The sequence below is a fragment of the Nitrosospira sp. Nsp13 genome (assembly GCF_900101945.1).
Classification (GTDB): Bacteria; Pseudomonadota; Gammaproteobacteria; order Burkholderiales; family Nitrosomonadaceae; genus Nitrosospira; species Nitrosospira multiformis_D.
Window position 1 is genome coordinate 1 of the sequence record NZ_FMVD01000017.1, and the last position, 46,111, is coordinate 46,111.

The 46,111-nt window shown below is 48.5% G+C and carries 48 protein-coding genes and 1 pseudogene; 26 read left to right on the forward strand and 23 right to left on the reverse strand.

Features of this window, described 5'->3' with window-relative positions:
• The 4 genes from BLO43_RS14560 to BLO43_RS14575 all read right to left on the reverse strand — a co-directional run.
• Positions 1 to 797, reverse strand: a 797-nt coding sequence (locus tag BLO43_RS14560) for a DinB family protein (RefSeq protein ID WP_139149292.1), incomplete at its 3' end; no start/stop codon positions are given.
• Between the two features lie 626 nt (positions 798 to 1,423).
• Positions 1,424 to 1,825 carry a PRC-barrel domain-containing protein gene (locus BLO43_RS14565; protein WP_090905801.1) on the reverse strand — a complete coding sequence of 134 codons (402 nt, stop codon included), beginning with the start codon at positions 1,823 to 1,825 and terminating at the stop codon, positions 1,424 to 1,426.
• Positions 1,826 to 1,950: 125 nt separating this feature from the next.
• Positions 1,951 to 2,460, reverse strand: a complete 510-nt coding sequence (locus BLO43_RS14570) for a hemerythrin domain-containing protein (protein ID WP_090907694.1) — start codon at positions 2,458 to 2,460, stop codon at positions 1,951 to 1,953.
• 51 nt (positions 2,461 to 2,511) lie between these two features.
• On the reverse strand, positions 2,512 to 3,051 hold the full coding sequence (locus BLO43_RS14575) for a DUF4142 domain-containing protein (protein ID WP_217628082.1): 540 nt from the start codon (positions 3,049 to 3,051) through the stop codon (positions 2,512 to 2,514).
• A 1,051-nt stretch (positions 3,052 to 4,102) separates the two neighbouring features.
• Here BLO43_RS14575 and BLO43_RS14580 point away from each other — a divergent pair.
• From BLO43_RS14580 to BLO43_RS14595, 4 genes are all read left to right on the forward strand, one after another.
• Positions 4,103 to 4,516, forward strand: a complete 414-nt coding sequence (locus BLO43_RS14580; RefSeq protein ID WP_090907696.1) for a hypothetical protein — start codon at positions 4,103 to 4,105, stop codon at positions 4,514 to 4,516.
• 418 nt (positions 4,517 to 4,934) lie between these two features.
• Positions 4,935 to 5,147 (forward strand): hypothetical protein, encoded by a 213-nt coding sequence (locus BLO43_RS14585; RefSeq protein ID WP_090907697.1) that lies wholly within the window; start codon positions 4,935 to 4,937, stop codon positions 5,145 to 5,147.
• Positions 5,125 to 7,191: an ATP-binding protein gene (locus BLO43_RS14590; protein ID WP_090907698.1), complete on the forward strand. Its 2,067-nt coding sequence runs from the start codon at positions 5,125 to 5,127 to the stop codon at positions 7,189 to 7,191. The genes BLO43_RS14585 and BLO43_RS14590 overlap by 23 nt, the downstream gene beginning before the upstream one ends.
• Before the next feature lie 201 nt (positions 7,192 to 7,392).
• Positions 7,393 to 8,103, forward strand: coding sequence for a transposase (locus BLO43_RS14595; RefSeq protein ID WP_090907699.1), 711 nt, complete (start codon positions 7,393 to 7,395; stop codon positions 8,101 to 8,103).
• On the opposite strand, the gene BLO43_RS16860 is transcribed toward BLO43_RS14595, so the two are convergent.
• Positions 8,090 to 8,266: a hypothetical protein gene (locus tag BLO43_RS16860; RefSeq protein ID WP_175443983.1), complete on the reverse strand. Its 177-nt coding sequence runs from the start codon at positions 8,264 to 8,266 to the stop codon at positions 8,090 to 8,092. The genes BLO43_RS14595 and BLO43_RS16860 overlap by 14 nt on opposite strands.
• 344 nt (positions 8,267 to 8,610) lie before the next feature.
• Positions 8,611 to 9,762: a PEP-CTERM sorting domain-containing protein gene (locus BLO43_RS14600; RefSeq protein ID WP_090907700.1), complete on the reverse strand. Its 1,152-nt coding sequence runs from the start codon at positions 9,760 to 9,762 to the stop codon at positions 8,611 to 8,613.
• Positions 9,763 to 9,988: 226 nt separating this feature from the next.
• Here BLO43_RS14600 and BLO43_RS14605 point away from each other — a divergent pair, with 226 nt between their 5' ends.
• From BLO43_RS14605 to BLO43_RS14615, 3 genes are all read left to right on the forward strand, one after another.
• Positions 9,989 to 10,699 carry a transposase gene (locus tag BLO43_RS14605; RefSeq protein WP_090907699.1) on the forward strand — a complete coding sequence of 237 codons (711 nt, stop codon included), beginning with the start codon at positions 9,989 to 9,991 and terminating at the stop codon, positions 10,697 to 10,699.
• Positions 10,700 to 10,991: 292 nt separating this feature from the next.
• Positions 10,992 to 12,308 carry a hypothetical protein gene (locus BLO43_RS14610; RefSeq protein ID WP_139149293.1) on the forward strand — a complete coding sequence of 439 codons (1,317 nt, stop codon included), beginning with the start codon at positions 10,992 to 10,994 and terminating at the stop codon, positions 12,306 to 12,308.
• Positions 12,305 to 13,183, forward strand: a complete 879-nt coding sequence (locus BLO43_RS14615) for a trypsin-like serine protease (protein WP_090907702.1) — start codon at positions 12,305 to 12,307, stop codon at positions 13,181 to 13,183. The genes BLO43_RS14610 and BLO43_RS14615 overlap by 4 nt, the downstream gene beginning before the upstream one ends.
• A gap of 220 nt (positions 13,184 to 13,403) precedes the next feature.
• On the opposite strand, the gene BLO43_RS14625 is transcribed toward BLO43_RS14615, so the two are convergent.
• Positions 13,404 to 13,733: a hypothetical protein gene (locus BLO43_RS14625; protein ID WP_090907704.1), complete on the reverse strand. Its 330-nt coding sequence runs from the start codon at positions 13,731 to 13,733 to the stop codon at positions 13,404 to 13,406.
• A gap of 39 nt (positions 13,734 to 13,772) precedes the next feature.
• Here BLO43_RS14625 and BLO43_RS16535 point away from each other — a divergent pair.
• A pseudogene (locus BLO43_RS16535) lies at positions 13,773 to 13,942 on the forward strand (IS3 family transposase); the annotation flags it as partial.
• A 201-nt stretch (positions 13,943 to 14,143) separates the two neighbouring features.
• Here BLO43_RS16535 and BLO43_RS14630 read toward each other — a convergent pair.
• From BLO43_RS14630 to BLO43_RS14640, 3 genes are all read right to left on the reverse strand, one after another.
• Positions 14,144 to 16,129, reverse strand: coding sequence for a patatin-like phospholipase domain-containing protein (locus BLO43_RS14630; RefSeq protein ID WP_090907705.1), 1,986 nt, complete (start codon positions 16,127 to 16,129; stop codon positions 14,144 to 14,146).
• Positions 16,130 to 16,312: 183 nt separating this feature from the next.
• A protein-coding gene (locus BLO43_RS14635; RefSeq protein WP_090907706.1) for an IS3 family transposase occupies positions 16,313 to 17,454 on the reverse strand; the annotation gives its coding sequence in 2 pieces (ribosomal slippage) (positions 16,313 to 17,202 and positions 17,202 to 17,454; 1,143 coding nt in all).
• Positions 17,455 to 17,602: 148 nt separating this feature from the next.
• Positions 17,603 to 18,907, reverse strand: coding sequence for an esterase-like activity of phytase family protein (locus BLO43_RS14640; protein ID WP_254773499.1), 1,305 nt, complete (start codon positions 18,905 to 18,907; stop codon positions 17,603 to 17,605).
• 540 nt (positions 18,908 to 19,447) lie between these two features.
• Here BLO43_RS14640 and BLO43_RS14645 point away from each other — a divergent pair.
• Positions 19,448 to 20,206 carry a bestrophin-like domain gene (locus BLO43_RS14645; protein WP_074632832.1) on the forward strand — a complete coding sequence of 253 codons (759 nt, stop codon included), beginning with the start codon at positions 19,448 to 19,450 and terminating at the stop codon, positions 20,204 to 20,206.
• Positions 20,207 to 20,483: 277 nt separating this feature from the next.
• Entirely contained in the window at positions 20,484 to 20,783 is a 300-nt protein-coding gene (locus BLO43_RS14650; protein WP_090907708.1) for a hypothetical protein, read from the forward strand.
• 591 nt (positions 20,784 to 21,374) lie between these two features.
• On the opposite strand, the gene BLO43_RS14660 is transcribed toward BLO43_RS14650, so the two are convergent.
• The 4 genes from BLO43_RS14660 to BLO43_RS14675 form a co-directional block, all read right to left on the reverse strand.
• On the reverse strand, positions 21,375 to 21,785 hold the full coding sequence (locus BLO43_RS14660; RefSeq protein WP_074632837.1) for a hypothetical protein: 411 nt from the start codon (positions 21,783 to 21,785) through the stop codon (positions 21,375 to 21,377).
• 687 nt (positions 21,786 to 22,472) lie between these two features.
• Positions 22,473 to 22,685, reverse strand: coding sequence for a hypothetical protein (locus BLO43_RS14665; protein WP_090907710.1), 213 nt, complete (start codon positions 22,683 to 22,685; stop codon positions 22,473 to 22,475).
• Between the two features lie 433 nt (positions 22,686 to 23,118).
• The gene (locus BLO43_RS14670) at positions 23,119 to 23,802 is read right to left on the reverse strand and encodes a zinc metallopeptidase (protein ID WP_090907711.1); all 684 of its coding nucleotides are present in this window, start codon (positions 23,800 to 23,802) and stop codon (positions 23,119 to 23,121) included.
• A 262-nt stretch (positions 23,803 to 24,064) separates the two neighbouring features.
• Entirely contained in the window at positions 24,065 to 24,721 is a 657-nt protein-coding gene (locus tag BLO43_RS14675; protein WP_175443984.1) for an Npun_F0296 family exosortase-dependent surface protein, read from the reverse strand.
• A gap of 557 nt (positions 24,722 to 25,278) precedes the next feature.
• On the opposite strand from BLO43_RS14675, the gene BLO43_RS14680 reads away from it, so the two are divergent.
• The 5 genes from BLO43_RS14680 to BLO43_RS14705 all read left to right on the forward strand — a co-directional run bounded on the left by BLO43_RS14680 (position 25,279) and on the right by BLO43_RS14705 (position 29,550).
• Positions 25,279 to 26,175 (forward strand): hypothetical protein, encoded by an 897-nt coding sequence (locus BLO43_RS14680; RefSeq protein WP_090907713.1) that lies wholly within the window; start codon positions 25,279 to 25,281, stop codon positions 26,173 to 26,175.
• 293 nt (positions 26,176 to 26,468) lie between these two features.
• Positions 26,469 to 26,948 (forward strand): pyridoxamine 5'-phosphate oxidase family protein, encoded by a 480-nt coding sequence (locus BLO43_RS14685; protein WP_090907714.1) that lies wholly within the window; start codon positions 26,469 to 26,471, stop codon positions 26,946 to 26,948.
• 156 nt (positions 26,949 to 27,104) lie between these two features.
• Positions 27,105 to 27,410 carry a hypothetical protein gene (locus tag BLO43_RS14690; RefSeq protein WP_090907715.1) on the forward strand — a complete coding sequence of 102 codons (306 nt, stop codon included), beginning with the start codon at positions 27,105 to 27,107 and terminating at the stop codon, positions 27,408 to 27,410.
• Positions 27,411 to 28,057: 647 nt separating this feature from the next.
• Positions 28,058 to 28,456 (forward strand): response regulator, encoded by a 399-nt coding sequence (locus BLO43_RS14695; RefSeq protein ID WP_090907716.1) that lies wholly within the window; start codon positions 28,058 to 28,060, stop codon positions 28,454 to 28,456.
• Between the two features lie 728 nt (positions 28,457 to 29,184).
• Positions 29,185 to 29,550 (forward strand): hypothetical protein, encoded by a 366-nt coding sequence (locus BLO43_RS14705; RefSeq protein ID WP_139149294.1) that lies wholly within the window; start codon positions 29,185 to 29,187, stop codon positions 29,548 to 29,550.
• A 1,216-nt stretch (positions 29,551 to 30,766) separates the two neighbouring features.
• On the opposite strand, the gene BLO43_RS14710 is transcribed toward BLO43_RS14705, so the two are convergent.
• From BLO43_RS14710 to BLO43_RS14720, 3 genes are read right to left on the reverse strand one after another with little or no spacing between them, the layout of a single operon-like run.
• Positions 30,767 to 31,432 (reverse strand): LuxR C-terminal-related transcriptional regulator, encoded by a 666-nt coding sequence (locus BLO43_RS14710; protein WP_081346740.1) that lies wholly within the window; start codon positions 31,430 to 31,432, stop codon positions 30,767 to 30,769.
• A gap of 27 nt (positions 31,433 to 31,459) precedes the next feature.
• Positions 31,460 to 31,942 carry a response regulator transcription factor gene (locus tag BLO43_RS14715; RefSeq protein WP_074632855.1) on the reverse strand — a complete coding sequence of 161 codons (483 nt, stop codon included), beginning with the start codon at positions 31,940 to 31,942 and terminating at the stop codon, positions 31,460 to 31,462.
• A 60-nt stretch (positions 31,943 to 32,002) separates the two neighbouring features.
• On the reverse strand, positions 32,003 to 32,323 hold the full coding sequence (locus BLO43_RS14720) for a helix-turn-helix domain-containing protein (RefSeq protein ID WP_074632858.1): 321 nt from the start codon (positions 32,321 to 32,323) through the stop codon (positions 32,003 to 32,005).
• Between the two features lie 432 nt (positions 32,324 to 32,755).
• Here BLO43_RS14720 and epsA point away from each other — a divergent pair, with 432 nt between their 5' ends.
• On the forward strand, positions 32,756 to 33,655 hold the full coding sequence (epsA, locus tag BLO43_RS14725) for an XrtB/PEP-CTERM-associated transcriptional regulator EpsA (RefSeq protein ID WP_254773497.1): 900 nt from the start codon (positions 32,756 to 32,758) through the stop codon (positions 33,653 to 33,655).
• A 266-nt stretch (positions 33,656 to 33,921) separates the two neighbouring features.
• Here epsA and BLO43_RS16540 read toward each other — a convergent pair whose 3' ends face one another.
• Both BLO43_RS16540 and BLO43_RS14735 read right to left on the reverse strand, forming a co-directional pair.
• Positions 33,922 to 35,028, reverse strand: a complete 1,107-nt coding sequence (locus BLO43_RS16540; RefSeq protein ID WP_139149295.1) for a hypothetical protein — start codon at positions 35,026 to 35,028, stop codon at positions 33,922 to 33,924.
• A gap of 108 nt (positions 35,029 to 35,136) precedes the next feature.
• The gene (locus BLO43_RS14735) at positions 35,137 to 36,102 is read right to left on the reverse strand and encodes a polysaccharide pyruvyl transferase family protein (protein WP_090907720.1); all 966 of its coding nucleotides are present in this window, start codon (positions 36,100 to 36,102) and stop codon (positions 35,137 to 35,139) included.
• 588 nt (positions 36,103 to 36,690) lie between these two features.
• Between BLO43_RS14735 and BLO43_RS14740 the strand changes: the two genes are divergently transcribed.
• From BLO43_RS14740 to BLO43_RS14765, 6 genes are all read left to right on the forward strand, one after another.
• Positions 36,691 to 37,674 carry a glycosyltransferase family 2 protein gene (locus BLO43_RS14740; protein WP_175443985.1) on the forward strand — a complete coding sequence of 328 codons (984 nt, stop codon included), beginning with the start codon at positions 36,691 to 36,693 and terminating at the stop codon, positions 37,672 to 37,674.
• A 238-nt stretch (positions 37,675 to 37,912) separates the two neighbouring features.
• Entirely contained in the window at positions 37,913 to 38,218 is a 306-nt protein-coding gene (locus BLO43_RS14745; protein WP_090907722.1) for a hypothetical protein, read from the forward strand.
• Between the two features lie 560 nt (positions 38,219 to 38,778).
• Positions 38,779 to 39,189 carry a nitrosocyanin gene (locus BLO43_RS14750; RefSeq protein WP_074632881.1) on the forward strand — a complete coding sequence of 137 codons (411 nt, stop codon included), beginning with the start codon at positions 38,779 to 38,781 and terminating at the stop codon, positions 39,187 to 39,189.
• 390 nt (positions 39,190 to 39,579) lie between these two features.
• Positions 39,580 to 39,837: a hypothetical protein gene (locus BLO43_RS14755; protein ID WP_074632887.1), complete on the forward strand. Its 258-nt coding sequence runs from the start codon at positions 39,580 to 39,582 to the stop codon at positions 39,835 to 39,837.
• 175 nt (positions 39,838 to 40,012) lie between these two features.
• Complete coding sequence (locus BLO43_RS14760) at positions 40,013 to 40,729, forward strand: class I SAM-dependent methyltransferase (RefSeq protein WP_090907723.1); 717 nt, start codon at positions 40,013 to 40,015, stop codon at positions 40,727 to 40,729.
• Positions 40,730 to 40,747: 18 nt separating this feature from the next.
• Positions 40,748 to 41,704 carry a bile acid:sodium symporter family protein gene (locus BLO43_RS14765; RefSeq protein ID WP_090907724.1) on the forward strand — a complete coding sequence of 319 codons (957 nt, stop codon included), beginning with the start codon at positions 40,748 to 40,750 and terminating at the stop codon, positions 41,702 to 41,704.
• A gap of 339 nt (positions 41,705 to 42,043) precedes the next feature.
• Here the strand turns inward: BLO43_RS14765 and BLO43_RS14770 are convergent, their stop codons facing one another.
• On the reverse strand, positions 42,044 to 42,844 hold the full coding sequence (locus BLO43_RS14770; RefSeq protein ID WP_090907725.1) for a hypothetical protein: 801 nt from the start codon (positions 42,842 to 42,844) through the stop codon (positions 42,044 to 42,046).
• Positions 42,845 to 42,888: 44 nt separating this feature from the next.
• On the opposite strand from BLO43_RS14770, the gene BLO43_RS14775 reads away from it, so the two are divergent.
• Together BLO43_RS14775 and BLO43_RS14780 are read left to right on the forward strand one after the other, a co-directional pair.
• On the forward strand, positions 42,889 to 43,119 hold the full coding sequence (locus BLO43_RS14775) for a hypothetical protein (protein ID WP_090907726.1): 231 nt from the start codon (positions 42,889 to 42,891) through the stop codon (positions 43,117 to 43,119).
• A gap of 386 nt (positions 43,120 to 43,505) precedes the next feature.
• Positions 43,506 to 43,757 (forward strand): hypothetical protein, encoded by a 252-nt coding sequence (locus BLO43_RS14780; RefSeq protein WP_139149296.1) that lies wholly within the window; start codon positions 43,506 to 43,508, stop codon positions 43,755 to 43,757.
• A 3-nt stretch (positions 43,758 to 43,760) separates the two neighbouring features.
• On the opposite strand, the gene BLO43_RS17185 is transcribed toward BLO43_RS14780, so the two are convergent.
• A complete protein-coding gene (locus tag BLO43_RS17185) occupies positions 43,761 to 43,886 on the reverse strand; it encodes a hypothetical protein (protein WP_302847704.1) in 126 nt (41 codons plus the stop codon).
• Between the two features lie 115 nt (positions 43,887 to 44,001).
• Here BLO43_RS17185 and BLO43_RS14785 point away from each other — a divergent pair, with 115 nt between their 5' ends.
• Entirely contained in the window at positions 44,002 to 44,445 is a 444-nt protein-coding gene (locus tag BLO43_RS14785; protein ID WP_090907728.1) for a hypothetical protein, read from the forward strand.
• Between the two features lie 68 nt (positions 44,446 to 44,513).
• On the opposite strand, the gene BLO43_RS14790 is transcribed toward BLO43_RS14785, so the two are convergent.
• Together BLO43_RS14790 and BLO43_RS17190 are read right to left on the reverse strand one after the other, a co-directional pair.
• A complete protein-coding gene (locus BLO43_RS14790; RefSeq protein ID WP_175443986.1) occupies positions 44,514 to 45,344 on the reverse strand; it encodes a Cof-type HAD-IIB family hydrolase in 831 nt (276 codons plus the stop codon).
• A 50-nt stretch (positions 45,345 to 45,394) separates the two neighbouring features.
• The gene (locus tag BLO43_RS17190) at positions 45,395 to 45,529 is read right to left on the reverse strand and encodes a hypothetical protein (protein ID WP_302847705.1); all 135 of its coding nucleotides are present in this window, start codon (positions 45,527 to 45,529) and stop codon (positions 45,395 to 45,397) included.
• A gap of 355 nt (positions 45,530 to 45,884) precedes the next feature.
• Between BLO43_RS17190 and BLO43_RS16945 the strand changes: the two genes are divergently transcribed.
• On the forward strand, positions 45,885 to 46,111 hold a 227-nt coding region (locus tag BLO43_RS16945; protein ID WP_217628083.1), incomplete at its 3' end, for a hypothetical protein.

A 46,111-nucleotide genomic window follows, 5' to 3' on the forward strand; every position in this document is an offset into this window, starting at 1 on the left:
TTCCATTCATTTTTGTCGGCACGCCAGTATAGGGGATGATATCTCTTGTTTGATTTGACCCAGTCCAATCCTTCTGAAAGCCATAATACTGGGTTTTCGTACCCGCCTGCTTCAATGAACTGAAGATATTCGCCATTTGTGACGAGACGCGTCGCAAGCGAATAGGGTTGTATAAACTGTTTATGCCTAGGAGATTCGTTGTCGTAGCTAAAGCCTTCTCCTTCAAATCCGATTTCCACGAGTCCGCCTGTGAATTGATGCCACTCTAATAGAGGCAGGTTTGCACCTGGACAAGATGGGGAGTCTGGCGAAAAGGATCGATAGCTTGGATATAACGGATTCTGCGAGAATAAATGCTTAATATCCGTGAGAATGAGTTCCTGATGTTGTTGTTCATGATGCATGCCAAGGACGATCAACATCCGCAACATTTCGTCCTGCTCGGCTAAGACCAGTACTCCACCCATGCGAGCATCTACGTTCTGGCAGTATTTACGGATCTCTCCCAGTGCAGGGCGCGTGAATAACCCGCGCTTCGGATCCGGGTGCGTTTTACCAGCCTTGTCATAAGAACTGAACATAGGTGCAAAGTGTTCATGAAACGGCTTATAAGGTTTCTCATAATGCTGCAGCACAAAAGTCTCAAAGAACCAAGCGATATGACCAAGATGCCATTTGACTGGACTTGTTTCTTCCATGGATTGCACACAGCAGTCCTCATCCTGCAAGAAATTAATTAAGGCTAGCGTACGATTCCGAATTTCGTGATATTTGAAATAAAGGGGAGAATCCGTCATGATAAGCAGGCCATGCAACAATATATTTTGATTATAAGAATCGAGGAACTCCGACCAGAAAGAAATGCCTCCTCTCTATCTCCACCAGCGGATTGTTTACGGGCAGAATGACTCAGGACATAGAACTTTGAAGTGGCAATAGCTGATCAGCTCCGAAAAAATGTAGCCAGCAACAATGTTAGTTTTCGATGAAACTTGCCTAGAGAAATTTTAAAGAGACGTTAATTTGGAATGGAGAGTGGGCCAAGTTCTCTTCTCTTCCACCCCAACAGAGTTACCGGCGTGCTCTGATCATAGACCATCATGAGGATTGCGCAGCGACCGCAGTTCTACGCAGGCGACGTCTTCCGGCGCATCGAAAGAATATCGGCCCAGCCTGTTGAGTCTGTGATCCCTCCCCCCTCATCCTCGCTATGGCGCTAAACCGTGGAGGGACCGTTTCGCGCACTAAGTGCCGTGCTCCCCAACGGCCTCAATAAATTACGGCAGGACGTCATTCAGACCTTCATCCGAGCAGGCGAGCAGGCGAGCAGGCGAGCACTCCACGATGACAGCCGCAGCTTCACCCACTTGCACTTTCGATCGAATCCTTACGAACAACCGTACTGGATGAAGGTTGAATTATCTTAGTAGGGTTTTGTTCCGTAGTAAGAATGCACTGTGTTTTGCCAAGTGGGGTCCGCCATATTCGGCCAATTATCCTTATCGAATCCAGGGGCAGATTCGAGGCTCTTCTTCTCCACATTGAGCAAAAAGCGCTTGTTCACGGTATCGAGTTTCAGCGCACTCCAGGGTACGGCGAACAGTTTGTCGGCAATACCGAGAAATCCGCCAAAAGATAACACCGCATAAGCGATTCTGCCGTTATTCACGTCCAGCATGATTTCCTTGATATCGCCCAGGTCTTCATCCTTCTGATTGTAAACGTCATTCCCGATGAGCGTATCGGCACCCATTAATCGGGGCCCGGGGCCTTTTTCGTCGTAATTTTTGTACATACCGTAGGTATCGCGATCTTCGTAGCTCATGGTTGTCTCCTGTGAAAGTAATATTTGAAAAATACTGCTACTGCTGCCTACCCAGAAAAAGTAATCCGTTCGATAGCTGGGTATCTATCCGAGGTGCATATTCAAGAAGAGTCCGGTATTGTTCTTTAATCCTCCACTAATGCCTCTTTGCGCTCGGCCATTTCAAGGCCAAGTTCCTCTAGATCCATATTCGACTTTTGCACCTTGGGGAACATTTCATTCTGCTCTTCTTCGACATGATGATTAATATATTCACCTAACACGGTGACGACCGCGTCATACATCGGATCCGAGGCTGCCATGGACTGGATTTGTGCGATCAGGTCCTTAGCCGACGTATGTTCTACCATCGCTTCATTCATTAACTCGTCATCATCAATGGCTTCACGCACCGCCGGGTAGAATATTTCCTCCTCCAGCTGCGCATGTACAGTCAGTTCTTTACAGATCTGCGTCGCAAGCTCTTCTTTTCCTTCCTCATCATTCTTTTTGCTGAGCTTTTCGAATTCCTTGAATAGCTTTTTGACCTTGTTGTGATCCTCGGTCAGGAGCTTGATAGCGTTATTTTTCGTCACGCGTGTGGTTGTGCTACGCGCGGTAGTTTTCCCTGAAGTAGTGCTTCCGGTCGTGGACATGATCCTCACTCCTATAATATTAAAAAAAAACTTCAGCTTTGGCTTCAAGGATTAGCGCTTGTCACCGAAAGATGCTTGTATCTGTTGCGCATGTTCAAGATGCGAGACCAAGGCGGGACGCACCTTGACCAGCAGAGTTTTCAACTCTTCATTCTTTACGTTGGGCACCAGCTGATTGTCAGCCACATCGATTACCTGCTGGTGAAGCTTAACTTCGCCGTCGATATAAGCCTTGTCGAATTCGTTACCGCTTAGCCCATTTAATTTAGCGAGGTTTTTCTTGCCATCCGATTTCAGGCTCTTGCTAATCGCATTGTCCTGTGGCGTTACCTTGAGTTTGGCTACTAATTCCGTCGCCTGCTTGTTAACGTCGGTGTGCTCGCCAATCATCCGGTGAGCGTAGGCGTGGACATCTTTATGGGATGCTTTCTTCTTTGCAAGATTGCCCGCGTCGATATCAACCTGGTTGGCCGTAACAACGATGTGAGCAATTTCGGCATCATTAAGGCCACCCTTCTTACTGGCGTCTTCCGCCATGGCTGAAAATGCCGGCAGCATCATACCGATTGCTAATATAAGTAATCTTTTCACTCTTTCCTCCTTTTATTAATGCGATACGAAAATTGACTTCTCAACAAAATGCTAGGGGGGATAATGTAATAGATGCCTCAGGACGTCAGTGCGATAGCAGACATTCAAGTAAAAGATATTTACAGGGTCGCACTGCTGCAACATAGGCGAACTAGGCATGCGAAAAGCCTCATCAGCTAAGCGCGGATATCTCGTCTAAAACGTTCATCTTCCTTACTAATGACCGCGTAGCTCTCGCCTGCGCGCTCCTCCAATTCCGTCCAGTTTATGACGATCAGGTAACCGTGCCGATATTGGATCGCGCCTATTGTTTCTAGTTTTTGTGCATAGGCGGCCAATGATGCAATCAATGGGAAAATACAGGTGGGTTATGCGGATATTGGGTTAATAGATTCCTTCCCCGACGGGGTATGTTCACGAGTTCGAGATCAGGCAGCAGACGGTCATAATCTGCCAGGGGTAAGCTAGCCACAATCCGGTTTTGCTTCGGACTGTTAATCCGCAGGCCCCAGGTTCGAGCCGTGGTCGGGGAACCATTAAATCAAGTAGTTGATAGTCCTATGGATTGCTTCATTATTTCATTGCTACTATATTGCTACTTTCCAACACCTCTTTCACGGTCGAAAAGATAATTCGTAGTACAGCGAAGTTGGTGAAAAAGTATTTCGTTTCTATCTCTCCTCCTCCAAATCTACAGAAATTCTGTTTTACTCTGCTCTCAGGAATTCTTCCAAGTATTGGTATACGCTTCATAACTGACGGCCCGTAAAGCCCCATTCGGCGTAGCTTTGAGTCGAATTTCGATCTCTTAAATTCAGCCCGTTCCCAGTCTGGAGTCGTAAAAGAGGTGGCGTATATAGCTGAAAATCGTCACGTAATTTTTCCACGTGATTGATTTGTTCCCTGTTTGAGCTGCCCGACTTAGAAATCGGTGCCCATCTGTTCCTAAGAGTTTCCCTTAGTATAAAACCGGGGTTTCCCCGATATACTTGCAGTATTGACTTAATTAGAATTGAAGCCATTTTCATTCTATTTGTTTTCATTCCCTATCATGAAAACAAAATTAGGCAATATTTTTGCGGCGTTATCGCTGGTGGGCCTGCTCGCCTCGCTGAGCCCTTTTGCGACCGCAGCTGAGCCTCTTGACACCCCTGAGATTCGCGCAGCCGCTCAGAAAGCCGTTACCCGCAGCGACCATGTGGCCGTGGCGAAACTCTATGAAGATGCCGTCCAGCAAATGCAGGTCAAAGTGAAGGAACAAAAGGAACTGCTTGAGCACTATGAGAACAAAAGCTACCTCTATGGCAGGCAGGCACAACACCTGCAATCGCATGCCGAAGCGTTAGTACGCCATTACGAGCAGACTGTTAGCGCAGACATACAACTGGCTGGTTTGCATCGGCAGATAGCTTCGAAACTCAGTGAAAATTATGCTTCGTCCCGCAATCAGGCGCTGAACCGGTAAGTTTCCAACCGCTATGAATATCCGCTGAGGCTTAGCGTACGATTTTTCCGTTTCGTGGACTTGCCCTATTAAGGGCATTTGCTCTAACAACAAATAATTTATTCCTTCAGCGTGCCTCATCGGCACGCTGCGGCTCGCTGTTATCGGTGTACCAACGCACAGTGGCGGATTGCAGCGGCACAATTCGGGGTGACACCACCGATCCCTTCCCATTCTTCAAGCAACTCGTGGACTCTGCCTTCATCGGGTGCCTCTACCATCACCATTGGAAATCTTGACAATGCCTTCCCATTTTCTAGCGCACGCACTCTCAGCACTAGGTATTACATCGCTACTCTTCCTCCTGAACAGCGTATTGGTAGCATACGCTCCATAGTAGCCGATCCCACATTACATCCGATCCAAAACAGCAATCGACATGCAGCACTTCTTTGAACCGTCGCCATTTGAAATCTGGCATTCGATGGTCTACCCGGAAAAACCCAGTAGTGCACCACGATTCTTATTTTTTTCAACAAAGCCGCATCAGAGCCGAATTCTCGGCGAGTTGGCTTACAGCCCCATTATGGCATTCCCGCGCGTGGTCAGTGTCAACGAGCAAGATCCCAATGAATATAAAACAATTTACTAAATTTTCTAATGTTGTCCTTGCATTGCTCCTGATAGCGATAGGGGCATTGGTATTTCATTCTGTGAGCATTCAGGATGAGATTTACAACAATGAGGGGCATCGATTCCGTGCACTTCTGCTCGCAGATGAGATGCTGCAAAGCTCGGATGACCTTACCCGCATGTCACGTACATATGTGATTACCGGGGAACCCATCTATGAGCACTATTTCAATGTAATATTAGATATCCGCAAGGGCCTTCGGCCGCGCCCACTGAATTATTCCGCCACATACTGGCACCTTGTGTCAGCAGGAAAAATCCCTTTTGTCGAACAGGGCGAGACTATTTCCTTGCTGGAGAGGATTCGTCGAGCAGATTTCAGCAACGAGGAATTTACGTTGGTTGAGAAATCCCTCGAGCGCTCCAATGAGTTGGTTAAACTTGAAAGACAAGCAATTGCGGCGATTAAAGGACTTTATGACGACGGGCAGGGTAATTTTACGGTACGTGGTAGACCCGATAGAGAATTTGCCATTGGTCTGTTGTTTGGTCAGCGCTTTATTGCCAATAAAGCAGAAATTATGGAGCCAATTCAGCAATTCATGGACTCATCCAATGAGCGCATGCAGGCCGAAACGGATCTCTGGCTGAAACTTCTCGAGCGTCAGGGTATGATGAAAATAGCGCTCATTTTTATCGCTGTGCTTGCTACGATGGCTATTATCTTTTACACCCGCCGCGGCATATTGCAGCCTTTGGCGGAGCTTGGCCGCCAAGTCGCGGGCACCACCCGAGGTACCCGCCCCAGTCATTACGGCGAGGCTGCCAGCAATGAGGTGGCAGCACTCAGCGAAGCGTTAGTCCTGGCGGACGCAGAAAAAAAACAACTTCTTGAAAATGAACGTATTGCCAGAAATGAGGTAGAGCGGGCCAGTCAGCTTAAGGACGAGTTTTTGTCAACCCTCTCCCATGAACTCAGGACACCATTGAACGCAGTTCTGGGATGGTCACAGCTCATGCTGAGCGGAAACGTAAAGCAAGAAGACATTCATCGAGGCCTGGAAACTATTGAGCGAAATGCGCGCGCCCAAAATAAGCTCATTGAAGATCTTCTTGAAATGAGCAGCATCATCTCGGGGAAAGTACGGCTTGAAATGCAGCGATTAGACTTAGCCAACATCGTGGATGCAGCGATTGAGTCGATGAAGCCAGCCGCGCAAGCCAAGGAAATTATCCTGCAAAAAAAAATTGACCAACGAGTAAACCCGATCGTAGGAGACTCCAACCGGCTCCAGCAGATCTTCTGGAACCTCCTTTCCAACGCGATAAAATTTACGCCCAAGGGCGGTAAAATAGAAATTATCGTTGAGCAGATAGGCTCGCATCTCGAAATAAGCATTCATGACTCGGGCCTGGGTATATCGCCCAAATTTATGCCCTATGTGTTTGATCGCTTCCGGCAAGCCGATGCCTCACTTACGCGGCAATATGGCGGTTTGGGTCTAGGCCTTGCCATAGTCAAGCAGTTAGTGGAGCTGCACGGCGGCAGTGTTCGGGCCGAGAGTGCCGGGGAGAATAAAGGGTCCTCGTTTATTGTATACCTGCCGCTTACCACCGCTAGCGATAGAGTGATAAATGCGCCGTTGTCCTTGCCGCAAAATCCCTCCGACAGGGAAAACTTTTCGCTTTCAGGAGTAAACGTGTTAGTAGTTGACGACGAGCTGGACGCCCGTGAGCTTATCAAACAAATTCTCGCTCACTGCCAAGCCAGTGTGACCACGGCCGCGAGCGCAACAGAAGGGCTGCAACTCTTAAGGCTTAACAAACCGGATGTGCTGATCAGCGACATCGGCATGCCGGACAAGAATGGGTACCAGTTCATTCATGAGATCAGAAGTCTTCCTCCTGAGAGCGGCGGCAAAACACTCGCCATCGCACTCACGGCATTTGCTCACTCAGAAGACCAGATCAATGCAATAAACGCTGGTTTTCAGACGCACGTTACCAAACCGGTGGAAGGGAGGGATTTGATTGCAACTATTTGTAGCTTGGTTGGAAGATAGTAAGAATTGAGTTAGCCTGTTCATGTGTGTGGTTCGGAGACGTCGTTTCAAACAAAATGGCGCGATGGGCACCGAGGACAGAAGAGCATTCCGGTGGATTATGCTGTCGCGGAAATCAATGAATCAATGGGGTCAGACTCGATTGATTATAAGCTAGTGATGCGATATAGTCGGCTCTTCTCCCTGAAATAAAGGATTGTGATGGCCCGCTTGTCCAGATTTATCCTTCCCGGCCAACCGCAACACGTCATCATGCGTGGCAATAATCGAACTGAGATTTTCTGTGCAGAAGCAGATTATCTTTTCTTTCTTGAGAAGTTACGGTCGGCCAGCAAAAAACACAACTGTGATATTCATGCTTACGTGCTGATGACCAACCACGTACACTTACTTGTCACACCCCACGAAGAGCAGGGCCTGAGCAAAGCCTTACAAATGCTAGGGCGTTACTACGTACAATATTTCAATCATTGCTACCAGCGCACGGGCACACTGTGGGAAGGGCGTTACAAAGCCACTCTGATTGATACCGAGGCGTATTTATTGACTTGCATGCGTTACGCAGAACTTAATCCAGTGCGTGCAGGCATGGTAAAGCACCCCTCCGAATACCGTTGGTCAAGTTATGGCTATAATGCCTTGAACCAGGCTAACAATTTGATAACACCACATCCTGAATACCGGCGTTTGGGAAATAATGACGAGGAGCGCCGGAATGCATACCGGCAATTGTTCAAGCACCATATATCTAAAGAGAACATTAACGCGATCAGAGAGGCGACAAATAAAGCTTGGGTATTGGGAGATGACCGGTTCAAGCGAAGTATTCAAGAGAAATTGAAGAGACGAGTAGAGCCCACGGCCAAGGGTGGGGATAGGAAATCAGAACAATTCAAGATCAATCGAGTCTGACCCCGTTGATCCGCTCGTAGAGTCTGCCAAAGCGCTCTTCTACCGCATTCCAGTCAATCTTGCCCGCCAGCCGGTACAGAACATGACGTTGATCCAGTAGCTGCTCCAGGCGCAGGCGGAACAGGTCATCACAGGTGCTTGACTCTTGCTTTTTCGGCTTCATGAATTCACCAGAAATCAGGGGGAAATAACCCCAATTCTGGCAAATTCTTCATCCGTTGTATACTCCTGGATCCCAATATCGGCGCGGGTTAAATGGGTATTTCAGGGGCGACGATTTAGGTTCAATCAAGCAGCGGTCTTCGTGGCGCGCGTAGCATCGCCGCACCCGGCCGTGGGTTAATTCTCGCTGCCAGGTGCTAGGAAATAGGAAAAAAGATCGTAGCCGATACTGGCGACTTCGCGGAAATCGCCACTAAGACGTAGGGCGCAAAAGCGGGCGTTTACGCTGCATGTCATTTCGCTGTACGTCATTTCGCTATACGTCCCAAAGAAGCGGGGCCGTTTTCAGGACAGGGCGCTCTGGTTATTGCCCGGCAGCTTCTTCCCCCGCGCCATGAAACTGACCAGACCCAACCCGGCCAGCATCAGGGCGTATGAGGCGGGTTCGGGAACGGACAATGCAATTACCTGCCCCTGATTATTGATCCCCAAAGCATCGTAGACCCTATCTGGGAGATCCGCAAACGAAGTCAGATCGGTCATCCCCATGCCATCGGGACCGGTTATGAAGGCGTGCCGGGCGCCTCCGGTTGCATCGGACCATCCCACCACCTGTCCGGAATCGTTGATACCAGAAGCGTAGCTGTAAGATCCGCCCAGGGTGCCAAGATCGGTCATCCCCATGCCGCCGGGACCGGTTATGAAGGCGTGCGTCTCGCCTCCGGTTGTAGCGGAGTATCCCGCCACCTGTCCGGAATCGTTGATGCCGGAAGCGACGCTGAAATTACCACCCAGGGTGCCAAGATCGGTCATCCCCATGCCGTCGGGACCGGTTATGAAGGCGTGACCCTCGCCTCCGGTTGTATAGGACCATCCCACCACTTGTCCGGAATCGTTGATGCCGGAAGCGGAGCTGGAAGACCCGCCCAAGGTGCCAAGATCGGTCATCCCCATGCCGCCGGGACCGATTATGAAGGCGTGGTAGCCGAAATCTCCGGTTGTACGGTACCATCCCACCACCTGTCCGGAATCGTTGATGCCGGTGGCGGAGCTGGAAGACCCGCCCAGGGTGCCAAGATCGGTCATCCCCATGCCGCCGGGACCGGTTATGAAGGCGTGCCTCTCGCCTCTGGTTGTAGCGGACTCTCCCACCACCTGTCCAGAATCGTTGATGCCGTAAGCTGCGCTGAAAGACCCGCCCAGCGTGCCCAGATCGGTCATCCCCATGCCGTCGGGACCGGTTATGAAGGCGTGCCTCTCGCCTCTGGTTGTAGCGGACTCTCCCACCACCTGTCCGGAATCGTTGATGCCGTAACCGTTGCTGAAAGACCCGCCCAGCGTGCCAAGATCGGTCACCTTGCCGTCAGGATTCACGATGACTGGAACTTCACGAAAAGCTTGAGCGAAGGCCGGAGACGCAAAGCCAACGCTAATGCCAAGGGCTGGCGCAAGGATCAGGATTAAACTGCGGGTTCCAAAGGGGCGGATCGTTTTCATGGAAGGGCGCTCCGGTAAGAGATTGAGGGTCATCTGGTCACTCTATACTTCGGTCACGATATAAAGTAAATAGTACTTTTGATTTCTTGCTTTGGTAGATACTCTGTTCGCTATCAAAAGGATCAATGGGGTCAGACTAATAATAGGATCAATGGGGTCAGACTCGATTGATTATAAGCTAGTGATGCGATATAGTCGGCTCTTCTCCCTGAAATAAAGGATTGTGATGGCCCGCTTGTCCAGATTTATCCTTCCCGGCCAACCGCAACACGTCATCATGCGTGGCAATAATCGAACTGAGATTTTCTGTGCAGAAGCAGATTATCTTTTCTTTCTTGAGAAGTTACGGTCGGCCAGCAAAAAACACAACTGTGATATTCATGCTTACGTGCTGATGACCAACCACGTACACTTACTTGTCACACCCCACGAAGAGCAGGGCCTGAGCAAAGCCTTACAAATGCTAGGGCGTTACTACGTACAATATTTCAATCATTGCTACCAGCGCACGGGCACACTGTGGGAAGGGCGTTACAAAGCCACTCTGATTGATACCGAGGCGTATTTATTGACTTGCATGCGTTACGCAGAACTTAATCCAGTGCGTGCAGGCATGGTAAAGCACCCCTCCGAATACCGTTGGTCAAGTTATGGCTATAATGCCTTGAACCAGGCTAACAATTTGATAACACCACATCCTGAATACCGGCGTTTGGGAAATAATGACGAGGAGCGCCGGAATGCATACCGGCAATTGTTCAAGCACCATATATCTAAAGAGAACATTAACGCGATCAGAGAGGCGACAAATAAAGCTTGGGTATTGGGAGATGACCGGTTCAAGCGAAGTATTCAAGAGAAATTGAAGAGACGAGTAGAGCCCACAGCCAAGGGTGGGGATAGGAAATCAGAACAATTCAAGATCAATCGAGTCTGACCCCATTGATCGATCCGCTCTTTATCGCCTCAAGATCGCCCCGTCTCTCATGCTTACCCATGTCTCGATAACCCCCACTTAGTTCGGTTACCAACAATTTGAGCAACCTATCCTCTTGATGCACTCCTTCGATTACTTTTTTATTGAGGCAATTCGGCAATTGCTAGCAAAAATTTTTTTCGATGCGGTGCTATAGTTAATTAGAATTGTATTTACACTGTGGGGCGTCATAGATCTCTGCTGTGAGTATGGAAGTAGCAAATTACTCCGAATACTAATTTGTGGCGACGTAATGAAGAAAATTCTTTGGGTGTCTATCCTGACAGCGGCATCAGAATATGGGAGTAATCAGATGCGAAAACTAGTTATCGTTCTTTCACTTATTTTTTTTAATTCGGGATGCACCACGGTTCTTACACATGAGCGCCTAATAGTGGGTAATCAGCCCCTTGAACCGGGATTTAGCTACTATTTACCACGACAACAATTCACAGTGACGGCAACCTATGAGTTGCGGGAATGTCCAAATGCTGCCGGCGATGCTGCTGCGGCTAGCCGTCCCTTGATCATTAGTCAATCAACCTCCATTGCTGAAACACCGGTAGCAGATCCCGCGGAACTCTATTCGATTCCCATAAAAACTATGACGTCACTATGGAAAACGACTACTTTGGTAGGGACAGTCTACGATAACCAAACATTGCATACTTTTGGAGCAACGGTTGATGACCGAAGCGGGGAAATTATAAAAAGTACCGTCAATACGGCCATTACTGTGGCCAAAATGGTAATTGGAGTTCCTGCCGCAACCAATGCTCCGCAGCTTTGTCGGCCAGAAATATATAAGGCGCTGGATACATTACGCGCAGGCAAGACAAAACTTCTCGATCCTACTTTAGATGAAAAAACTCGTGCTGGATGGGTTGCGGCAATGGTATCGGCTAGAACCATTCTCCAGATTATCGAAGTTTATGTTTTTGATCCTACTATTTCAAACCTTGAACAAACCTTCACACCTGCTCCTGACAAATTGGTTTCATGGTTCGCTAATGCAGCACTTATTTCTACCGCCAATTCAAATGATCGTGATGCATACGACCGTACGCTGAAAACGGTCATGCATATCCGCGATAAACCTACTGATCTGGTCGCTCTTCCAAAGGCCTTGATTGGCCAGGGTGTTATCTATAAAGAGCCTGCCCCCATTGTATTGTTAGTATGCGCAGGACTCTGTACCGGTGCTAAGCCCAAAGTCCTCGCAACACTAATGACTCAAGCTGCTCAATTTGGTCGCTACGCCGTTATTCCCTTGGAAAATGGGACATTCCAAAAGAATAATCTCGCACTCACCTTTGCATCTAATGGCCGACTTGAAAGCTTTACCTATGGAAATGAGAGTCGCCTGGAAAAAATCGCTACTGCCATATCCGGAACTGCCACTTCAGTCGAGAGCTTTTTGGCCAAGAAAAAAACTGCTGATGAAGCTGCTGCCACGGCAGCAGCTGGTGCGGAACTAAAGACGCTTAAATCTGAAACAGAGCTTTTGAAAGCAAAAGCAGACAAAATTGAAGCTGAGGCACGTCTTCTAAATTTAGGTGGCGTTAGATGAAGTTTATCTTTATCTTTTTTGCAAGTCTGATTGCATTGACTGTCCCTATGTCAGTAATGGCCAGCGGTAATGCACCTCTTATCATCAAACCACTATGCCCACCAGGATATAAGCCATCGACAACAGGCAATAAAGATATTTGCGTCGAGGGTGATCCATGGTCCCTTGAATTCTTCCGCTCGGTTGTTCCTATCCTAGTTGATGGTAAGCGCATATGTACTGGTTCGTCCATGGGAGATGGTTTAATAATAACGGCAGCACACTGCGTTATTGAGACACTCGGCACTGAAGTGGAGGTAATCAGTGCCTCTCGGGTGACTATTGCAAATATAGAAGGAAAGGTTTTTCCCCTCATTATGGCACCCCAGGTCCCAAGGGAGATGTTGTTATCTTGTCTTCCGAAGTGTCCTGATCTAGCCTATGACTTTGCCTTATTACGAGTGTCTTCCGCCGCCGCTGTTGATTGGATACCTTTTCCAGTGCTGACTGAAATTTCATCTGATGGCGAGCTGCCAATCACAATCGCAGGTTATGGAGTAACTACTATGCCTAAAAATTTCTCAAAGAATGGACTCTATATTGGCGCACAACATCTTATGCTTACTGCAAAAGATCAACCACTCGAATGGAGCTATGAAATCTGGAAAGATAATAATAGCTCTTTTTGTTCTGGTGACAGCGGAGGGCCAATTTTCTTAGGAAGTCCCCGTAAACAGGGCGACAAATTAGCTTTAATTGGCGTAATCAGTCGATTCATGAGTTCCGAAGGAACTTGTTTCCAAGCCAAGGCAACAGCTGTTAATTTCACCCAACCAGGCCCACGGACGATTTTATGTACATTTTTGGGGGATAAACATAGTTTTTGTAGAATATGATTTTTACCATAGCACTTTTGTATGTATTGGTTTGGAGGCTGACTCCCGAAAGTCATGGTGCATTTGCCTATCTCTTAACGCAGGCCAGGCAGCGCCGGATTAATCTTTCTAATCAAAATAACAAAAACCAAGCTCTCGAATTATCACGGCAATTGGCGGGCTTTGTATTTTCTATTCCGTAGGTTTGGGCTTAGACCCCCTAATACAAAAGTGTGAGCTGTCATTTTTTAGGTGCCTTAAACGTGGCCACAAAACAGGACTCACCTGCAATTGACACTTGATTGAAACTCACAAGCTCCCACCCACCGCCTGCTATTGAGTTCATTTGTGCATTCATGTCATTGACAAACTTTGCATAATTAAAAGCCTTCTGCGGAACCCCCGGCATGCAAGACCAGCGTTGCTGTGTTTGCCATCGCTGAGCGCTACTTATGACCTCCTGAGGTGGTTCTGTTTGCTGGATCTTCGATGTTGATTGAGCATGAACTGAAATCGCCATGTTGCTCATAAAGGCAGTGAGGGTGGCTATGGCTATCTTCTTCGCTGTCATTGGAACCTCCTATTTATCTGAAAAATTTTTATGCTATCTAGCGACCAGGGGAGCCAATACACCAGCTTGGCCCCTTCGGCAATCGCTACCGCCAGATGGGTGTGCAACCTTCCATGGGAACGGTCGGCGATGCACACGACAACGCCATGGCGGAGAGTTTCTTTGCCAGTCTTAAGTGCGAACTCATTGATCGCAGAACCTTCAAAACCCATACTGTAGCCCGCCTTGCTCAGTCTCAGCAATGCTAGTAGGTACCTTAGCGGAAACAAGTTCATTGTTAATGATGGCCGACTCCAAAAATTATTTTAAAGAAAACTCAATACCTATCTCGCAATGAAGCTACGTTTCGCATCACAGCTTTTTTTACAATCCTTTCAATTTTTCGCAAATCAGCGTCTTTCGCTTAATCTTTATATATTTGGAGTTATTCGTATGATAGGCGTCCGTCTAGGCGATTGTTTATCTAGAATTTCTGGTTCAGTTGATGCGCACATAGAAAGTGTTTTTAGTGTCGCAAGTAATTCTTTAGTTTTTTTTCCTTGCTGTACATCTATGGGGTATTGAGCATCCTTTTTACTCGCGTTGTCGATCAGCTTAGACCAATCAATTACGGCTGGAGGTCGCGCTGCTAAGGACTGATGAACTGTAGATAAATCTTGTTCCACGACGCCAGTGAGATTACGCAAACGCACCCATCGATGATTATTGAAATTCATAATATGACTAGAATCTTGCGTGAATCGCTCCACAAGCTTTTGAGCTGCTAGCTCACCGATTGCGGAGAGTCCTTTAACTAGATTCGGACTCATGTTCAAATTCAAACCACCTTCTGTTTTTTTTAGATAAACTCGAACAACTCTATCCCTCACTCCGGGTGCTCGCGTCAACATATTGTCATGCCAATTTCGTGCTGCATTGATCAAATTAATAGCAAACCCTCCTAGCTTTTTACTCCCATCCGTTGCGTCGTCAAAACGAGTCCAACTCTCTCCGCGACCTGCCTCATTTTGTGTTGGAAAGAAAAAACGATTAGGGTCGTTTTGGTCAATCGTCGGATTAATATTTAGATCTTGCGTAATTTTCCAATAGCGCGTCTGCTCATCCTCCAATTTAATGCCAAAAGTTGGCCAGAGCGGTAGCGGTGCATCGAAAAAATGAATGGGAAAATTTACGCAAATCCCGCCATCTGAGAACCAACAACGCTCCAACACTCTTGTATCTTTATCTTTTTTCTCAAAGTCGGTAGCATATAAAGGAACCGCAGAAAGTAAAAATGGAAAACTCAAGCTTAAACGAGTTACAAAAACAACCGGCAAATCTTCCTGTGCAGGAAGCATATGCATACCAGCAGGAAGTTTTTGGGGTTCGCCGCCGTAGCGGTTTTCTTCATAAGAACGTGCATGCGCAACCATATGGTCCACCACGATGCCGGGAAACAAATCCCTTAATTCTGTTTCTTTAAAATACAAATGCTGATCATCGTCTTTGAACGGAAACCGATATGGACGCCCATGAGTCACATTGGTGCTCATCATCTGTAGATCGACATAACGCCATTCTGTAATGCCAGCATCTTGTAACCATTCTGGTGGATCGGATTCTTTATTACCGGGTTTCCAAAGTTCCCCAAAAGTCAGGGGTGGATCATTAGACTGTTTATCGGCACATTCGTTGAGAAGCCTGTGCAACCATAAAGTCAAAGGCTCCCTCACATCGCCAGGTTTCAACGTGTCTGCTTTAGCATCATAACCTTTGCAAACCCCGTACCCGTTCTCAACCATTGGCCCTTTTACTATGCTTAAAATCGCAAAAAATAAAGCTGCAGTTCCCACCAGAATTGATAACAAAAGCGCGAGGGAAAAAGAAAAAAATAAGAAAATCAATTCCAGCCAGTTATCAGCGTAGCCTGAGATAATCGCCCAGATTATGGGAATTACTAAAAGTATCAACGTCGGTGTAAAGGCCGCCCAAAAATGGATCGGGAATTGTCTGAACGCCTCCAAGACTAAGGCTTTTGCAATCTTCTCTTTAGGCCCTTGGTTTAGAGCCGAAATTAACATCATGAAAAGAGGACGCGTTTGCTTCTGGGGTTGGAATAAATCCTGGAGGCGGGTTGATTTGTTATTTGAGAACCCGCTTCCCGCCAGTTCATCAGCAAGCTTGCTCAATCGTGAGTATCCAGGATCGACAGTCGGATTTCGTAGCCTGCCAAGCTCTGCTGCGGCTGTAGCAGAGGCCGCAATGGCGCCTGCAGAAGTACCACCAATGTTTTTGATGCGAAACTGCTTCGATAGGGTTACGACCGCCTTAGGGTAGATTACGCCACTAGTAATGCCACCCTCCATTACTATGTCACAAAGTGGAAGATTCCAAGGTTCGTTATTTGATTTTGTCATTGGACGCTCCTGTACTACTATTGGATGACAGAATAGCTATCATTAAATGTAGGATTATTTGAAGAACAATACAAGAATGACGCCGCCGTCGCTCAAGCGAGAACGGTTCACGGCACCTGACCTGCCCCCTTCATTAGCTTCATGAGATAGTAGAATCCGATTCTTGGTGACCTGCCCCCAAAATCAGCACCGGTCTAAAATGGAAAATTCCGGCTCCGTCAGCCTACCGGGTAAGGGACTCTCCCTTGCCTGGCGGGCGAATTCCGCTGGTGTTGCCCACTGCAATGCAGAGTGGGGACGAGTCTCATTATAGTACTGTCGCCAGTCATCGATCTTGCGCCTGGCATCCTCTAAAGACAAAAACCAATGTGCGTTGAGGCACTCCTGCCGCAGGCGGCCATTGAAGCTTTCCACCTTGGCATTGTCTGTCGGCTTGCCGGGACGGCTGAAGTCAAGTTCGATGCCGCGCTTGTACGCCCATTTATCCATGACCTTGGAAATGAATTCGCTCCCGTTATCAACTTTGATAATGGCAGGTAACCCCCGCTTCGTGGCAATACGGTTGAGCGTATTCACGACATCCTGTCCTTTCAGGCTCTGGCCGACCTCGATGGCTAGACTCTCGCGCGTATAGTTGTCCACGACGGTCAAAGCACGAAGGCGCCTGCCATCGAACAGTGCATCGGCCACGAAATCCATGCTCGAGATCTGATTCATTGCCGTAACAAAGTGTTTGGGCTGGCGCAGTCGCGCCGACTTGTTGCGCTTGGGACGCTTAAACCGTAGTGACAGCCCTTCCTCCCGATACAACCGGTAAACCTGCTTGTGATTGTCTCTAAAGCCTTCCCGCTTGAGCAGAACATGCACACGCCGATAGCCATAATGCGCCCTTGCCGCGGAAATCTCCTTGATGCGCATAAGCAGCACGGACGAATCCCGGGCGCGTGACTGATACCTATATACTGAACTCGACATCGTCAGCAGCCTGCAGGTCTGTCTCAAACTGGCACGGTAACGGTCACGCAACTCATCGATCAGAATGCGCTTGCGAAAAGGCTTCAAAGCTTTTTTGACAATACGTCCTGCAGCATGATTTTGTCCAGACTCAAGTCGGCGACCAGTCGCTTCAATTTGCTGTTCTCTTCTTCCAGTTGACGCAACCGCCGTAATTCCGGAGGGCCCAGCCCACCGTACTTCTTCTTCCAGTTGTAAAATGTCGCATCGCTGATACCCAGCTTCCTGCAGACCTCTTCAACCGGCGTGCCAAGCTCGGCCTGCTTCAGCGCAAATGCAATTTGCTGCTCCGTATACTTGCTTCTCTTCACGTCATGACTCCTTTCATCAAGGTTAAATCATGCCGGAAATTCTACTTTTAAATGAGGCCGTTTTGTGGGGTAGGGTCACCTCTATCAAACCGGGTAACCCCGCCTTTGGCAAGGTCCTGCTGTCAGATTAAATCACAACTACTACAATTTAATTAGTTGAGATTACCCTGCGACGAGCTACTGCACCTACCAAGCCAAGACCTGCCAACAGCATGGCGTAAGTTTCCGGTTCTGGAACTGCCGCTACTGTTTGGGGAAGATACACAGATCCCCCAAGATCGGCGTCCTTGAAACCGATTACGAAAAACTTGTTGTCGCCTGCAACAGAGGTAAAATCATTGTCGTTAGCCAAAACAAGAGTGTGAAAAGTGTTCGCGCCAACAGTTACATCGTCACCAAAGGCCACACCTTCCAACTTGGACGGGATATTTGCATCAGTGATGCCATTTGCGTTGAGCAACGCCCTGATATCAAGAAACAAGCTGCTTGCCGGATGTCCCTGGTTGGCTAAAAGATTTGCTTCGCCACTCATACCCGTTATGTCAGTGGCACCCGCCAGATCGACCTTCCACAATTGCTTTATCGCCGCATTTGAACCATCGCCCAGTCCTTTGCCGTCCCGTTCCAGAACAAGGAATTCATGATTGTTAATGGCGAGGATTTCACTGCTATTGAAGTTCTTGCTGCCAATCTGATTGTCATATGCGAACTCTTGAGTGGCGCCGGACGCCACATCTATTTTGACGATGCGGTTGGCCCTGCCGCCGTCACCGCCATCCTGCGCCAACGGACTTTGCATGAAGCCATACAAAGTAGTGCCATCCGGGGAAATTGCAAGACCTTCCATACCCTTGTTGGCTACCCGACCTGAGGTATTTCCGCTGATTTCCAGGGCGCCTTGTGAGTTCAGGTTGCCCACGGCCAAATTACCCGGCAACACAAAGGACTTCATGCGTTCGCCCGTCTGACGCTCAAACTGATACACATAGGGACCATATTCATCCGATATAAACACGCTTTTACCATCGTTTGAAACACGAATGCCTTCAGGATCGAGACGCCCGTTACTTGGGTTGAGCGAGTTGCCTGGTCCAAAATTATCCGAACGACCACTGAAATAATTAATTGCTGTAGTGTTCAATGCGGGGGCGCCGCCAGTTGCGTAGGTCAATGGAGTGGTGCTTGAAAGCAAGGTGGTATTGTTTAAACTGGTGGTAACCGTGAGGGGCAGCGAACCCGAACCCGCCGAGTAGCTTAAACTGATCGTGTTAAAACGGGAAATAAAGGAGGTAGTGTTATCCACAGAGCTCCCACCCGCATAAGCGAGAGCATTCGGACCTCTGTCCGGTAACGCCAAGAACGTATTGTTGCCCGCATAAGCCAGCCCTGAGCCCATACCCCCAAGAAGATTGGCAGCGATCCCATTTTCCAGTGAGCCAGTCAAGCCCGACATATCGCTCGCGGCACTCGAAAAACTGCCGATACCAAGCAGTATTGGCGTTGCGTTTGCGGCCGGAGCTACTAGTAAGGACGCCAAAAGCGCCGGCAGAATTTTTTTGAATTGCGGTGTGCGTCTATCACTATAAGCTCCGTTGAAATTAAATAATCAGGTCGTTTGATTGACCGAGGGTGCCCGACTGCATTGGATCGTCGCATAGCCATATGACAAAAATAAGAGAAACTGATTGGTTCGAACGGTTCATAGATAGCCACTCAAGATAGCCTGGAAGATACCTGGGTGTTGAGCACGGTCGGCGCAGTCGGTAATGTCAGAAATTGCAACGGGCCACCGCCCGTAATCCCACTCACCACTTCGATCTGCTGCGTGGGAGCACTGTTCTTGTCTGTGTCTGCTTGCCTGTCCACAGCACAGAATCAGCGATTGACTAAGGTTGACAGGGCCTCATATACTCAGGCCGCTACTTCTCGAATTTGTTATCGTTTCCCCTCGGCAGATTATGAAAACTGAAACCATTCAGCGGGCGAAATTGCCGTGAGTTCGATAACTATCGCATTGGTCGCTTTTGTCTGTATTTTTGGCGGGACGCTGTTCGGCTTTTTCCTGAGGAGTGCCCTTCCCCCACACCACGTGAACGAGGAATCAAAGGAGGCCGTAAAGATGGGGGCTGGCCTCGTGGCAACGATGGCGGCCTTGGTTCTCGGCTTGCTGGTCAGCTCGTCAAAAAATACGCTTGACGAGATGAATACCGGAATTGTCAATTTGGGGGCAAAGGTCATCCTGCTTGACCGCGTCCTGGCGAGCTATGGGCCGGAGACGAAGGATGTCCGAGACATGATTCGCAACACGCTCGACAACACAATACGATATATCTGGCCCGAGGAACATACCACGCAACGCATTGATGTCATTGTAAAATCGACCACTCTGGAGAAAATTCACGCCAGTATCAGCAATCTCCAGCCACAAACTGACACTCAGCGCAGGATTCAATCGGAGGCGATGCAGCTCAGCAACGATCTGGCCCTACTACGCTGGACGTTGATCGAGCAAAGGCATAAATCGATTTCCGCAATATTGCTTGTAGTGCTGTGCTCGTGGCTTGCCATGCTCTTTACCAGCTTTGGCATGTTCGCTCCCCGCAACCCAACAGTCATTACTGTTTTGGGGATTGCCGCGCTATCGGTCTCCTGTGCGCTTTTCATTATTGTGGAGATGAATAACCCGCTGGAGGGGATCATCAGGGTTTCCAGTGTTCCGTTGCACAGTGCAATGGGTTTTCTCGGCAAATAACTGGGAAGGGCTAAATGCCAAAGGTGGATTCCAGTTAAAAACCTCTTCCGGGCACTCTGTCAAAATGGACCGAGAAAAAAATCGTCGTACACGCGCTTGCCGAAATTCTCAACAATCCGTGCCGGTGCGTGTCACCGTCACCCCAGCTTGTCGTTTTTAAAACGATCTGCAGTTTTCAATCACCATCAAGACTAAAAGTTTCTCGCAAATAGGTCTTGACCATTAATTGCTCATGTGAATAATTGGCATATACCAGCCGGTCAATAAGGAGAAGAAAATGAAAATTACCATACCTGACGTCAATTTCTCAGACCTTCGTTTAAAGCGGGATTCTTCAACTGACGGGAATATTGAATTTGATTGGTCTCTTATTGAGGACATCTGCGACGCCAGCGGAATCGATATTTCAGAATTCCGGAATGAGGATGAAGACAATGTTTGCCATCTTATTCACCAGTGGTACTCTGAGCATCGGACTCGCGGCGGCAGACCCGATCCTGTAATGGAAGATATTCTCGTTGAGGAAAAACTCGAAGAGATTTTCGGAAGCTTCAGTCATAAGCCGGGCAATACCTAGCTAGCGAGCAATTTCTTACCCTCGCCGTTATATTCTTCATCGCATTTTTTGCATTCATTATGATTGCTCCCACAGCAAGTAATCCGGATATTCCTGGCCATGACTGAGCTCGCAATAGCCTATCCGCCATTCACATATGAGTTCCTTGACCCTCTGATGCAGTCCGGCCATTTGTAAATACGTTTATCCACCGCCTGTACCTCGCATCATTCACGATAGGATCGGATTTACACTTGCGCTGTTTTGATACGGTTTATGGACTCACTGCTTGCCGATAAGCAGATCGGCACGCCATAAACAGGAGTGGATTGCGGCGCAATAAAAAACCCCACCAAAGCGGGGTTTGTGAAACCTGATTGTCGGCCTGGCAACGCTGCCCAGATTTACACGCTTGCCAGCTGCTCCTGAATGGCAATTTCCGCCATGAGCGATGTCAACGATGCTCATGCCACTGTGGCCGAAATGATTAGACCCTGGAAATTATAAGCTCGATGCACCCCTCGACAAGGCCTTTCCGAGAACTTTTGACTATTTCTGTTCGCCTTATAGCTTTCCTGATCGCAGCTCTGATTTAAGGAAAAAACTTATATACTATTTCTCGGTTTTTATGGGTTTTATGCTCATCGTTTCTTCCATTTTCCGGAATTTAGACGCGGCCTCGGTGGTACGATTTCTCAGCTTGGATAAACTAGCACGAGTCAAGCACTCCACCTTATACATGCTATAGCCACACTTGTCGCCATCATGCTTGGCAACGTCGGTCAAAAGGTATGCAAGAAATTTTGGGCCGTGTCGGGTATTTGCCGTACAAAGACCTTGAGCAACTCCATGTGCACTGGTACCGCAATCATATACAGGTTGAATCTCACAGTTGAGGTTCTTCTCCCCTACACAAAAATACATGGGCGAGCCGGCCGATGCTTGACCAATCCATCCGTAAACTCCTATAACAATTAAAGCGTTAGTTAAAATATGAAGTGCCTTTAAAAATTTCTTATTCAATTTCTTCCTCCAAGTTAATTAAATTCACCATCAAAATTTTTCATAAAAACGATTTAACTCACCTCAAACCATAGTATAGAAGTTAATCATAAACTGTGCGCCCAAACTTGAGCAGGAACAGGTAAACCCACTATTTTTATAGCTCTAATGGTACGTCAGCATATTAGCGTCAATGCCCGCTCCAGCGGAATTTGAGCGCGGCGCTGATTTAAATAGAAGTCGAGTAGAAAAAAAATTGACCAACCACCAACTCTGGGTTGGCTACAAAAACCTGCCCCGAATGGGGGGGAGGAACATTGACCCGTCAGTCTGCGTAGGGGTTGAGATTCCATCGGATAGGTAGCCTTGCCGGAAAATAGGCAGCAGGGAAACGAGGAGGATAGATTTTTCGAAAGTAGCTAGGGCCATAACACCTGGGCTTACGGTGTTATGTAGCTGATCTTATCAGCTATGGGGAAGTAGAAAGAACGATGCAGGAGCAGGACGTTGCAGTTAAGTATTCCGCTCTGAATCACCGAGGCTCGATCCACACGGTCGCGGGATCAAGCCTTCCGGCAATGTAAGCGCCCAGGGGCGCGAGTTGGCACATGGACGAAACATACATCAGTATCAAGGGCCATTGGAAAACATCTATACCAAACCGTCGACAAAACGGGACACCCTGCTGTTTCGTCCTACTGCCAAGTTTTACGCCATGGCCCTGGGAGTAATTTTCCTGTCGCGGCGAGGCATGAAGCTGAAAATACCGGGATGAGCGTACGCTATGTAAGTGGCCGCCAGGATGCATAACTCTAAAATAACCACGTCCGTATTAAATTCATTCAAGATGAGGGCGGGAACAGCCCACAGGAGAGCGAGAATCACGGGAATGAAACCATAAACTTTAGGAAGGGTTTTCATGAAAGATGCTCCTAGATACTATTTAGTAAATATCCCACTACTCTTGCAAGTAGTTCAATATATCAGACTTGATAGTTCACAATAAGTTCACAAATAAGGGACATATTTTTCACAGTTCCTTAAATTGAAATTTGGTTCTTGTCCTCTAAAACAATGTTGCGGGTATCGCCGCCCTGCCCCATCTGAAGTTCCGGCAGGAAGAAGAATTGCAATATATTTCGTACCATTCCGCTGCAAGCGGTCTACCTGTTTGTGGAAGAATTGGGATGTGGCTGATTTTGCTGGTGGACTTTCCGGCCCCACTCGCTACCGTATCGAGACCTGGAACAAGACAATACAGCCATTGGGGATTGAAGGACGACCTCTTAGCAGACTCATCGTTGCCAGGTTTATAAGTACAAACGACACGCTGATTCGTTGATGAGCTAGATCATCAGCGGCGCAGGATGGCCACCCAGCGTGCAATATTGAGTAGTGTCATCAAAGAAGCCGCAACATAAGTCCAGGCTGCGGCATTGAGCAAGCGCCGGGCATGCGGCATGTCTCCCTCGATCAGATAGCGCCCACGCTCCAGAATGGGCAAGGCACGAGCAAAACTGGCATTCATTTCCATCGGAAGGGTTAGCGCATGCACCAGCGCCGCGCTGCCGAGGGTCAACATGCCACCGACAACGAATAGTAATCCTGCCGCGGGAGAACGCAAAACCGTCATGATCACCGGGGCCAGCATCAGAATACCGGCACCCAGTTTCTCCGCGGGTGCAGCCCATTGCACCAGCGTAGTCCGCAGGGCAAGTGGCGGATAGTTATCCCGATCCTGGATCGCGTGGCCGACTTCATGCGCTGCAACTGCGATAGCGGTCAGTGAGCGGCCGTTGAATTTATCCGATGCAAGCCGGACCATTTTTGCTGATGGATCATAATGATCGCCCAGCTTGGTTTCTTCCACCCCCACGTGCTGCAAATTAGCCTCATTCAGCAGATTTCGAGCGAGTTGTGCGCCTGTGAAGGAATAGCGATCTGCCGGTTCACTATATTTCTCCATGGTATGTTTGACCCAGTATGAAGGTCCAATAACGATAAGAAGGATTAAACAGATCAATACCAGATAAAGCATGGCAGAAAATACCGTTAAGAAACGAGTGTAATCAGAACAGCGAGGAACGATCTATCGACACCTCGGGCTGATCATACGCTTTATGCAAACGTTTGATCCATCATGGACCAGATAATTCCTGACTTCGAATGCGTAATACCGGACGGAATAATTCGCTCAGATTCTGGTAGACGAGAGGATCGCGTTGCAATAAAAAACCCCGCCAAAGCGGGGTTTGAGAAACCTGATTGTCGAGAAAAGGCTCGTTAAATACCGTCTCTGATTATTGAGTCCGGCGACGCCGGACAGCTATGCCTCCCAGCAAGCCAAGACATAGAAGAGCAAGGGTGCCGGGTTCAGGCACGGTGCTCTGAGGAAGGTCGGTAGGATTACGCGACAGTGCCACATTATCGAACTCAAACGCCCATCCTGTACTCGACGCAATCACCTTGTCAAAAGCGACGGAAGAATTAATGTTCACATAGAGCGTGCCGCTCGCCCCCTGATCGCCATTGGCCAGGCTATTGACATCAAGGCCGGAAAAATTAAACAGCAAGTTACTGCCATCATAGAAGGATAGTGTGTTGTAACTGTCAACCGAGCCCCACAACAAGCCAAAATAGTCATTATACTCACCCAATTGGAATACGACTTCTCCAATGCCAGTGGTCAGGTATTGGGTCTCGTCCGGACCATCGGCCTGAGAGTTGCCAAATGGTGCCCCATTGCCACCTGAAATGAACGGTGCGGCATATTGCCCCGAAACGTTTGGAAGAGCAGCTGTGCCAGCTCCTGTACCGCTGAATGCCACGGTGACACCGTGGCCTGCGGCACCGCCCGTAGCTGAAAGGGCATCAAAATTCAGATATACCCCTGCACCACTGGGAATACCACCCACCGAAGCGGTGATCACTGCCGCCATGCCGGCAGACGGCACCATAGCAACTCCAAGAGCAAAAACCCCTGCCATTGTATAAAACTTAATTGCCCTATTCATCACCTCAGTATTCCCCTTCTCATGTTTATTCGTTTGAAAGCTGCCTATAAGAAAAAGCGATATCCAGGCAACTTATGGGTGAGATCTTACGGGCTTGAGGAAACTCTGGATATTAGACTGAAGTGCATTGGACTAAGGTACTACAAGGCATCATTCATAAGAAATAAGCCGATACCGCAAATGTTTCTGTCATAAATAATGAGGATTTCAGCGCAAAAAAATCCCGCCAAAGCGGGGTTGAGGTGGTACATCTAAAATGCGGCTTCTCGTCCTGGCAACGCTAAATCGATTCGATTTCATCCAGAACCGATCGCCTGCTATGTTGGTCAACGTACAGAACGATTGGAGAACAGAGCGTATTAGAGATTTAGGCGGAACCTCTATAAACTGGTTAAGCTTACGGCATTGTCCCAACTGTACCTTCATATTTCCAATTTTTGCTGAAAGTACCTCGGCGGCCGCTATAAAAATCGTAAATTCCCCAGAACGAGAAATAAATTATGTCGGATCTTAAAACCGTATGGTTCGGAATGCTCACTGATGAGTCGGATGACTCAGGTACGGATAGCCCTATCGTATTAATTATCAATGTGAGGGGAGGGAGATTTGATGTTTTACACCGCACTTTTCCGGATACGGCCCAGGATGATCAGGAGCAAGGACAAGCCAATCTCTATGAAATAACAGAGGATGACTTTGAGCCGCAGGCTTTCGTCGGAGCTACGGTCGATCCTCAAGACCTGAACCCTTCTTCAATCCGTATCGGTATCCGGGGCGCTGATATGTGGCGTCCTAAAAGTGTCTTCATTTGGGGAGAGCAAAAAGATGGATTAATTATTCCACTTGCCCTTGATACTGACTTGCAGGGCCGGGTGGGTATCGAAGGTCAGTTGATGAACGTTCGCCTCAGCACGAACGCAAGTAAAGGCAAACTTTCCTTTGCTCCCACCCGCGTCCAACCAGGTGCCGCAAATACTGTAATTACGCGGTTGCTCGTAGTTATGACCACAGCGGATAAAGAGGACGCGGGTACCGATGATAAAATCGAGCTTCGGATTGTTAACAGCGATGGTCTTCTGGCTGTGAACCATGTTTTTCCGGACACATCGCAAAGCGATCTGGAAAGAGCGCAAGCAAATCTTTACTACGTGCCTGTCAACATTCCCTTTAGCAAGGTTGAGCTGAGCGCCACTTCGATCCGTTTAAGTATTCTGGGCAAGAATGCGTGGTTGCCTGCACAGTTCTTTCTCTTTGGCCTCAGCGAAGAGGAAGGCGGCCAGCCTCCGGAATTTGTGGTGCCCATAGTACATCTTCCCACTTGGCCGCTTAGTACGTTGAGCACGGAGCCAGGGGAAGGTCAGGAAACAGTTATATTACCCATTTGGAATTTCTTCTAATAGAAAATCCCCGATCCGTATACAGATGGGAGTCAGATTAGGTAGGAGGCTCTATACCGCGACTTGGAATGTTTTCCTGCTGCGACATGCAGATAAACCGATCGCAGCACGTATATCAAGACCGGGAGTGCGGTCCAGCGGATACATCCGACTGATAAGAGGTATATTACGAGGCCAAGCGGTGCTTTACGCGGACCTGAAAAGGAATCCTGAAACCCGTACTCAGGTAATCCATCGACTTGAAGTACTGCAAAAATCTGAATGTCAAACCCAGTCGATATAAAGGAATTACCATGGAAATTGATGAGCAACATAATGCCGCCCTAGCTAAGGTGGCTGAAATCATAGGCGACGCTAAATTCGCAATGTTGACTACCCTTGAAAAAGACGGGACCTTGCGTAGCCGCCCTATGGCCACCATGCAACTCGACGGCGACGGCAATCTTTGGTTTTTTACGTCCCAGTCGTCGCCAAAAATTGTGGAAGCCAAGCCGGATCAGCAAGTCAACCTCGCCTATATGCGTACAGATAAACAGGATTATCTTTCCATATCCGGTGCTGCTGAGCTGGTACATGATAGGGAAAAAATGCAGGACTTATGGTCCCCGTGGGTCAAGCCCTGGTTTCCAAAGGAGCTAGACGATCCAGATCTGGCTTTACTCAAAGTCAGCATTATGGAAGCAGAATACTGGGATGCGCCGGATAGTGCTACGGCGCGTGCAGATGCACATGCCCATAGCCATAATGCACCCTTGCCGCGGAAATCTCCTTGATGCGCATGAGCAGTATGGACGAATCACGGGCGCGTGACTTATACACCAAACTCGACATCCTCGGCAACGTGCAGTCCAACGTGCGGTAGCGTACGGTTTATATTTTATGCATCGCATAGACTTTTATTTCAGCTATCTCTATATGAAGGAACTGCCATGAAACATGTTCTGCCCTTCAGAAGCAAAACGCTTCAAACGCTAGTTCTTATCAACGCCCTAATTCTGGGGTTGACAGGTATGGTTCATGCTCAATCGAAAAATCTTAAAGATGAATACACGCAAAAACCGGTAGCAACCGAAGAAAAGCCTGCGAATAAGCCCGATACAACAAACGAAGCGAGAAAAATGGGAAAGAAACCATCCAAGCCAGAGTCCGATAAGGACACCGCGAACTATAAAGGTGCTCAGCCGCCTCAAGGCGGTCGATTAGGGCAAGGTCCAGACCATCCCCATCCCCAGTAAGCCCCGGTAGTGGGGGTGCTCCCCGCTGGCGATCACGCAGGACAAGTTCGCTGCGCGGATGGGTTATGCGAATATCGGGTTTATAAATTTCTTCCCCGACGGGTAGTTTCGTGAGTTCGAGATCAGGCTGCAGAATCTGTTAGGGGGTAAGCTACGGCCTGTTAACACTTATTTCGCACCCGCGACGGCGACGGATTTCATCCAGCACGAGGCATGAGCCGCGCGGCGGAGCAGGCCTCTGTAAGCGGCGAGTAACGAAGGGCTGGATGAAATCCGTCCCGTCCCTTCGGGTTGCTACACAAAAAAAACGGAGGCCGCGTTGCAAAGCTTGGCCATAGGTCTACTATGGCCTGCGCTTCGCGCCTTGCCTCCGTATTTTTGTGTAGCAACGCGGGTGCGAAATAAGTGTTAACAGGCCCTAGTCAGAATCCGGGTTTTGCTTCGGACTATGCGACAAAGTCATATAACCTCTGACCTATTGCTGCAACGACTCTTCATGGGAAAAACAGGTATGTATGGGATTGCACAGTGACGATTCAAAATCAAAAGTAACATGAGTGTCATTATAGTTTGCGGTGCGTGCATCCCTGCAGTTGGGTTGCGCTCACTACAGTTTCAAATTTTCCTTAAATAGACGAGGCTTGGATATGGATAACTCAACTCTTGTACTTTCCGGAGTGAAAGTACTCGTTATTGATGACGAGCCCGAGGTTCGGGATATCATTAAACGGATACTGACTCTCTATCATGCCAATGTGATGGCTGCTGCCAATGCAGCCGCGGCTCTAGAACAGATGAAGACGCTCAGGCCCGATGTTATTTTGAGCGACATTGATATGCCGCGGATGGATGGCTATCAATTCATTCGTGAAGTGAGGAATCTGCCGGCGCATAAAGGCGGACAAACTCCAGCTGTTGCCCTCACCGCATTCAGTCGGAGAGAGGATCGAACAAATGCAATTAATGCCGGATTTCAGAAGTATCTTTCCAAGCCTGTCGACTTTGAGGAGCTAATCGACACTATTGCAAGCGTGGCCGGACAATAGTCCGAATACAGGTCATATAAGTGCTCTTTTGCCGAGCCTTGCATCAATATAAAAAATAATTCCATTACAGCAGTAAGAAGGAAAAGAGCAGACGATTCAGCGAATAGCATTGGTCACCGCGGCATCTAGTCCCGATTTCTTCATCGCTTGCGTCAAGTAGATGGCCTGAATCAAAAGTCTTTTGGAAACACAAAAAAGGCGATAGCGTTGGTTTGGCGCCGCAAGAATCCTGATTTACTCATTAATCCATCGCAGCATTTTGTTTACAAGGCCACACAATGCCTAAATATGTGTTCTATATACGAGCCGAGGAAGGCGATATCGAGCGCCTAGGAAGTATTATTGTCGATCGTCCCGATGGCGATCTTTTAGGTTCTTATAGGCATGAAGAGCCGCTGATAAATTTCCCGGAAGCCACTGTATTCTGGGCAAACGCGCTGGGATCCAGCATAGGGATAGCTCCCCTGAATCCATTACCCATAAAAAAACCCACTGGATTATAGGCGGGTCAGAAATTAAAAACCCGCGTGGCTGGCGGGTTCCGAAGTGAGCATTTCTCATTCGATGAAGTACTTTTATCAGCGCTCTCCAAGAACTACAAACAGTTTTTTAATGAATCGGACTTGTATTAATTCTTCCGCCTGCTATTCTGCAAATGTCGTTTAGTTAGAACTATCGCTGGGTACCTCCTCGGAGAGCCAGTGATAAATCTTGAGAGGGACACAAAAATGAAACCGATAATTATCATTGCTTCCTTTTGGTTGACGGTACTTATCCCGTCTACTTCTTTTTCACACGACGAATTAACTGACATTCCGTCTGCTCATCGCGAGACCGGCCATGTTTACATTGCAAACCGCACAGATGCAGAAGTCACCTTCTACCTGGAGTCGCCAAACACGATTCGAACAAAGCATCTCCTCCCTCCCCGATCGGGAGCGACGTTCAGCGGAGCAGCCGCGGATGAGTGGTTTAACATTCATATTTACACCGGTGACACTCATGTGAATTATGGCCTGGACGCAGGCAACCGATACTACATCAAGCAAAACCTGGACGGCATTCCAGACGTATACGAAATGCTCAAACACTGACATACCCTAACCGATTTTCCAACGAACCGTCCATCGCCCTTTTCCAAGTATGTCCACACTTTGTAGACCTTTTACCTGATTTCAATTAGCAACGGTTTTGCAACGGATAGCCAAGCATCCGAGATGTGCCCAGCTCGATCATGAAAACCATCGTTCCCTTATCAAGGGATTTGTGTGTTACTGTGAGAAAGCCACACTTCAATCGCGGATATTAACCGCCATGCAGTTCCTGCTTAATCGTCTTGTGTGAGGTAATCGTGTCGGACATAGTTAATGAACTCAGACAGCATGCTCTTATCTGCGCGAATGAAATTAAAAAATGGAATCCCGATGATTCTAATAAAGTAGAAAGAGCATATGGGCTGGCTGAGATGTTCGCTGGCAACCATTGTCCCACGTGTTGGGTAAAGGACGAAAAAGCGATGCTGCTGACAGTTCTAACATCCAACTTTCTAACATTTCGTACTGTTACGAAGTACTATAGATGTGGACGTTGCAAGTTCAGCTGCGTCTTCCCAAAGCAACAGCGGACTGAGACATAATCCTCCCACTCACAATACTGTTCGCGCTCAATTGCCACGCCATATCGCTTGCGTCGACGCTTTACTGTCAACCTGGCCGCCTGGTAAATACAAAAAAACGTTTTTGATTGGCATCCGCCGCAGCAGGGCGCAAATGCACCTGGCCAAGGCCGCGACGTCTAGTCGCCAACTCGACATTCGACCTCACCACAGCTCGTTACCCGGGTGCACCTTTGGCGCGCGGGAAAATTCCGGCGAAGGTAAACTGAAACGGAAGAGGCAATAAAAACCCGCCGAAGCGGGTTTGAGTGGGAGAGGAGATGAGCGCTTGATTAGCCGCAAGTTTTTTATGAGCGGTTCATTATCAAAATATTGTGGATATGTATGATATTGACACTCTTTCAACACTCTTTTCGGGCTGTGGTTGTAATCTTAGTCGTTTATTACGATATTGGTAGATCCACGATGCCTGTTTGTATCCTCCCTTGTGGTATCATCACTTCGCAAAACTATATGCTTTTGATAGATCCACAGCGCTTTCGTGGAATGCAAGCGGTGGTATGAAGGCCCCATACCACGAGCCTTATCTGGTCGTACCGCCATTGCGATACGGCAGCTTTCGGAACCCCGCATATTTCTCGTAATTTGCTTTGAAAAAGTTACGCTCACATGGCAATGCGTAAAATTGATGGTAGTTAATGCGCCACTCCTGACGAAACATGATGCGGTATCGAACCTTTCACCATTAATGCCAGCTTAAGACGATCGGCAATCTCCAGCTTACGAAAAACCTCGCTCAAATGCGCCTTGACCGTGCTTTCGGTAATGTCCAGCCGGCGCGCAATTTGTTTGTTGGAGTCACCATTTCCCACAAGTGCGGCAATTTCGTACTCCCGTCGGGTTAGATTTGCAAGCAGGTCGCTAATGGCCTGTTTCATCTTGTTCTTTTCCCTTGTGATCGCAACCAGTTCGTTCAAAAGATGCCAGCTGAGTGCCCGCCGGAGCCATAATTCTCCTCGTTGAACAGACTCAACAATAGTTTTAAGCTGCTCGGTTTCGATATCACTTCTGCAACAACCTCTAATGCCGGTTTTAAATAGATTCCATTCGATTTCGTCAGATATAAGGGAGGTCAAAATAATTATTCTGACCTCTGGATTCAGTTTCATCAAACCCGAGATGCCATCTGGTCCATTCAGTTGAGGCAACTCGTATTCAAGCAAGAGTATTTTTGGTTTTATCCGGACCAGTTCCTGCTTCACGGAATCCATGTTGGTTGAGCAGAAAACAGGGGCGCAACTACTCACAGCCTGCTCCCATTGCGACAGTTTTTCTTCCGATGAACTCGCCAGTAGTATCAAGAATGTCTCCTATTAATATTCATGAACTCAATGCAATACCTCATCCATGATTTTGCCGAGCATTTTGCGTGTCACCCAGACTTCGCCACGATCTACTACACGCACTGCCTTCAAGAAATAAGCGCGAGTCGCTTCGTGGTCCATGCAACCACGCACTCCGGTAGCCAATGCCTGCAGTATTTCCTCTTCTTTCGCGGATTCATCGGTCAACAGGACCAGCAGTGTTTCGGGATATTCGCGATACAAAGCCTCCAATAGAGCGAACCCCCCGGGAGATTCATGCAGGTGGACAAATAAAATGCGGGGTTTAAGCTGGCCAATTCGTGCAATCACATCTTCAATTTCTGTCATATCTGTACGCGGTTTGAGTCGCCGCTCGCCGGATGTCTCAAGCTCTCTCGACAAAACATTTGTGATTACCTTGATATCTTGTTCACCTTGCAAAGACTGCTCCAGGTTCGCGCGCCGCACCGAATTCGTATCGGCTATTGCCACGGTTACTTTTTTCATGTTTTCTCCTTTCTGCCGAAATACCCTCGGCGTTGTCGCAATGTTTCCAGAAAATAGATCTTAGCGAGTATTGTTGATACTGTTGTCCTGCTTCTGACGCTGGCGTCTATCGCGACGGCATGCCCGTCTATTGCCCTGACGCCGCTCTTCGAAGCCTGGCATAGCACCAAGGCTGCCAGGAGTGGCCTCTCCTTCCCCGGCAATCAACCAGTCAAGGGAAAAACCGAGCTTGGACCGGAGTTCGATAAGCCTCTTTATTTCCGGGGTAGATATGCCGGCTTCCCATTGTGAAACAGCAGCTTTGGTGACCCCGCATAATTCCCCTAACTTGCTTTGATTAAGCTTGTATTTTCGCCGCAACTGAATAAGTCTCGGTCCCATATTTATCCTATCTGTTTGACATTCATTGATTGGCAAACCTCATCGGTAAAGCCTTACTAAACTTTTTTAAAAGTTTAGTTCTTCTTTACTAATTTGTAAATAGCTTCATTTGCGAGAATGCACCCGTTATCACCCTGCGCGGATCCCAAATTAAAAAACAGCAAGCATTCCTTTAGGTATGAACAGTACTTGTACCTTGATCCAATAGGCAGCGCCAGTCATATGAGTGAGATGTCGTTCGGGGCAGCTATTTCCTTCACAGCTAATGCAAGCCCAACCGGGCCCGTACGTAACTACACGCGCGCCGGGTTTTTATAGCGTCGAATATGGGCTTTGAATTTCTGTACTTCTGCCAAGCAGGCAATGCGCAAAATCCGCCTATGTTTTATTAGGGCGCATGAGATCAAGTAAGGTAAAAATGAGGTCGATCCCATGAAAAGTAAACGGAATTACATACTCAATATAAAAAAAATGATTAAGTCAGGTGTGCATGAAAAGAATATGGGGCAGTTTCCGCAAATGAGGTTTCCTACTCTGTCTGATGAACATTTATCTCGTTACTTCCGCATCGTTGGGGAAGGTTTTGTGGTGAATAGCCATCTTGATCTTTTGAAATGGATGCAAGGAGAAATGCAGTATTACCTCCCCCATGAGATCATGCTCGCGATTTGGGGCGAAGGTGAGGAGAACAGTCTTCGCCACGACCTCGTTTCTGCACTTCCAGGCGTCCGAACCAACTATTTGCAATCTGAAGATCTTGTTGCGCTGCAGCAGAATTTATATGGATGCTGGGTCGGGTTGGGTAGAGTGCCTTTTAGACTAAATCTCGGCGAATGTATCTTCCGCCCTGATAAGCTGGCCTCACACTGTGCTTTCGGTCGAGCAATATACGGGATGCAATCCCTACTCATACACGGCATCAATGACAACCGCGGGGGCCAGGATTGCCTCTACATAATATTCAGCTCAACCGCCAGCCTCGATAACTCCGGCCTGTCCGCAATAGAGAGTCTGTTGCCCTATCTTGACACCGCACTGCGCCGGGTAGCGCCCTTGCCGTCCTCCGCGATGACAGGATTTCTGGCCAACTCGGAGAAAGATCCTGGACCCAAAGGGTCCGAAACCGAATCAAGCGAAGATCATGGGCTGAGCAAGCGCGAAGATGAAATCCTGGATTGGGTAAAGAAGGGAAAGAGCAATGCAGAAATAGGGTGTATTCTAGGGATTAGTCCCTTCACCGTGAAAAACCACATGCGGCGTATCTTCAAAAAACTTGAAGTCAATAACCGCATTCAAGCCGCCTCCAAGAGCGCCCAAGGGAGGCCAGATTGAGCAAACCACTTTTATGAATCTAACGGCTGGCAGACAGTTTTGATAAATTAAACTGTTTTCCAGGAGTTGTTAGGGCCTGTTAACACTTATTTCGCACCCGCGACGGCGACGGATTTCATCCAGTACGAGGCATGAGCCGCGCAGCGGAGCAGTCCTCCGTAAGCGGCGAGTAACGAAGGGCTGGATGAAATCCGTCCCGTCCCTTCGGGTTGCGCACAAAAAACGCGGGTGCGAAATAAGTGTTAACAGGCCCTAAATTCGTAGTATCACTTTTGAATACTTTCAATACTCTCTTCTGACCGCCGAATCAGTTTTTGTAGTGCTCTCTCAACGGGGGGGTCAAGATGCCCCACCAGTTCCCTTCGGAAATTAAGTGATAACTTTTGGTTTAGTGGTGGCAAAGCCTCAATAGCTTGAACCAGAGGTAGATCTTCCGGCATTGTGTCGAGTTTCAGATCGGGGGCATGCCAACGCAAGGTCATGCGCATTAGTACGCACTTATGGCAATAACCACAATTTCCCAGTGATGATGGATATTCCCAGCAGATGCGTAAGTGGTCCTTTATTAACGATCTCGCAACAGGGTGATTCACCAATCGCTTTACTTTTTCTGATCGAGAAACGTCATGACCCACGCTTTTGATTGAAAGTCGACTGGAAGACCAATAAGGATCGAGATCAGGGTGCGAACCCCAGGGACCCAGGTGATCTTGATCATAGCTGGATGAAATAAGCAAAGAACCAATATGCTCTTGTAGAAGGTGTCCTAAAAATGCGATTGCCCCCCCATGGGAAAACTCCCACGATAATCTCCGAAAGAGATGATGCGCTCTGAGATCTGTCTCAATCATTGTCCAGTTTTTCCCCGTTACCTCAGCCACTGAGGCCAGGGAATTGCACATCGGTGCCAGAATATCTCTTCTTTCTATTGGGATATCAAATCCGGAAGCCAGAATTAAAAGATCCGGAGCTGTATCGGCAAAGAAACAAGAGTAAAACGAATCAACTCCCAGGCTAAATGCCAAACCAATCCCTTGCCTCGGCTCACCAGGATGACTTGGTGCAAAGTCAGGGCGAATTACCCCACAATCCCACCACTCATCAACCTGATTGAGTATACGTTTTGTGTTCTCCAGCCACACCGGATCGCACGAATCCCCGACAAGACGTCTTCCCATCACCATCGTAGGCAATAGAAATGCCGAACCCAAAGCCTCAGGAGATAACACAAGTTCGGTGCGTTCACTTCGGACATGAAGGGAATTGCCATCGATTCTCGTGTGTAAATCATTGCCATGCTTTATGGACGATGGAATCGATACGGGGATATCGAGAAAACGAGCTATCCGGTCACGTAATTTTGGCTTCCACATATTTCCGTAACCTCTCTATTTTGTGGTGCCTGTCAGTCGCCGTCTGGCGTAATGGAGGCAACTCCACTGCCTTGGCCAGATAGGGGTAGAGCAGCAGCGATTTCCATACTAGCGAATGTTTTCCCGGCTCAGTAAGTTTGTGTTGCCTAATTGCACAATATCGCTGACTCCCGTCCAGGCAGCGGCATAGGAATGATTCTTACCATAAGAGTTGTTCCAGACAATATTCGGAATCTCCATCAGACAGGCCAGGATATGTGCGTGCAATCTATCGGTCGTAATGACATCAAATCTGCCAAATAGATTGACAACGTCATCAACGAGCTTCTCCGCGTACTCGACCCATAAATCCAGTTCATGGGTGAGCCGTTCAAGGTTAAAGTGCATCAAGTGTAATGCGCGCAGTAAACGACGTGCCTTTCGAATGCGGTGCTTGTTGTCACGTCCCACCAGCTCGCGCCAGTCAGTACACAGGTCAAAATCAGTCACCGTACCACCGGAGCGCTCGCTATCGTCTCTCATCAAAGCGAGATGGCGCCTTTCCGAAGGAAAGGGGCGCTGTATGGGCCATAACTGATGCGCCATGTCGGGGAGAAGATAAACGTGCCGAGACATCGAGAGTGCAAGTTCATACGAACGTTGATCTCTGACGCAAATATGGAGATCAGGGTGCTGCGAAAAGACCCTGCAACACTCATCATATGCATTCCTGGATAGAAAATGAATTGTCTGAGGGAGAATGACTATTCTGTTCTTTGGCAGTGCCCGGACCACCTTCTGGCGAGCCTGCTGCGGCCCCTCATAGAGATCACCAAGATTTCCTCCACCTTGAAACACAATCACATCATTAGGAAGTGCCCACTTTGTACGGAAGCTGAAATACACTGCTTTGATATCAATTTTTATTTGATAGCGCTCAAAGAAGCGTAATGTGCCAAACATAATTAATAAGTCTCCTATGTTTCTGTGCATAGGAATATCAAGATAGTGAACTCGATCTGTTCCGATCAGGGTGACGAGGACCTCATGTTTATCCGCCAGTGAGCGCATTACTTCGGCATGATTGTTTTTCATTGTGTATCTTTTAGCTCTTGGGTTTCGTGCCTCCGGCGCTGCGGATCATTAATGCTGGTTCGCGATTTTCCGCTACCTTGTGCCCAGGTCAAACTGCAGCGAAACATTCGTTCCGCCAGCCTCCCCACAACACATGCCTACCTTATCAAGACACATTGAATTTTCCTTGAGAGGGAAAGCAATTGATACCTGTAAAATTTTACAGCTATTGGGCCACGTAGCCGCATGATGTAATAGAGCAGCTGCCTCTAAAGCTTTGGAATGATAAAAGCGTAGTTCAAGATGCGGGCTCAGGACACCTGTCGCGATTATGTCGAAGATGTGAGCTGATGCGCATATAGCTTGTCACACCCACCGCTATCCGATCAGAGCGGAAGGATGCTCTCTTCCATTGTGGAGGCCTCAAGTTTTTCTTTTCAGACTTTTTCTCTCGGGCTCCGGTGAATTAGAATGCGGAATACAGACTTTTTCCTCGCACCCCTGAGAAAATTCGTAGGAAGGAAACTATTTTTTCGCTGGAAAACCTTATGGGCTCCCCATATATTCGCAAGGACAAATCAGACTGCGGGTCAGACAACGCTCATCTCAATGATCAGAAATGAGAAGGCCATCCTCGAGACCTTCTGCGCGCATGCTTCATCTCTATTTGATCGCGTTATTCTCATTGATCACCTCTCGTCCGATGGCACCAGGGAATATATAAAGCTTCTGTCAGAGAGATGCTCCAATATTGAGTATTACTGCTTTGATGAGCCTGGCTATTATCAGTCTGAACTGATGACCTGGACTGCAAGTCATCTTGTGGATAGGAAAATGCCGGGGTGGATATTCTTTCTCGATGCAGACGAGTTTATGCCATTTAGATCGAAGGACGAGTTTGATTGCAAGCTTTCACAGTTTAGCCAGTTTCCGGTAATCTCGATGCCGTGGCTCAATCTGGTGCCTTTGGACATGGAAAGTGGCAGGGTAATCGACGAGTTCTTTCTGAAACCTCCCAAACCTTCCCGTCATCACAAGATTGCGTACCAGCCCAGCCACATTCCCTCGGGTGATTACTTTATTGCCCAAGGGAATCACGCTCTCTTCATGGGAAACAGGTCTTCGAAAGTAAAATTGCCAGCAAAAAACAGTTTTCCGCTTTATCACTTGCCAATACGGACAAAACACCAGCTTCTGGAAAAAATTTGCTATGGAATTGATTCCTACCGGCGCATGGGTAGCGACCGGAAGAACAATAACGGCATTCATTGGAATGAGATTCATCGCATTATCGAAAACAACAGTCTTACGAATGAAATAATGGCGGGAATTGCGGCGCAATATGGCGACACTTTGTACCCACCTTATGAAAAAAGTTTTGAAGAGTTACTGAAAAATGGTTATAGCAAGATACGAATGGAGATATGTTGTTCAGAAGCCATGATTACTTTCGCTGACGTTGCCAAAAACCGCCACGACGGAACCATTGTTAAGAATACCGGCCTATCTATAGATATACTCAACGATCCGTCAACAAATCACCGGAAAATAGACTTCGATCGATCGATGGGTTCCATGCGAATGTCCGAGTAACAGACCATGGCAGTTTGAATAGTTTTGAAGAGCTGTCCTTTGAGTTCCTGAGATAATAATATGATTCTCTCAGCGCTGCAGTGGATTTAAACGACAAACCGGCTATTATAGAAGCGGATGGTTCTATTTATACCAATGAAAGGGACAATGTGGCGGGACTCCAACGCCAACCGGCATGCATCCTTTAGTAAGATTCCCGAACAGAACTCAAGATAAGTATTTATCCCCTATTTGAACTATGCCGAATTCCTCTCTAAAACCTCCTATCGAAAGCCGGAATGAAACGGATATCGCCGAGTACTTCAACCACATCCAGCGGATCTTGGGTGAGATTCCTGAAGCTGAGACGCGAGCGGATTTAGCAACTAAAGTTACTGAACTTAGCGAAGCCATTACTGCCACTCGATTTTTTGTAGCAATGAAAATCGAAGACTACATAGACCTGAATAAGCGTCTGATAAAGCTCGAGAAGAAGATCAAGAAGCAGAGCATCCGTGAAGACATGGGGGACTTGAAAAATCGCAGCAAAAATGCGACTGAGTAAGGATAGATTTTGACGATTTTGAAGGCCAATGGTTATTCTATTGGTCGAAAAGGCGGCGAATGCTTCTTTGCACACATATCGTCGTCCTGGAAGAAACAAATGATGTCCGAAAAATCAGGGAGATCATGTAAAGATGCTGTAATAAGGATCGGGTAAATTGCTTTACGCTTTACGCGTTACGGCAAACCGTGGTTGTCCTCTCTTGTTCCAGTCCCGGCCATAAGTTTCGTGATGCGGTTATCGATCGTTTTGGTCTGCTCCTGTGGTGCGTCATTTCAAGAAGCTCGGATTTAAGCTTGCTGAAATGACGCCGTGGGTGCTCTACGGTGGAAAGCCTATGACGTGCTGGATGCCATCGAGAAGTGGGCAATGGCGAAAATGGCGGTAAAGCCGGGAGAACATGTTGATCGAATCGGATAAGAAGCTATATCTCAACGGTATATTTGTCGGGGCGCTCACGATTTGACATCCGCGATTATCCCATCTAGAGTATCAAACTGGAATCAAAAAGGTGAATGCTGTTTCATTAAAAACGTAAATTTGAGGAAAGGAAAGTCATCATGAAAATAACCAAAACGATGTTTGCGGGTTTTGCTCTTGGACTGCTGTTAGTAGGAACTGCGCAAGCAGCGGAACAAAAATTTAAAGTAATTATTAATGCCTACGACACCAATATTCCCGAGCTCAACGTCGAAGGGGTGACAGTCAAGAACATTCGTGCTTTCAATGTTCTCAACGAACCCGAGACATTGGCAGTCAAGAAGGGGACTTCGGTAAAGATTACCATAGAGAACAAGTCTCCCATCAGCGAAGGATTTTCCATCGACGACTATGGTATCAAGGAAGTCATTAAGGCGGGAGAAACCAAGACCGTTGCTTTTGTGGCTAACAAAGCGGGCGCCTTCACCATTTGGTGCCAACTCCATCCCAAGAATATCCATCTGCCTGGCACCTTGAATGTCATTGAGTAAAGAAACCTTACGTAGACGATGACGAAATAGCAGGTCGGCGGTGGAAACAGACGGGCTGATACCGTGTTGATTCCACCGCCGTAGCCCGGTCACAAGAACCGCGTTGAAGCAACAGAAGCAACCAAGCTCTGCACCAATAAGACGCCGGCGGGTCGCGACACCATCAGGATTCTAGCGTTTGGCCAGTTTCAGATGATGCGGCAAGCTCCATCATCACTCCTCCTTGGTCAGCAGTCCCCAGGCTGTAATCACTACTGAGATGCCTCGTGCAGGCGCTCGGCTTCCTTGTCCAAAAATCCAGAACAAACATATCTAATTAAAAAAAGGCGGGGATTCCAACGTGATAAGCTGTGACTTTCATATCGCCTCAATTACACAGGAATCTCCCCCATGAAAGATTTGCAAGAAGCCACTGTGAAAATATGCGAACTCAAGGGCGAGAATCTGGCATTACTGGCTTTGCTTTCTTGCCTGGTAAAAGCCTCATCGCCATACGAACGCAATGCCTTTCCAGATGCATTCGAACGAGAATTGGAATCTGCACGGATCCAGTGGCTGAATTCAGATGTTTCAGAACATGTCTCCGTCGGACTTGAGAATATGGCAACCGCCATTCATTCCCTGCTGGCTAGCCAGAGCCGGATCTAGGGAAGATATTTTCCATACACTCCAATTCAGGATAACCCATCCTCAAACTGCCTGTCAGATGCTTTTGCAGCCGATTTCCTTTAAGTCCGACAGGCTGCTAACAGTGAGTGCACACCACTTTTTTGCCCATGAATAAACGAATTCCTAACCGCTCTTGATATCGTTTTCCTGCCCAATGACTTCTCCCGAAACCACCGCCATCTTCACCCGCTCCTGGTCGCTCTATGATTTGCTCACCGAATACAACTACATGTTTCATCGGGAAATCTATAGGAAAATTGAGGATATCCTGAAGCTGCGCGGCGATCAGGGTCATTACCGCCTGCTTGATCTCGGTTGCGGCAACGCGCGCTACCTGGCTCCCTGCCTGAAGCAGGCTGTCCCGGTAATATATGAGGGCGTGGATTTGTCCGAGGCGGCGCTGGCAGAGGCAAGCGGCTATCTGGCGGAATTGCCCGGTCAGGTCTTTCTGACCCGTGGAGATCTTTTGGAGGCGATCGAGTCGACCGAAAAAACCTGGGATGTGATCTTCACGGGATTTGCGATTCATCACCTGGCGCCCGATGAAAAGGCGCGCTTTTTCCATGCGGCCGGGCGCTGCCTCGCAGAAAATGGCTGGTTGATCCTGGTGGACGTGGTACGCGAGGAAAATCAGGACCGGAAAAGTTATCTGGACGGTTACCTGAAATTCATGCGTGAAACATGGACGAAGGTGCCAAAGGATCAATTGGAAGAAGCTTGCGCCCATGTCCATGATCATGATTATCCTGAATGCCTTTCCACCTTGCGGGAGATGGCCAGCGAAGCCGGTCTGCACTCTACCCAGCTGATCAGTCGCTACGCACAGCACCACACCCTTCTATTTTCACGTTCCACTTTAGAAAAAATCTGAGGCGGCCCGCTCAACGCCATGCTGCAGCGATTGGCCCTTCTGTTCCCGCTTTGGATGATTCTCTCCGGGGCAATAGCACTGTACTGGCCGCACTGGTTGACGGCCCTGAATCAGGGGCCGATGATGGTACTGCTTCTGGCCTTCATCATGTTGTGCATGGGCCTGACGCTGACCCTCGAGGATTTTCGCAGGATCGCCCGCCTGCCCAAGGCCGTGGCGATCGGTTTTGCGGCACAGTATTCCATCATGCCCTTGCTGGCCTGGGGAGTGGCTCAAGCGCTGAGCCTGCCACCCCACTTCGCCGTGGGCCTGATCCTTGTAGGTTGTTGTCCGGGTGGCACGGCATCAAATCTGGTTACCTACATCGCGGGGGCAGACGTGGCGCTTTCGGTAGTCATGACAGTGTGCTCCACACTGGCGGCTGTCATTTTAACGCCCCTGCTGACCCAGTTTTTTGCGGGAACGCTGGTGCCAGTGGATGCCTGGCTGCTGTTCAAGCAAACTCTCCAGGTAGTCATCATCCCTGTTGTACTGGGCGTTGCGCTCAATCGCTGGGCGCCGCGACTGGTCATGCGCGTGATGCCGGTGGCGCCGCTGCTATCGGTGATGGGTGTGTGTTTCATCTGTGCCGTGGTATTTGCCGCCAATGCGGAGGCCATTCTGAAACATGGCTTTCAATTGATTCTTGCGACCATGCTGTTGCATGGAGGGGGTTTTCTGATCGGGTATAACTTCGCCCGCATCTTTGGCTGCCAGCAACAGAGCGCCCGTACAATTTCCATTGAAGTGGGCATGCAAAATTCCGGTCTCGCCATCGTGTTGGCCAAACAGGCCTTCCCGTTACTGCCATTGGCCCCCGTTGTGGGCGCGGTTTCAGCGGTGATGCATTCTTTGCTGGGCAGCCTGCTGGCAGTGTTATGGCGCACGCGATCACCCCGGCCTCATACAGAGAGATCCCAACACTTCCCGCCCTGATTGCCAACAGCCTGAAATTTCATCATGCTTTCACAAAACCGGTATCTCAGGCAGGCGAAAACAGGCTTACGGGCCGACCCCATTTATTTGTTGAACTACCTGGATTGAACCTAATCCGGCAGTTGACCACTCATTTAATAGATCAGTGTTTTGATTAATAACAATATTTCGTATTATTTTACGCTCACCTTTTGGGTGAGTCTGCTACAGGGCAGATTGCACGGTTTTTTAGGCGCATGGCAGTGTTGCAACTCCTTGGAATGGAATGACCATTCCGCGTCGTTGCGCCTTGCTCTGCACCCCAAAAACCGTACACTCCACCCTGTCCAACTGCCGGATTTAGGTTGAAATGACTATCGCGAGCGGACAAACACTCCCATCGCAAGACAAGCCGGGAGAACATTTTTGAACGGAATCCCAATCCTGGGATAGAAAGTACAAAGTAATCTTGTCCGCGTGGCTGCGCATAGCAGCCATTCCAGCTGCCCCATTCACGTCATTACGGTTGATGCGAAAGTACAGTTCGTTAGAGTTACTGCACATGAATCCATAGCGTACTTTGCTATCGCGAGCCTCGAAGCCGAATGACCAGAAGCCGCCGCTGCCTGCTGGCGTTGGGTCTATCGTCATCAACCGTCCAGAGAGCTTCACCGTCCCTTGAGTCAAAAGACTATTGACCAGCCCGGCTTGTTGATTGTGCCGCACCCGGTTCGCAACAATTTGACGTCTCTCGGCCTCTGACAAGGCTTTCGGTTGTTCAGAACCGGAAATCGATGGTGCAGAGGTGTCTCGATGGTTATTTGAGCTTGGGCTGAAACACCCGGATAACGCCACCAGAACAAATCCGATAATGGCTATGAGCATCGACGCACCGCCGCCACTGCCGCCACCGCCACTTCTGGCGACAAATAAGCGAGAACTTTGCCCGCGAGATGTGGGTTCCAAATTGTCATCAGAAGTGGTGATTTGCTCGTCCGCCTGGCCACGATAATCGTTACCGCTATAACCATCGTTCTTTGCTCCGCTTGATTCCGCTTGGGCTTGGGCAAAACACCGTATGTGTACTTCAGTCCCATGTACCTCAGTCCAATTTTCAACACAGCCAAAACCCGTCATATTGCAATCACGGGTATTTATCATTTTTTAATTCCGGTAGCGGATGTCAATCACAATCCTGGGCAATCATGGCACACTATCAAAACGCAAGCTTTCTTATTCAATCCCAGCATATCAAGTTTGATAAAAAGTATCCTCCCGGCACCGCCGTGCCGGACGCGGGAATTTACCGATGCACGGGTTGTGGCCATGAGATAGTCATCGCAAATGGGCAGGCGCTTCCCATGCAAAACCAGCACCAGCACGCCTTCGAATTTGGCACGGTATGCTGGGAACTCATTGTTTGCCCCGTGGATTGATGACCGGTAACCTTCGGCAATAACCGATCGCCTGCTTGATCAATAGAGATGATTGCGCCACCCCATTAGATCCTTCCATTTTCATCCTTCCATTTACGCTACACCAACCCCGCCGCCCTTTCAAGTTCTCCCCGCTTGTTTCCGTTAGCGGAATATAGCAACTACAGGAGCATCTCCGGAACTTTTACCCCATTGTTCTTCTCGCACCCACATATGTGGGGAATCGCACAGAGTTTATTTTTACAGAGTGAGAAACTGTTAATAAATGCTTGATCCGCATCTCCATGCGATCAAGCATGTGCTCCTCCGTGGCCCTCTATGATTATTTGAGGTGCAAAGCCGGTACCGCTTTCAGTCATTCCGGCTTATTAAGTCTAAAGGAGCAAATGATGAGAGAAACCAAATTAATCGATATGTGTGGCTTGAGTGGCGATCCAGTCAGTGACGATCTGCTGGACGATTTATTTTTCCGCCTTGAATCGGAACTTCCGGATGCCCCCCGCAAAAGTTCGAAACGTATCTATTTACCATCCTGCATAACGATGAGCTGCCTTGCCAGAATTCCGGTAAAGCGCGCCGCCAGAGAAATCAGGATAATCATGCATCAATCTGCGATATCAGGACGTATCACACAGTAAACGTCAGGTTTTACCGCAGCCCGTGGCCAAACGGTGCCAAACGATGCCAAACGATGCCTTGGAGCGCGCTTTGGGCGCTTTGCGGGCGGTTGCCTTGTCAGGCTTCCTGGGATGATCAACTATTTGCATCCTTACCGCCATCGTTATCGATATCTCGTTCCGCCAGCACCCGTCCCAGTCGTTGCCGAATTCGGGAAATATTCAGCACTCCTTAAACTTGATGAATTCAGAGAAGAGGATTCCCATGAAAATTCAAAGCAAAATCAGCCTAATAGCGATAACTTTCACCTGCATTTTTTCCACCTTGAGTTTCGCTGAAGAAAATCCATCGCTTCCGCCCGTGCAAACGCAAGGTCAAACGCAGTTTATCTCAGGAGGCATAGGCAAGGATGAGTCGGAAGCAATACTGAAAGCAAGGGGCTCCTGGTCGTTGATGCTTGAACTGACTCAAGCGGCTGATCCCAGAGCCCGGTACATCAGCGATGTCCAGATAACCATCAAGGACGAATTGAATAACACCGTTCTGGATACGACTGTTGAAGGCCCTTACCTGCTGGTGAAGCTTCCAGCCGGAAAATATTCCCTGGATGCCACTTATAACGCGACCACCCTGCATCGCAAGTTCAACCTTCAGAAAGGGCCGAGTGAAAAAGTTACTTTAGTCTGGCCTGCCGCCAAAAAAGATTAATGCCGGACTATCCCGATAAAAAACGCTTACGTTTGGTGGGAACGTGAATATCACTATAAAAACCCGCTCTAATCCGGGACACCAAAGAAGCGCTGCAGGAGCCAGTCCTGCTCAAGCGCGAAAGCAACGCCGTCCTCGCCATTAGTCAGCGTAATCCAGTCAGCAACCGCCTTGACGGTGTCCGGCGCGTGGCCCATCGCCACGCCGAGTCCGGCGTGTCTCAGCATTTCTATATCGTTTTCGGCATCTCCGATAGCCATCATTTCGCTGAGCGTTATGCCATGAAGCTGTCCGATTTTTGTCAGGGCCGCCGCCTTGTTTGTCCCTTTTGGCATTATCTCGAGCATATAGTCATGGCTGAAGACCGCGGAGCATCGGGATGCGATTGCGTCACGCATGGCCCGGAGACAAACGATACCCTCAGCATTATGACTCATGATCTGCAGCTTATGAGGCGCCACGTTCAGACCCCGCAGACCGGGAACAACCACCGGTTCCTGCCTTAAAATTCTTGCTTCCTGCCGGTACAAACCCATGGCATCAGGCGTGTACCAGTGATCCATGGTGGACCAGGCAACACTCAACCCATTGGCTAATGCTTCATGAGCCATTTTCTCCGCATGGGCCAGTTCCAGCCGCTGCTGGAGGATAATTTCAACCCGCTTGTTCGAATCGACACGTGCCACCGCACCGCCGGAAAACGCTACCACATAACCCTCGACTCCCAGCTCCATGAGGAGTTGCGACAGGGAGCCCACGTGGCGGCCGGAAGCCAAGATGACCTGAACCCCTTGTTGCCAGATGTCATGAATGGATTTTTTTACCGCAGGTGAAATGTCATGCGAGGAATCCAGCAATGTTCCATCTACGTCGAGTGCAATAGCTCGCAGCCTTGACACGGTTAGCGACCTGCCGTCGTGGCTCCGCACCGGCTCATATTGCGGCGGCTTCAGAAAGACCTTCCGCTATGCACTTCCCGCACTTCCGGGTGGACTTCGAATGCGTAACCGACACACGCAATGTACACAGGCAATACGATATGTGCGGCAAGCGAACAGGCGCCAGCAGCGTTGTAAAGTTTCATCAAAATTCTCCTTGATTGTTCATGATGACTATAGGGCACATGAGATATTTTCCACTGATTCTCCGCCATCGTCCACGATCCGGCGACTGCAATGTGATAACTACATACTATTACCCCTATAGGGTATTGACATATACCCTATCCCCGTATACAGTAACGCCACAGATCTTGGGAAACTGCCTGATATCCAGATAAGTAATGCGGTGATCACCAATAAAAAAAGGGGGTCTGGATATCTACCTGGAGAAGATTCGCGGAAGATCCGCACGGTCGAGAAAGCACCGAACAAATTGGCCGGCATCACTGCTACCGTCCAGCCAGTCCATTAATTCAACTTAACTGAAAGGGGTCACGAATGCAAACAGAAGTCGTAAAAGTCAAGGGTATGAACCGGATAGGTTGCGTTAATGGTTCGAAGAGCACCATGAATCTACTCCGTCCCCTGATTTCCCAAGGAATAAGCGCCGCCAAACCCAGGACATTTCCAGCATGCAACCCCGGATCACTTTTGAAATGGTGCCTGGGTGCGGGAACGTTGGGACTGGCGTGCCATGTTTTCGCGGCGGATCCCGCTCCCGCCGC

What these genes read in the sequence shown, in the direction of transcription:
- BLO43_RS14565 (WP_090905801.1), bottom strand. Translation starts at nt 1,825, where the DNA reads ATGAGCTACGAAGATCGCGATACCTACGGTATGTACAAAAATTACGAC.
- BLO43_RS14570 (WP_090907694.1), bottom strand. Translation starts at nt 2,460, where the DNA reads ATGTCCACGACCGGAAGCACTACTTCAGGGAAAACTACCGCGCGTAGC.
- BLO43_RS14580 (WP_090907696.1), top strand. Translation starts at nt 4,103, where the DNA reads ATGAAAACAAAATTAGGCAATATTTTTGCGGCGTTATCGCTGGTGGGC.
- BLO43_RS14585 (WP_090907697.1), top strand. Translation starts at nt 4,935, where the DNA reads ATGCAGCACTTCTTTGAACCGTCGCCATTTGAAATCTGGCATTCGATG.
- BLO43_RS14590 (WP_090907698.1), top strand. Translation starts at nt 5,125, where the DNA reads ATGAATATAAAACAATTTACTAAATTTTCTAATGTTGTCCTTGCATTG.
- BLO43_RS14595 (WP_090907699.1), top strand. Translation starts at nt 7,393, where the DNA reads ATGGCCCGCTTGTCCAGATTTATCCTTCCCGGCCAACCGCAACACGTC.
- BLO43_RS16860 (WP_175443983.1), bottom strand. Translation starts at nt 8,266, where the DNA reads ATGAAGCCGAAAAAGCAAGAGTCAAGCACCTGTGATGACCTGTTCCGC.
- BLO43_RS14600 (WP_090907700.1), bottom strand. Translation starts at nt 9,762, where the DNA reads ATGAAAACGATCCGCCCCTTTGGAACCCGCAGTTTAATCCTGATCCTT.
- BLO43_RS14605 (WP_090907699.1), top strand. Translation starts at nt 9,989, where the DNA reads ATGGCCCGCTTGTCCAGATTTATCCTTCCCGGCCAACCGCAACACGTC.
- BLO43_RS14610 (WP_139149293.1), top strand. Translation starts at nt 10,992, where the DNA reads ATGAAGAAAATTCTTTGGGTGTCTATCCTGACAGCGGCATCAGAATAT.
- BLO43_RS14615 (WP_090907702.1), top strand. Translation starts at nt 12,305, where the DNA reads ATGAAGTTTATCTTTATCTTTTTTGCAAGTCTGATTGCATTGACTGTC.
- BLO43_RS14625 (WP_090907704.1), bottom strand. Translation starts at nt 13,733, where the DNA reads ATGACAGCGAAGAAGATAGCCATAGCCACCCTCACTGCCTTTATGAGC.
- BLO43_RS14630 (WP_090907705.1), bottom strand. Translation starts at nt 16,129, where the DNA reads ATGACAAAATCAAATAACGAACCTTGGAATCTTCCACTTTGTGACATA.
- BLO43_RS14640 (WP_254773499.1), bottom strand. Translation starts at nt 18,907, where the DNA reads ATGTCGGGCTTGACTGGCTCACTGGAAAATGGGATCGCTGCCAATCTT.
- BLO43_RS14650 (WP_090907708.1), top strand. Translation starts at nt 20,484, where the DNA reads ATGAAAATTACCATACCTGACGTCAATTTCTCAGACCTTCGTTTAAAG.
- BLO43_RS14665 (WP_090907710.1), bottom strand. Translation starts at nt 22,685, where the DNA reads ATGAAAACCCTTCCTAAAGTTTATGGTTTCATTCCCGTGATTCTCGCT.
- BLO43_RS14670 (WP_090907711.1), bottom strand. Translation starts at nt 23,802, where the DNA reads ATGCTTTATCTGGTATTGATCTGTTTAATCCTTCTTATCGTTATTGGA.
- BLO43_RS14675 (WP_175443984.1), bottom strand. Translation starts at nt 24,721, where the DNA reads ATGGTGCCGTCTGCCGGCATGGCGGCAGTGATCACCGCTTCGGTGGGT.
- BLO43_RS14680 (WP_090907713.1), top strand. Translation starts at nt 25,279, where the DNA reads ATGTCGGATCTTAAAACCGTATGGTTCGGAATGCTCACTGATGAGTCG.
- BLO43_RS14685 (WP_090907714.1), top strand. Translation starts at nt 26,469, where the DNA reads ATGGAAATTGATGAGCAACATAATGCCGCCCTAGCTAAGGTGGCTGAA.
- BLO43_RS14690 (WP_090907715.1), top strand. Translation starts at nt 27,105, where the DNA reads ATGAAACATGTTCTGCCCTTCAGAAGCAAAACGCTTCAAACGCTAGTT.
- BLO43_RS14695 (WP_090907716.1), top strand. Translation starts at nt 28,058, where the DNA reads ATGGATAACTCAACTCTTGTACTTTCCGGAGTGAAAGTACTCGTTATT.
- BLO43_RS14705 (WP_139149294.1), top strand. Translation starts at nt 29,185, where the DNA reads ATGAAACCGATAATTATCATTGCTTCCTTTTGGTTGACGGTACTTATC.
- BLO43_RS14715 (WP_074632855.1), bottom strand. Translation starts at nt 31,942, where the DNA reads ATGAAAAAAGTAACCGTGGCAATAGCCGATACGAATTCGGTGCGGCGC.
- BLO43_RS14720 (WP_074632858.1), bottom strand. Translation starts at nt 32,323, where the DNA reads ATGGGACCGAGACTTATTCAGTTGCGGCGAAAATACAAGCTTAATCAA.
- epsA (WP_254773497.1), top strand. Translation starts at nt 32,756, where the DNA reads ATGAAAAGTAAACGGAATTACATACTCAATATAAAAAAAATGATTAAG.
- BLO43_RS16540 (WP_139149295.1), bottom strand. Translation starts at nt 35,028, where the DNA reads ATGTGGAAGCCAAAATTACGTGACCGGATAGCTCGTTTTCTCGATATC.
- BLO43_RS14735 (WP_090907720.1), bottom strand. Translation starts at nt 36,102, where the DNA reads ATGAAAAACAATCATGCCGAAGTAATGCGCTCACTGGCGGATAAACAT.
- BLO43_RS14740 (WP_175443985.1), top strand. Translation starts at nt 36,691, where the DNA reads ATGATCAGAAATGAGAAGGCCATCCTCGAGACCTTCTGCGCGCATGCT.
- BLO43_RS14745 (WP_090907722.1), top strand. Translation starts at nt 37,913, where the DNA reads ATGCCGAATTCCTCTCTAAAACCTCCTATCGAAAGCCGGAATGAAACG.
- BLO43_RS14750 (WP_074632881.1), top strand. Translation starts at nt 38,779, where the DNA reads ATGAAAATAACCAAAACGATGTTTGCGGGTTTTGCTCTTGGACTGCTG.
- BLO43_RS14755 (WP_074632887.1), top strand. Translation starts at nt 39,580, where the DNA reads ATGAAAGATTTGCAAGAAGCCACTGTGAAAATATGCGAACTCAAGGGC.
- BLO43_RS14760 (WP_090907723.1), top strand. Translation starts at nt 40,013, where the DNA reads ATGACTTCTCCCGAAACCACCGCCATCTTCACCCGCTCCTGGTCGCTC.
- BLO43_RS14765 (WP_090907724.1), top strand. Translation starts at nt 40,748, where the DNA reads ATGCTGCAGCGATTGGCCCTTCTGTTCCCGCTTTGGATGATTCTCTCC.
- BLO43_RS14770 (WP_090907725.1), bottom strand. Translation starts at nt 42,844, where the DNA reads ATGATAAATACCCGTGATTGCAATATGACGGGTTTTGGCTGTGTTGAA.
- BLO43_RS14775 (WP_090907726.1), top strand. Translation starts at nt 42,889, where the DNA reads ATGGCACACTATCAAAACGCAAGCTTTCTTATTCAATCCCAGCATATC.
- BLO43_RS14780 (WP_139149296.1), top strand. Translation starts at nt 43,506, where the DNA reads ATGATGAGAGAAACCAAATTAATCGATATGTGTGGCTTGAGTGGCGAT.
- BLO43_RS17185 (WP_302847704.1), bottom strand. Translation starts at nt 43,886, where the DNA reads ATGCAAATAGTTGATCATCCCAGGAAGCCTGACAAGGCAACCGCCCGC.
- BLO43_RS14785 (WP_090907728.1), top strand. Translation starts at nt 44,002, where the DNA reads ATGAAAATTCAAAGCAAAATCAGCCTAATAGCGATAACTTTCACCTGC.
- BLO43_RS17190 (WP_302847705.1), bottom strand. Translation starts at nt 45,529, where the DNA reads ATGAAACTTTACAACGCTGCTGGCGCCTGTTCGCTTGCCGCACATATC.